The organism is Azospirillum sp. A23, from assembly GCF_042938965.1.
In the GTDB taxonomy this organism is placed as follows: domain Bacteria; phylum Pseudomonadota; class Alphaproteobacteria; order Azospirillales; family Azospirillaceae; genus Azospirillum; species Azospirillum melinis.
Genome location: NZ_CP170665.1, coordinates 230,687 through 288,357 on the forward strand (window position 1 = coordinate 230,687; position 57,671 = coordinate 288,357).

The following is a 57,671-nucleotide window of genomic DNA, read 5'->3' on the forward strand; positions in this document are numbered from 1 at the left end:
CCCATCTGGCCGGCTGGGGCTTCGTGCCCACCGAACCCGGCGGCATCCTGTTCCAGTGCGCCGACGCCCTGCGCTATGCCGGACGCTCGCTGTCCGATCCGGATCTGGCGGCGGGACTGGCGCCGGACCTGCGGCGCGCGCGCCTCGCGGCGCTGGAGACGATGTTGCGGACCGCCGACCAGATGGTCGGCGCCGCCCGTCTGGCCGCCCGCTTCGGCGAGAATACCCTGGCGGAACGGTTTCTGCTGGGCGCCGTCGGGCTGGACCGCCAGCAGCCGGATGCGCTCGCCGGGCTGGCCCGCCTGTGTGCGGCGGCGGGACGCGCGCTGGAGGCATTCGTCTATCTCGGCGAGGCCCGGCGTGCCGCCCGTCTCGCCGGAACCGCAGACCCGGCTCCGGATTTGGACGCCGCCGCCTTCGCCGCCGTCGCCGTCGCTGCCGGCGGCCATCCGGGGCTGGAGCGCTACCTCGGCCTGTTCCGGCAGGCGACCGCCCCGTCGACCGGCCGGCCGCGCCGCATCCTGGTGGTCACCAACCTGTTCCCGCCGCAGGAGTTCGGCGGCTATGGCCGCAAGCTGTGGGAGTTCTCGGCCGAACTGATCCGCCGCGGCCATGCGGTGACGGTGCTGACCGCCGACGTGCCCGAACTCGCCCGGCCCGGCATGGCCGGAACCGAGGATATCGAGGCGCATGTCGACCGTTCGCTGACCCTCTATGGCACCTGGAAGGACGGCCGCGCCCTCATCAACGACGATCCGGCCCAGTGCAGCGCGCTGGTCCGCGCCAACATCCGCCGAGTGCTGGAGACCGCCCGCGATTTCCGCGCCGACGCCTGTCTGGTCGGCAACCTCGATCTGGTGGGAACCGAGTTCCTCGACCCGCTGACCCGGCAGATGGGCATCCCGGTGCTGCACTGCCTGGGCAACCAGCATCCCGGCTACGCGCCGGAGACGGCGCCCCGCTCCCCCCTCTACCGCGCCGGACCGGCCAGCGCCTGGGTGGCGGAGCGGCTTGCCGCCGGCGGCTACGGCCTGCCCGCCACGGTGATCCATCCCGGCGCCCGCGTCGATTACTTCCACCGCGCGGCGATGCCCTCGACCGACCGGCTGCGCATCGCCTTCGCCAGCCTGTTCGTCAACTACAAGGGACCGCAGACGCTGATCAACGCGCTTGCGATCCTGCACCGCGAGGGCATCGACTTCGACTGCACCTTCGCCGGGGAGGCGCCGGACGCCGATCTGGCGGCCCGCTGCCGCGACTTCATCGAGCGCCACGGCATGGCCGGCAAGGTGCGCTTCACCGGTTTCCTCGACCGCCGCGGCCTGTCCGATCTGTTCGCCCGCTGCAACGTGCTGGTCTTCCCAAGCGTCTTCCAGGAGCCCTTCGGCATCTCGCAGGTCGAGGCGATGGCCGCCGGCCTGACCGTCGTCGGCAGCGGCACCGGCGGCAGCGGCGAGGTGCTGCGCGATGGCATCGACGGCCTGCTGTTCAAGGCGGAAGACCACGAGGCGCTCGCCGACCGCCTGCGCAGTCTGGTCAAGGACCGCGATGCCTGGCTGCGCATGGCCCTGTCCGGCCGCGACCGCGCCCGCGACTTCACCGTCGCCCGGTCGGTCGACCGGATCGAGGCGGTGTTCGAGGAGCTGATCGTGCAGAGGGGATAAGTGCCTACAAGTCTTGGCGCGTCATCGGGTGAACGCCCAGTGAGAAAAAAGGTCCGGGTCGACCTCCCCTTTCGATTGAGGAAGGGAAGGTTGTAGGATGACGGAGCCGCAGTTCGCGGCGCAGACATTCTTCCGGCCATGACGACCACCCTCTCCGACCTGTCCGACGCTCCGGCCGACACCGTGCCCGCCTGCTCCTGCCTGTTGTGCAATGCCGCCGGCTGGAGTGCCGCGCCGATTGCCGCAACGCCGGACCCGCAGGGTTCGGTTCCGCAGGGCGCCGCCTCCGCCACCGTCTCGGCCCTGCTGGCGACGGGGACGCCGCGCTGGGGCAGCGGTGCCGTCGGCAGCGGGGCAACCGTCACCTACAGCTTCATGGAGCAGCTGCCGTCCTACGCCACCGTCTCGGACGGGACCGGTTTCGCGCCGCTGTCCGCCACGCAGCGCGACGCGGTGCGTCAGGCATTGGCCGCCTGGAGCGCCGTCGCCAACATCTTCTTCGTCGAGACCTCCGACAGCGCCAACAGCGGGCAGGGCGGGTCGATCCGCCTCGGCACCAACCGGCAAAGCTCCAGCGCCGCCTATGCCTATTATCCGAGCGGCTCGCTCTATGACGGCGGCGGCGACATCTACCTGTCCAACAGCAGTGCCGCCAATACCAGCCCGACGCCGGGAACCTACGGCTATCTGACCATCCTGCACGAGATCGGGCATGCCATCGGGCTGAAGCATCCCGGCAACTACAACGCCACCGGCGGCGGGGGCGAACCGCCCTACCTGTCCTCGACCGAGGACAATTACCGCTACACCATCATGTCCTACAACAGGCATCCCAGCCTGGGGCTGAACGGGCTGGCGACGGGGCCGGCGCTGTACGACATCGCGGCGGCGCAGTACCTGTACGGCGTCAACGCCAACACCCGCATCGGCGATGACCGCTATGCCTTCGCCAGCAACACGGTCGCGGTCAGCCAGTCCATCTGGGATGCCGGCGGCACCGACACCATCGATGCCGGCGGCCAAGCATCGGCCGTCAGCATCGACATGACCCCGGGAGCCTTCAGTTCCATCGGTCCGAACGGGTCGGGCGGGCTGGCGGTGGGCAATGTGTCGATCGCCACCGGCGTCACCATCGAGAACGCCATCGGCGGCAGCGGCAACGACATCTTGATCGGCAACGGCGCCAACAACCTGCTGGTCGGCGGGGCGGGCGACGACACGCTGACCGGCGGGGCCGGCGACGACACGCTGCAGGGCGGCGGCGGCACCGACACCGCGGTCTACAACGGCAGCCGGTCCTCCTACACCGTCACCGTCACGTCCGACGGCGCCACCATTTCCGGCGGCGGCGAGGGCACCGACACGCTGACCGACATCGAATTCGCCCTGTTCGCCGACACCCGCATCAGCCTGATGCCTCCGGCGGTCGCCGCCAGGGCCGGCCGGGTTTCCATCGGCTCCTCCATCGCCATCGCCGGCCTGATCACGGCGACCGATCCGGCCGGCGGCCTCGTCACCCAGTATGAGCTGGTCGACAACACCAACGGCGCCGGCTCCATCATGGTCGGCGGGACAGCTCAAGGTGCCGGCGCGGTGGTGCCGCTGACCGCGGCGGCCTTCGCCGGGATCACCTTCGCTGCCTCCACCCTGCCCGGCATCGACGAGCTGTCGGTGCGCGCCTACAACGGCGTGGCGTGGAGCCGCTGGATCGGCTTCACCATCGCCTCGCGCCCGGCCAACCGGCCGCCGGCCGTCCAGGGCGACAAGACCCTGACCGCCCTGGAGGCCGGACCGGCCATCGCGCTCGGCATCGACCGACCGAGCGACCCGGACGAAGGCGACAGCATGATTGTGACGCTGGTCCGCCTGCCGTCCGCCGGCACGCTCCGGCTCGCCAACGGCACCGCCGTCACGGCCGGGATGACGCTGGGGGTGACCGATCTGGCCGGCCTGACCTATCAGGCATCATCCGGCACCCCGGCGTCGCCGGGGTCCTTCGCCTACACCGTCACCGACAGCCAGGGGGCGGTCAGCGGCCAGACCGTGACCTTGCGGGTGACCACGCTGGCCGAAACCATGGCCGGCTTCGACCCGCTGGCTTATCTTGCCTCCAACCCCGACCTTGCCGCCGTCTTCGGCACCGACGCCGCGGCGGCGCGCGAGCATTACCTGCGTGCCGGCCGGGCAGAGGGGCGGGCGGCCCGGTCCTTCGACCCGCTCTCCTACCTCGCCGCCAATCCCGATCTGGTGGCGGCCTTCGGCTACGACCTCGCTGCGGCTAGCCGGCATTACCTGACCCTGGGCCGCCGGGAAGGGCGGTCGGCCGGCAGCTTCGACCCGCTGGCCTATCTCGCCGCCAACCCCGACCTCGCCGCCGTCTTCGGCACCGACACCACGGCCGCCACCCGCCATTATCTGTCCAGCGGCCAGCGGGAGGGGCGCAGCACCAGCTTCGACGGCTACGGCTATCTGGTGTCGAACCCGGATCTGGCATCGGCCTTCGGGCTGGACCCGTCGGCGGCTGCCCGCCATTACGTGACCGCCGGCCGGACCGAGGGGCGCAGCATCACCTTCGACAGCCTGGCCTATCTGGCCGCCAACCCCGACCTCGCCGCCGCCTTCGGCACCGACACCGCGCGGGCGGCCGGCCATTACCTGTCCAGCGGCCGGCGTGAAGGGCGCAGCACCAGCTTCGACGCGCTCTCCTATCTGGCGGCCAACCGCGACCTCGCCGCCGTCATCGGCAACGATCCTGTGCGGGCGGAGGAGCATTACATCCGCTATGGCAGGCTGGAGAACCGCAGCACCAGCTTCAACGCCCACGACTATCTGCTGGCCAACCCGGATCTGCTGAGCATCTTCCTGGGCAGCGAGCAGCAGGTGAAGCTCTATGTCGTCCTTTACGGCAACACGCCGCGGCGCGATGCCGCCGGCTTCGACGCGCTGAGCTATCTGGCCGCCAACCCGGATCTGGCGGCAACCTTCGGCACCGACACCGTCGCCGCCACCGCCCATTACCAGTCGACCGGACAGGCGGCCGGGCGCCCGACCCAATTCAACGCGCTTGCCTATCTGATGGCCAACCCCGACCTCCAGCGCGCTTTCGGCAGCGACCAGCAGCAGGCGCTGGTCCATTTCATCCAGCATGGCCGCAACGAGCCGCGCCCCAACCCGATCGGCTACGTCCGCCCGCAATCGGCCGGGTTCGCCATGGCGAGCGACGGACTGCTGGCGGCAGGGCTGGGGTGATCCGGGAAGCCCCGAGACGGCAAATATCCTCCGTCCCGGTCAGAATCCCGTCTCGCGGATCAGCACCGACGCGGCCATGCGCCAGAAACGTTCGGCGATGCTGCGGGCCTCGCCCGCCACGCGGACGATGCCGCGGGTGACGCGCTCCGGCCCGTCCTGCCCGGAACCGGCTGCGCCCGGCCCGCCATTCGCCGGCCCAATGTTCACCGGTTCGACGTCCAGGGTGATGCGGTAGACAGCCTCCACCGGGGCGAGCGCGCTGCGGGCGGAACCGCCATGGGGTTGCTGGCTCGGCTGGGGTCCTGCCTGCCCCTCCACCGCCACCGGACCGCCATTGACCGAGGCGAGCGCCGGTACGTCCAGAACCGACACAGCGACCGGGTCGACCGCGCGCACCTTCGCTGCGCGCCGGGGGGCCAGCGGATCGTCGGGGTGGAACTGCGCTCCGGCCCCCGGGCTCAGCCGGTCGAAATCGTCTTCGCCGACATAGCCGACCAGCTCGCCGCTGCCCGGCGCCACCACCATCGCCAGCGGCAGCTTCGGACCGATCCAGCGGCCGGGGATCAGCGCATCCTCCATGTCGCGCACGGTGCCCGACAGGGGGGAGCGAACCACCAGCCGGTCGCGGCTGTCGAGGATGCCCTGCCGCTCGGCCAGGGCGGCGGCCAGATCCTCTTCCATCGCCCGCACGCGGTCGAGCTGCTCGCGGCTGGCGGTCATGCGGGCGATCTGCTCCTGCATCCAGTCGATGCGCAGTTCGGCCTGCCGCAGCTTGCCCTCCAGGTCGGGGGCGGTCAGGCGGAACAGCGGTTCGCCCTCCACCACGTTCTGGCCGCGGGCGACCAGCGTCTCCTCCAGCCGGGCGGGGAGGGGGGCGTAGACGGTGGCGAACCCCGACGCCCGCCAGACCACCGGCACCGACACGGTGGCGGTCACCGGCAGCAGGGTCAGCCCGACCGCCGCCGCCAGCCCGGCCAGCGTCAGCCCGGTACGCAGGTTCACATGGAAACGGTCGCGCAGAGACCACCAAGCCTTGGCTTCGGTCAGGAAGGGGCGTGCGACGAACCAGCCGATCTCGATGGCGAACAACAGGATCCCCAGAACCTTGATGGCGACGTGGTAGACCAGCAGCGCGATGCCGAGGAACAGCACCAGCCGGTAGACCCAGGTGACGTAGGAATAGGCCAGCAGGATGCGCCGCCGCCCCGCCGGCATCTCCTCCGGCGGAGCCATGCCGAGGCCGAACAGCCATTCCCGCAGCTTCCAGCGCGCCATGGCGAAGGCGCGCTCCTGCAGGTTGGGCACGTCCAGCGCGTCGGACAGCAGGTAATAGCCGTCGAAGCGCATGAAGGGGCTGAGGTTGATCGCCAGCGTGGTGACCCAGCTGACCGTCGCCAGGAAATAGGCGGCGCTGCGCAGCGGTCCGTCGGGCAGGAAGCTCCAGGCCAGCGTGGCGAAGACGGCGATCGTCAGCTCGGTGGCCATGCCGGCGGCCCCCACCGCCAGCCGTTGCCGGCGCGACACCAGCCTCCAGGCGTCGGTGGTGTCTGTGTAGAGCACCGGCCACATCACCAGGAAGGCCACCCCCATGGTCGGCACCCGGCAGCCGAAGCGCTTGGCGGTGTAGGCATGGCCAAGCTCGTGGCAGATCTTGGTGCCCAGCAGGGTGACGCCGTAGAGCGCCAGCCCTTCGGGCGAGAAGAAATGCTGGAAGGTGTGCAGGAAGGCATCCCACTGCCGCGCCACCAGCAGCCCGGCCAGGACGGCGGTCAGCAGCACCGCGACCATCCAGGCCCGGCTGTAGAGCGGCGCCACCAGCCCCACCGTCGCCGACAGGAAGCGGTCCGGCCGCACCAGCGGGATGCGGAAGAACAGGTAGTTGTGGATCAGCCACCAGAACCAGCCGGTGTGCCGCGCCGCCGCCTGGCGGGCCAGAAAGGCGGTGTCGGTGGCGACGGTCAGGTTGTTGGCCGCCAGGAACCGGTAGAAGCCGATGACGTCCTCGGCCGTCGGCTCGAACAGGCTCTGCTCCGTCACCGCCGCGGCGATGGCACGCGGGTTGGCATGGTGCCAGTGGGCGATCAGCGCGAAGCCTTCCGGCCCGACGCGGAAATAGCGGTTGCGCACCGGGTCGTGGATGGTCCAGCCCGGCGCCCCGTCCTGTCCCGCCGGAGCCGGCAGCAGGGCCAGATCGTCGCGCAATCCCGGCAGCCGCACGGACGCCAGCGGATCGGCCGGGGCGGCGTTGGCTGCATGAAGACCGGCAGGGGTGGCGGTGGGGGTGAGGGCGATGGACAAGGGAGTCCTCGGGTTTGCCTTCGGGGCTGCCTTGGGGCGGCGCCTCAGATGCCCAGCGACTGGCGCAGCAGGGCCAGCGGGCGGCGGAACAGGTAAAGCGCCAGCGGCACGCGGTCGCCCAGGATCTTGGCGGTGCCGCGCAGGCCGATGCGGGGCGGGGCCTCGCCCGCGCCCAGCGCCGCCTTGACCCGGTAGGACAGCACGCCGGCGGCCGACAGGCCGGCTTCGTAGCTGGCATGGGTCAGCCGCGCCTGCAGGGGGTGGAGCGGATCGACGTTCAGGAACAGCTCCACCGGGGAGCCCGGTTCCAGCACCAGGGCGTCGCCGACCGGCACCATGATGTCGATTTCCGGCGCCTGCGGGTCGGCCAGGGTCAGCACGCGCTCGCCCACCGAAACCGGCTTACCCAGCCAGTCGTTGACGTCGGTGAAGACGGCGATGCCGGCACGTTCGGCCTTCACCGTCACCCGCTCCAGCAGGTCGCGGGCGAGCGCCATCTCGGCGCGGCGCAACTCCACCTGGGCGCGGAGCTGGGCGATGCGCGCCTTGGTCTGCGGGTCGGCGAAGGCGGCCTGCGAGGCGGTCAGCAGCTCGGCCTCCGCCTGGGTCAGCCCCTTGCGCGCCACCTCGAAGCGGCTGCGCAGGACGGTGGACTCGAAGCTGAACAGGGGCTGACCGGCCGCCACCGGCTGGTTCGGCTGCACATGGAAGCGCTCGATCACGCCGTCCAGCGGAGCGGCGACGATCACCGGGTTGCTGGTCTGGATCTCGGCCGGGGCCAGGGTCGACATCGGCACCGGGATGGCGAGCGCGCCGGCGACGGCCAGCAGCACCAGCAGCGGCAACAGGGCCCGGCGCAGCCCATGCCGCTTCGCCCGCTTGCCCGACAGCGCCCACCAGGCATGGCCGTAGCCTTCGGCCAGATGGCTCAGCAGCAGGATTTCGCCGTCGGTCCAGGGCTCGTCACGGCCGAGCCACAGGCCGGCCAGCGGCGGCGCGGCCTTGGTCCGGCTTTCCGCCGCGGCACCGGACGCTGCTCCCCCGGGGGCGCCCCGGGGCGCCTCTTGCGGGGTTTCCGGCTTGCGCAGCGGGCACCACAGCACCTGCGCCGGTCCCCATTCCCCCCAGGCGCTGCGCACGGAGGCGGGCAGGGTGGCGGGATCGACCACGTGGACACTGTTGGCGCCGTCCCCGGTGGCGACGGCGCGCACCGCCTCCTCCAGCCATTGGGCGAAGGGGGCGTTCGGCTCCAGCACCGCGATGTTGGACACCGCCCCCAGCGTCGCCCGTCCACGCTCCCCCACCGTCAGGAAGGCCGCCTGGCGATAGGCGATCAGCCGGCGGGTCTGGTTGACGATGTGATAGCGCAGCTCCGGCGCCGTCGCCTGCCGCCAGGCCTGCCGCTGCAACTCCAGCAGCATCAGCAGGCCGTTGACGGGCTGCGCGCTTCCCTGCGGCGCCCCCTGCGGCGGAGCCGCCTGCTGGGGCGGGGTCTGGGGTGATGACGTCTGTGCCATGGCGGCGCTCATGGCTTCGCGGTTCCGGGCTTGGGGGTGCCCCCCTGATTTCCAGCCGGCAGGGAAGACACCGCCGGTTCGGGGAAGATGGCGGTGCCGCTCATGCCGGCGATCATGCCGGACGGAACGCCCTCGCCGATCAGTTTGGCGGTGACCTTCACCGACTGGCTGGCCGGATCGACCTTGGCACCGGGCAGCACGACCTCGCCGGGCAGGGTGGCGCCGGTCTCGTCGACGCGCAGGTCGAAGCGCTGCCCCGGCCTCAGCCACACCAGCCAGGAGGAGGGGACGATCAGCTCCACCTTCAGGTCGCGGTCGGACAGGATCTCCAGCAGCGGTGCGCCGGCGGCGACCGACTCATGCTCCTGGATGCGGCGTTCGACCACCCGGCCGTCGAAGGGCGCCTTGATGTCGCAGCGCCGGGCCTGCACCTCGGCCTTGCGGACGTCGGCGCGGGCGACCTGGGCCTTGGCCTCGGCCAGCTGCACCTCCGCCTCGCCGATGGAGCGCAGGCTGTTCAGGCGCCGGTTGACCCGCGCCGTCACCTCGGCCGCGTTCAGCTGGGCGCGGGCGCCGTCCAGCTCCGCCTGATAGCTGGAGCAGTCGAAGCCGACCAGCAGCTCGCCGGCCTTGAAGCTCTGGCCGGCATCGACGCTCATGTGGGCGATGCGGCCGGGGATCTCGGAGGAGAGGACGGCGTGCCGCCGGGCCTCGATCAGGGCACGGACCTGCCCCTGCGAAGCGTCCTGGGCCGCCGCCGGGGTGGAGGCGAGGCCCCCACCCAGCAGCGCGATCAGGAGAGCGGCGCCGGCGGCAATGCCGGGCCGAGCGCCGGGACGGATCACAGCGACGCGAGCCGATCGGCGGGCCCGCTGTCGGACTGCTGCTCTTGCGCCGAAAGGGTACGAACAGTGCATTCCCGCTGACTATCCTTCACACGATGGCAGAACCGCTCGGCCGCGGCGCGGTCGGCGAAGCCGCCTGCACGCAGCTGGACGATGGTCTTGCCGTCCTGGCTGCGCCGGCTGGCGATGTACAGGGCGCCAACCCCGTTGCCCTCCGTTCCCAGACGTTTGGCGATGATACCCCATTCCTGCCCGGCAAGCCTGTGGCTTGCGTAAGCCCCGAGTTCAGCCTGGATAACGGGAGAGAAGGAGGCCGTCGCAACCGGGGCGGCGGTCGGGACGGCGGTTTGTGCCGCCGGGGCAGGGATCTGAGCGGCGGCCGGAACCGGAGCGGGAACCGCCGCCGGGGCAGGGGCGGGGGAGGATGCGGGGACCGGCGAGGCGGAGGAGGCCGGCACGAAGGGGCTGGCGGAGACGGCAGACGGGGCGGCCGCGACCGGAACCGGCTTCAGCGTTTCCAGCTTGGGGGCTTCCGGCTTCACCGCTTCGGCCCTGCTGTCCGTCGGGGTGTCCTTCGGGACTTCCAGGGCGGCGGTCCTGGGCGCGGCCATCAGGTCCTTGACGCGCTGCATGCCGCTGGCGCGCTCCTGCCAGGAGGAGAGGCCCCTGCCAACCGCCTGGGTCAGGGTCGGCAGATCGTCGGCCGCCATCGTCTCGGGCAGCGGGTCGACGCCGGCCGACACCATCACGCGGGCATAGGCGTTGTGCAGGTCGGCCAGCACCAGATCGCGGCGCAGGTCGGACAGCAGCGCCGTCACCTCCGACTGGATCACGCCAAGCTCGCCCACCTGCCCGGCCTCACCAACGTTGGTGTATTGCGAGCGGATGCGGGTGTCGAGGTCGGCCTGCTCGGCGGTCAGGGCGAATTCCTGCTTCAGCTCGCGGTACTGCAGCACCGCCACATGCACCTGGCTCAGCACCGCCATGCTCAGCGCCTGACGGCGGAAGGCGACCAGCTCCTCCTGCGCCTCGGCATAGGATTTGGTGGCGGGGGCGGACACCAGATTGATCAGGTTCCAGCTGATCCGCGCGCCGTAATCGGCCCAGCGCTGGTTCAGCAGGAAGCTGTTGCTGTCGTAGCGCAGGGCGGCGTTGACGTCGATGCCCGGCAGCAGCTTCAGCAGCGACCGCCAGGTCTCGTCGGCGGAGATGCGCTGGTTATAGCTTTCCTCCAGCAGCTCCGGCCGGTTCAGCAGGGCGTAGGTCTCCAGCGCCTCGGCGCCGACGTCCAGCTTGGGCGGCGACTGCATGACGCTGGCCGCCGGCATCTCGATCTCGAACGGCTCGCCCGGCGGCAGGCCCATCAGCGCGCCCAGCTGCGACTTCGAGGACACCAGTTCCCGGCGCAGCGACTGCAGCTGGCGCAGCGTCTCGACCAGGGTGCGGGTGTAGTTCAGCGCCTGCAACGGCGCCTGGACGCGCAGCGCCTCCAGCGTGCGGGCGTCGCGGCGGGCGCCCTCGACCCGCTTCTCCAGCGGCGCCAGCCGCTTCAGCAGCCGCTCGGCGGCGACGGCGCGCCAATAGGCGGTGCGCACGTCCTGCATGATGCCCTGGACGACGCGGCGGCGGCGCTCGTCGGCGATCAGCACCAGATTGGCGTTCTGCCGCGCCCGCAGATAGCTGACGCCGAAGTCCAGCACGTTCCAGGTGAAGGCGAGGTCGCCGGTGCGGCGGTGCCTGTCGGTGGCGGTGGTGCTCTCGCCCGTCCGCCGGCCGGTGGCGAGGTTCAGGCTCTCCGAACCGGCGTCGTTGTTGCGCCCGACATAGCCGGCCGCCGCCACCACGCGCGGCAGCATGTCATAGCGCGACAGGTCCAGCTGGTCGGTGGCGACCGCCACCTCCATCAGCTTCACGCGTTCGTCGAGGTTGTACTTGATGGCCCGCGCCATCGCCTCGTCCATCGAGACCGCCTTGGTCAACGGCTCCTGCGGGGTCAGCACGACACCCAGATCCTTGCGGACGCGCTCCAGATTCTCCTCGGCCGTCAGCGGCTCGGGTTTGACCGCGCAGCCCGCGGCCAGCAGGGATGCCGTCAGAACGGCGACGGGAACCACCGAAGAAAGCAAGCGGCGGCGGAGGTGAGCGGTCGAAGTCTTCATGGTGGGGACAATTCCGTTCGGCGGAAAAGGATTGAATGAGGGAAAAGCGACGCGGGAATGGGAAGGACGGCGGGAAGGACCCCGGGTGAGACGGATGGGGAGCCGGGCCGCCGTCAGGCGGCCCAGCTGTCGGGCAGGACGTGGCTGGCGAGTGCGGCCAGCAGGTCGGTGGCGCCGGCCGGGCCGCCATGGGCGCGGGCGACCTGACGGGCGAAGCCGGGGGAAGCCGGCATGATCTCGGCGCGGGTGTCCGCTCCGCGCTCCGCCGGCCGTCCGCTGCCGTCCGCCGGGGTGCCGCCGCCATCCTGGGGATCGCCCTGGTTTTGCGGCTGGCCCTGCTGCTCGCCCTGGCCCTGACCTTGCTGACCCTGGCCTTGTTGACCCTGTTGGCCCTGGTTCCCCGGCTGTCCGGCCGTCGGGCCGCGGCCCTGCCCGGTGCCGAGGCCGGTCCCCCGGTCCTGGCCTTGGCCCTGAAGCTGACCCTGACCGTTGTTCTGGCCGGTGCCCTGCGTGCCGGTCTGGCCGGGAGTGCCCTGACCGGTGGTGCCGGTGCGAGTCGTGCCGCCCGTGCCGGTCGTGGTGCCGCCGGTGACGGTTCCCGTGTTGCTTCCGGTCCCCGTGCCGGTCCCTCCGGGCGTGCCGCCAATGCCAGTGCCGGTGCCGCCGAGGCCCGTGCCGCCCAGGTTGCCGCCACCAATGCCGCTGCCCAGCCCGCCACCAAGACCACCACCGAGGCCACCACCGAGGCCACCGCCCAAACCGCCACCCAAACCGCCACCGAGGCTGCTTCCCCCCAGTCCGCTGCTGGAACTGCCGGAGCCGGAGGAGCTGCCGCCGATGCTGTTGAGCGTCACCGACCGGCCGGCATCCGTGCTGGACGAGCTGCCGCTGACGCTGCCCAGCGTCACCGACCGGCCGGCGTCCGTGCTGGACGAGCTGCCGCTGACGCTGCCCAGCGTCACCGACCGGCCGGCATCCGTGCTGGACGAGCTGCCGGGGATGCCGGCGCTGCCGCTGCTGCCACCGCCCGGCAGGCTCGGCCCGGACCCGCCGGTGCCGCCCAGCCCGCTGCCGCCCAGCCCGCTGCCGGACGACGAACCGTTGGAGGACGGACCGTTCGACGAGGAACCGAGCACGGAACTGCTGGACTGCGACGGACCGTTGCCGCTGCCGGTGACCGGCGTGGTGGTCACCGGGGTGTTGGTCGTGTTGGTGGGGGAGGTGGTCGTCGTCGTGACGCGGGCCACCGCGACCGTCACCGTGGTCGCGGCGGAGCTGTTGCCGACGAGGTCGCGGGCCTGGATGCTGATCGACCGGCTGGTCGCCGTGCCGGCGAAGCTCGGGTCGCTGGCGCTCGACCGCAGCCCGATCGCCCGCACCGCCGCCTGATAGTCGGCGGCCGAGGCCACGCCGGTCAGCACGATGCCGGCGCCGTCGCGGGTCGCGGTGATGCCGGCCGGCAGGGCGCCGATCACCAGCTCGTCGCCGCTGCGGGCGTCGGTCAGGGTGACCGTCACCCGGTTCAGCGAGCTGGCATCCGACAGCGACACCGCGGTTCCCAGCGTCGCCGTGCCGCCGGCGTTCAGCGTCGGATTGGTGCCGCCGGACACCGTCGGGGCCTGGGTGTCGACCGTCAGGCTCAGCGTGCCCGAGCGGCCGATGTTGCCGGCGCGGTCGGTGGCGGTGGTGACCACGCTGTGGCTGCCGTCGGCCAGCGGGGCGGTGACGGCGAAGCTCCAGCGGCCGTCGCTGCCGGTCGTGGCCGTGCCGACGGTGACGCCGTCGACGATGACCGTGACCGTGCTGTTCGGATCGGCGCTTCCGGTCAAGGTCGGACGGCTGGTGGAGATGGCGTTGGCCGTGTTGTCGACGCCGGAGATCGCCGGGGTCGACAGCACCGGCGCCGTGGCGTCGATGGTCAGCGTCAGCGCCGCCGAGGTGCCGCTGCTGTTGCCGGCGCGGTCGGTCGCCCGGCTGGTGACGGCATGGGTGCCATCGGCCAGCGGGGTGGTCGGCGTGAAGCTCCAGCTGCCGTCGGAGCCGGCGATGGTGGTGCCGACCGCCACGCCGTCGACCAGGACGGTGACGGTGGATCCTGCTTCCGCCGTGCCGCCCAGGGTCGGGCGGTTGAGGTTGGTCACGCCGTCGGTGGCGGAGGTGCCGGTGTCCTGCCCGGGCGCCAGCACCGGGGCCGAGGGGGTGTCCGGCGCCACGGTGTCGACCAGGACGTTCTGCAGGCCTGGCACGCCGGTCAGCGTCGTGGGCAGCGGGAGGCCGGCCTTGTCGGCAATGCTACCGCCGTTGAGGTTCAGCCCGGTGACGGCGATGCCGTCGCCGTCGCTGTCGCCCGCCTGCACCACATAGTCGAAGCGCAGGATCGTCCCGCTGCTGCCCGCGGGGGTGTAGACCGCCTGGCGGGTCTGGCCGCCGATGTCCAGCGTGATCGTCGGGGTGCCGTTGACGATCACCACCTCGCTGGCCTGGATGTAGAAGCTCAGCGTCTTGCCGACGCCGTACACGCCGTCGGTGGGCACGACGACGCTGCTGATCGCCGGCGCCGTGGTGTCGATGGCGATGTCCTTGTTCAGCCCCAGAGACCGCACGTCGCCCGGCATCGTCAGGGTCAGGTTGCCGGCGTTGCCGGCGATATCCGTGATCGATCCCGCCAGGGCCGAGGTGCCGATGGCATCCAGGTCGGCGGCGGTGTCGCCGGCCTGCACCGTGTAGGTGAAGGTCAGCGTGCTGGTCCCGGCCCCGCTGCTGTAGGCGGCGGTGCGGCCGGTGTTCAGCGCCAGCGTCGGCGTGCCGCTGACGGCCACCGCCTCGCTGAAGGTCACCTGGATCGAGATGGTCTGGCCGGTGGTGTAGGTGCCGTTGTCGGTGCTGGAGGTGACGTTGGTGACGGTGGGAGGAACGCTGTCGATGCGCACGCCCGCCATGCTGGCGATGCCGCTCAGCGTGCGGATGGCGCTGTTGCCGCCCAGATCGGCGATGCTGCCGCCGCTGATCGAGCCGCCGATGCCGATGCCGTCGGCATCGACCAGATTGCTGCCGACGGTGTAGCGGAAGGTCAGCGCCGTGCCGCCCGAGCCCGACAGATAGGTCGCCTGCACCACCGTGCCGTTGTCCAGCGTGATGCCGAAGCCCGGCGTGCCGGTGACGGCGACCGCTTCGGAGAAGGTGACGGTGACGTCGATGGTCTCGCCGGCCCGGTAGGTGCCGTTCACCGCCGAGACGGCGGTGACCGTCGGGGCCGTGGTGTCGATGGCGATGTCCTTGGTCCCGGCCAGCGACGACCCGCTGCCGGTCGCCGGCAAGGTCAGTGTCGCGCTGTTGCCGGCGATGTCGGCGATGGTGCCCGACAGCGCCGCGGTGGAGGCGTAGTCGAGGTCCGACGTGGTGTCGCCGGCCTGCACGACGTAGGTGAAGGTCAGTGTCGTGCCGCCCGACCCGCTGGCGTAGGTCGCGGTCCGGCCGGTGCCCAGCGCCAGGGTCGGCGTGCCGGTCACCGTCACCGCTTCGGAGAAGACGACCTGGATCGACACGGTGTCGCCGGCCTTGTAGGTGCCGTTGGCGGTCGAGGAGGTGACGGACGAGACCGTCGGCGCCGTGGTGTCGACCGTCACCGACAGGCCGGACGAGGCGGTGGAGGTGTTGCCGGCGGTATCGGTCGCCTTGACGCTGAGGCTGTGCGTGCCCGACGCCAGGGTGGAGCTGGTGATGGTCCAGTTGCCCGAACCGTCGGCGGTCGTCGTGCCCAGCACGGTGGTGCCGTCGGTGTCGTACAGCGTCACCGTGGATCCCGCCTCCGCCGTGCCGCTGACGGTCGGGGTGGCGGTCCGGGTGATGCCGTCGCTGCTCGACGTGCCGGTGTCGCTGGCCGTCGCCAGGACCGGCGTGCCCGGGGTGGCCGGCGCCGCGGTGTCGATGGTGATCGGCAGGCCGGTCGAAGCGGTCGAGGTGTTGCCGGCGGCGTCGGTCGCCTTGGCGGTGATGGTGTGGCTGCCCGGCGTCAGGGTGGAGACTGTGATCGACCAGTTGCCGCTGCCGTCCGCCGTGCCGGTGCCGATCAGCGTGGTGCCGTCGGTGTCGTACAGCCGGACCGTGCTGTTCGGCTCCGCCGTGCCGGTGAAGGTCGGGGTGGCGTTGCCGGTGATGTCGTCGGTGTTGGACGTGCCGGTGTCGGTGCCGGCGGTCATGTCAGCTGCGCTCGGCGCGCCGGGCGCCGTGGTATCGATGACGATCGCCTTGTTGGCCCCCAGCGAGTTGGCCGCCCCCGGCGTCGCTAGCGTCAGGATCGCGGCGAGGCTGGTGGAGCTGTCGACGATGGTGCCGCCGCCCAGCGCCAGTGCCGCGGTGGAGGCGTAGTCGAGGTCGGCGGAGGTATCGCCGGCCTGCACAGTGTAGGTGAAGCTCAGCGTGGTGGTGCCCGACCCGCTGGCGTAGGTCGCGGTCCGGCTGTTGTTGCCCAGCGCCAGCGTCGGCGTGCCGGTCACCGTCACCGCCCGGTTGAAGGTGACGGTGATCGTGATGGTGTCGCCGGCCTTGTAGCTGCCGTCGGCGGTGCTGGCGCTGACCGACGAGACGGTCGGGTTGACCAGCGAGGTCAGGACGAGGTCGTTGCCGGTGCCGCCGACGTAATCGACCGTGTAGAGGTCGTTGTTGCTGCTCAGCGTGGCGCCCTGCGCCAGCCCCGACAGGGTGCTGGACACCGCCCCGACGCCGGTCTGGTCGATCACCTTGTAGGTGGCGGCGTTGACGGCGGCGAAGCCGTTGACCCGGACGACGGTGACGGCGCTGGAGCCGCTGGACAGCGTGACGCCGCCGCTGACGATCACCTGGTCGTAGTCGGTGCCGGCGGTGGTGGTGCCGGCGATCTCGACCGCCAGGGTGCCGCTCAGCGACAGGTTGCCGTTGACGGTCAGGCTGCCGATGCCGTTGTTGGTCCCGGCGATGCCGGGCGCCAGGGTGGCGCCGGACGCGACCGTCAGCGTGTTGGACGAGCTGGCGGCGAAGATCGAGCCGGTGCCTCCCAGCGTCGCCCCCGACGCCACCGAGACGGCGCTGGTGCCGCCGAGCGCCCCGGTCACCAGCAGGGTGCCCACCGACACGGTGGTCGGTCCGGCGTAGGTGCTGGTGCCCGACAGGGTCAGCGTGCCGCTGCCCGTCTTGGTCAGGCCGTTGTTGCCGCCGATGGCGCCCGACAGCGTCACGGCGACACCGGTGTCGATGGTGGCGCCGTTGACCCCGGTGTCGAAGACGTTGTCGATGGTGCCCGCCCCAGTCACCGTCAGCGTGCCGCCGTTCAGCGTCACCGTGCCGGCGCCCAGGTTGGCGTCGCCGGCCACGCTCAGCGTGCCGCCGTCCCGCACCGTCATGGTACCGGTGAAGCTGCTGCTGTTGGTGCCCGACAGGGTCAGGGTGCCGCTGCCCCGCTTGTAGAAGTCGCCGGAACCGCTGAGGGTGCCGGAGAAGCTGGTATTGGAGTTGTTGCTGCCGGTCACCAGCGTGTTGGCGCCGATCGAGACGGTGCCGTCACCCTCCAGCGAACCCAGCGACAGGGTGGCCGCAGTCGAACTCAGGGTCGCGCCGGAGGCCACCGTCACCGCGCTGCCGCTGCCGACGGTGCCGCTGCCGCTCGCCGCCAGCGTGCCGGCGGAAACGGTGGTCGAACCGGTGTAGCTGTTGGCGCCCGTCAGGGTCAGGGTGCCGGTGCCGATCTTGGTCAGGCCGCTATTGTTAGTGGAGGAGATCACGCCGGAGAAGGTCGTGGAGGTATTGTCGCCGCCGACCGTCAGGCGGTAGCTCAGCACCACGTTGCCGGCTCCAGCCAGCGACCCGATGGTCTCGGTGCCGCTGCCCAGCGACAGGGTGGCGCCGGTCGCCACCGTCACCGCGCTGGTATTGCCGATCGCCGAACCGCCGGCCACGGCCAGCGTGCCCGCCGACACCGTGACGGCGCCCGTGTGGGTGTTGGTCCCGGACAGGGTCAGGGTGTCGCTGCCCGACTTGGTCAGCGCCCCCGACCCCGACAGCACGCCCGACAGAGTCGCGGCCGCCGAGTTGCTGATCGTCGACCCCGACGACACCGCGATGGCGTTGGCGATGGTGGTGGCCCCGGTGATCGACAGGGTGCCGCCCGACAGGGTCGTCGTGCCGGATCCCAGGCTGGCGGCGTCGGCGACCGACAGCGTGCCGGACGACACCGTGATGCCGGTCATGCTGTTGGTCCCGCCCAGCACCACCGCGCCCGTGCCGCCGTTCGCCACCGTCAGCGAGCCGTTCGACACCGCGCCGTTCAAAGTCAGGGCCTCGGTGATGGTGTTGTTGATCGTCCGGGTCGTGCCGCCCAGATCCACGGTGCCGGTGAAGGTCAGTGCCGCCGAACCGGACATCGTCATCGTGCCGCCCAGCACGAGGTTGTTGGCGAGCGTCCGCGCGGTGGACCCCGATCCGCGCACCTTGCCGCCGTTGATCGTCAGCGTCCCGGTTCCCGCCGCGGTGTCGCTGCCGAACTGCAGGATGCCGCTGCCCAGCGTCGTCCCGCCCGTATAGGTGTTGCTTCCCGAAAGCCCCAGGACATTGCCGGCGTTGGTGCTGGCGATGCTCAGTCCGCCGGTGCCGGAGACGGTGCCGCTCAGCGTGACCGAGCCGGCCGAGACGTCGACGGTGCCGCCGCCGCCGAGCGCGACGGCGATTCCGCTGCTGAAGGCCGCCGTCGAGGCCAGCGTGCCGCCGTCCAGCGTCAGCGTCGTCTGGCCCAGATTGTTGGACGCCCCCACCGCCAGGGTTCCCGTGGTCACCGTGATCCCGCTGACCCCGGAGCCGGAGGTGTTGTTGGTCCCGGACAGCGTCAGCGTCCCGCTGCCCGACTTGGTCAGCGTGCGGGTGTTGCCGGTGATGTTGCCGCTGATCGTGACGGCCGCGTCGGTCTGGACCATGGCGTCGCCGGTCAGGGCGACCGCGTTGTCGATGGTGGTCGCGCCCGTGACCTGCAGCTTGCTTCCGGCCGCCAGGTTGACCGCGCCGGTTCCCAGATTGCCGTCGGCGGCGATGCTGATCGTGCCGGCGGAAACCGTGGTCTGCCCGGTGTAGGTGTTGGTCCCCGACAGGGTCAGCGTGCCGCTGCCCGTCTTGGTCAGGCCGTCGTTGCCGCCGATGGCGCCCGACAGCGTCACGGCGACACCGGTGTCGATGGTGGCGCCGTTGACCCCGGTGTCGAGGACGTTGTCGATGGTGCCTGCCCCGGTCACCGTCAGCGTGCCGCCGTTCAGCGTCACCGTGCCGGCGCCCAGGTTGGCATCGCCGGCCACGCTCAGCGTGCCGCCGTCCCGCACCGTCATGGTGCCGGTGAAGCTGCTGCTGTTGGTGCCCGACAGGGTCAGGGTGCCGGTGCCCCGCTTGTAGAAGTCGCCGGAGCCGCTGAGGGTGCCGGAGAAGCCGGTGTTGGAGTTGTTGTTGCCCGTCTCCAGCGTGTTGGCGCCGATCGAGACGGTGCCGTCACCCGCCAGCGAACCCAGCGACAGGGTGGCCGCAGTCGAACTCAGGGTCGCGCCGGAGGCCACCGTCACCGCGCTGTCGTTGCCGACGGTGCCGCTGCCGCTCGCCGCCAGCGTGCCGGCGGAAACGGTGGTCGAACCGGTGTAGCTGTTGGCGCCCGTCAGGGTCAGCGTGCCGGTGCCGGTCTTGGTCAATCCGCCGGTGCCGGACAGCACGCCGGAGAAGGTCGTGTCGCTGTTGGCGCCGCCGGTGGTGAGGGTATAGACACCCAGCGTCACCGCGCCGGAGCCGCTCAGCGATCCGATGGTCTCGTCGGCCGACAGGTTCAGCGTGCCGCTTGCCCCGACCGATACGGCGTTGCTGTCGCCGATGGCGCTGCCGCCCGACGCCCTCAGGGTGCCGGCGCTGACGGTGGTGGCGCCGGTGTAGGTGTTGCTCCCCGACAGGGTCACCGTGCCGGTGCCGGTCTTGGTCAGGGCGCCGGTGCCGCTGACGATGCCGGACAGGGTCAGGGCGTTGGCGGTCTTCACCGTACCGTCGTTGCTGCCGATGGCGATGGCGTTGGTCAGCGTCTGGCTGGACGCCGTGGTGGTCAGCGTGCCGCCGTTCAGCGTGATGGTGCCGCTGCCGATGGTGCCGGTGGCGCCCAGCTCCACCTCGCCGCGCAGCGTGATGCCGCCGGACCAGCTGTTGCCGGCATTGCTCAGGGTCAGCTTGCCGCTGTCGAGCTTGGTCAGGCCGCCGCTGCCGGTGATGGCGCCGGACAGGGTGACGGCGTTGGCGTTGGTGATGCTGCTGTCGGACGACAGGGCGATGGCGTTGTCGATGGTGGTGGCGCCGGTGACGGCCAGGGTGCCGCCGGCCATCGTCACCGCATCGGTGCCCAGGTTGGCGTCGCCCGCCACCGACAGCGTGCCGGCACCGACGGTAATGGTGTTGATGCCGGTGTTGCCGCTGGCGGTGTTGTTGGTGCCGCCCAGCACCAGCGTGCCGGCGCCGCTCTTGGTCAGGGCCGCGGTGTCGGTGCCGTTGTCGGCCAGTGTCGAGTTGATGGTCAGCGTGTCGCCGGTGTCGACGCTGACGCCGAAGCTGTTGCCCAGCGTGAAGCCGTTGCCGGTGATGGTGATTGCCCGGCTGTCGGTGTCGCTGTCCATCGCCAGCGTCACGCCGCTGCGCACCGTCAGGCTGACGGGCAGCGTGATGGTGCCGCTCAGCGTGCTGGCGAAGCGGATGGTGACGTTGCCCGAAATGTTGTTGGCGAGCGCGATCGCTTCCCGCAGGTCCAGGCCGCCGCCGTCGGCCTTGTCGGACGCATAGGTGCCGGCCGGCGCGCTGCTGTCGATGGCGGTGACGTCGACCACGAGGTCGTTGGTCACGTTGATGCTGAAGGTCTTCTCGTAGGTGGCGGTGCCGTCGCTGACCCGGACGCGGACCGAATAGCTCTGGCCGCCGGTCAGGGTGGCGGCGTCGTTCGCCCGCAGCGAGGTGCCGGAGATGTTGAACAGCGCGTTGTTCGTGTCGCCGGTGCCGCTGACCAGCGTGTAGGTGAGGGTCTGGCCGGTGTCGGCGTCGATGGCCAACAGGGTGCCGACCACGCCGTTGGTGCCCTCGAAGATGCTGATTGAGCTGTTCGACAGCGCGATCTCGGTCGGCGCATCGTTGATCGAGCTGGCGGTGACCACCGTGCTGGTGTTGGCGCTGCTGCTGCTGGTGCCATCGCTGGCGGTCAGGCTGAAGGTGGTCTGCACCGTGCCGCCCGGCACCACCTGGTTGCCGGTGGGGGTGAAGACCAGCGCCCGCAGCAGGGTCTGCAGTCCGCCCGGCGTGGTGGCGGTCAGGGTGTAGTTGCCGGCCGTACCGGTCAGCCCGCCGCCGGCGCTCGACAGCGTGCCGTTGGCCGCGGTGTAGGTGATGATGACGGTGAAGGTGCCGGTGCTGTCGTCGGCATCGGTGACCGTCACGCTGGTGAAGGGCGTGGTGGTGGCGTTGTCGTCGACGGTGCCGGCGGTGGTGAAGGTGCCGCTCAGCGCGGGCGCCTGGTTGACCGGCCCGGTCAGCACGACGTCGTTGCTGTTGCTGCCGGCGGCATAGCTGATCGTGACCGAACCGCCGTTCAGCGTGATCGACGTCCCGGACGTCAGCCCGCTGAAGTTGCCGGTGACGGCGTCGCTGCCGTCGTTGGAGACGATGACGAAGCTGTCGCCATTCGCCGTCCTGGCTGGGACATAGGCGCCGCCGGCGGTCAGGGTGGCAGTGCTGGCGATGCTGACCGCCCCGGTGACGTTCACCTGATCGTAGCTGCTGGTGCTGGCCAGATCGACCGCCAGGGTACCGCCGGACTGGATGGTCAGGCCGCCGTTGACGGTCAGGGTGCCGACGCCGCTGTTGGTGCCGGCGACGCCGGGGGACAGCGTGGCGCCCGACTGGACAGTCAGGCCGCCGTTCACCGTACCGGTTCCCGCCAGCGTGCCGCCGTTGCCAACCGTGACCGCGTTGGCCGACGAGCCGTTCAGGGTGCCGGTGACGACCAGGGTGCCGGCGCTGATGGTGGTGCTGCCGGTGTAGGTGTTGGTGCCCGACAGGGTCAGCGTGCCGCTGCCCAGCTTGCTCAAGGCGCCCGTGCCGCTGACCACGCCCGACAGGGTCAGTGCGTTGGCAACGCTGACGGTGCCGTGGCTGCTACCCAGCGTGACGGCATTCGACAGGGTGACGCTGCTGCCGGTCACGTCCAGGGTGCCGCCGTTCAGCGTGATGCCGGCGCTGCTGATGTTGCCGGACCCTGCAATCGACAGGGTGCCGTCGCTGACGGTGGTGGTGCCGGTGTAGTTGTTGGTTCCGCTCAGCACCACCGTGCCGGCGCCGACCTTGGTCAGGTTGTAGGCGCCGGACACCGTGCCGCTGATCGTCAGCGTGTCGCCGCTGTTGTAGGAGCCGATGTCGGCGTTCGCCGCCAGGGTAACGGTGCCGGTTATGGTGGCCGTTCCGCCGTTGACCTTCACCGCACCGATCCCGGACGACACGCCGATCCCGCTGATCGTCAGGTTTTCGGCGATGGTCAGGCCGTTTCCGATGCGCAGGGTGGCGCCGCTGGCGACGGTGGTGCCGGCGGCGGTGGTGCCCAGCGCGTTGGCATGGGTGATGTACAGGACGCCGGCGCTGACGGTGGTGGCGCCCGTATAGGTGTTGTCGCCCGACAGGGTCAGCATTCCGCTGCCGGTCTTGGTCAGGGTGAAGCCGGTGCCGCTGACCACGCCCGACAGGGTCAGGTCGGTGCCCGACACGCCGATGGTGGTGTTGGCGCCCATGGCGACGGTGCCGCTGACCGTGGCGCTGCCGCTGGTGACCTGCAGGGCGCCGCCCGACGACACGCCGGTGCCGGAGAGGGTCAGCGCTTCCGCCAGCGTGACGCCGTTCGCCACCGCCAGGGTGGCGCCGCTGGCGACGGTGGTGCCGGCGGCGGTGGTGCCGAGCGCGTTGTTGTGGCCGGCAACCAGCGTACCGGCGCTGACGGTGGTGGCGCCGGTGTAGGTGTTGCTGCCCGACAGGGTCAGGCTGCCGGTGCCGGTCTTGATCAGGGCATAGCTGCCGCTGACCACGCCCGACAGGGTGAGGTCGCTGGTGGCGGTGACGGTGGTGTCGGCGTTCAGCGTGACGGTGCCGCTGACGGTGTTGGTGCCGCTGGCGCTGATCAGCGCGCCGCCCGACGACACGCCGCTGCCCGACAGGGTCAGGTTCTCGGCGATGGTGATGCCGCCCGACAGGGAGAGTGCCGCGCCGTCCGCCACCGTGGTGCCGCCGGCGGTGCTGCCCAGCGCGTTGGCATGGCTGACCGTCACCGTGCCGGCGTTGACGGTGAAGACGCCGCTGAAGCTGCTGTTGTTGCCCGACAGGGTCAGGTTGCCGCCGGCCGCCTTGGTCAGGTTGCCCGAGCCGCTGATGGTGCCGGACAGGGTGAGGTCGCCGCCGCTGGGGGCGACGCTGATGGTGCCGCCGCTGCTGCCGATGGCGACGGCGTTGTCGATGGTGGCGGCGGTGGCAGTGAGCCGCAGGGTGCCGCCGTTCAGCGTCAGGGTGCCGGTGCCGAGATTGCTGTCGGCGGAGACCTGCAACCAGCCCCTGATGACGGTGATCCCGCCGGCGAAGCCGCTGCTGTTGCTGGTTCCGTCCAGCGTCAGGCTCGTGTTGTTGCCGGTGGCGTTCAGAATCAGGCTGCCCGACGAGGTGCCGGTGATGGCGCCGCTGAAGGTCCCGCTGCTCGCTTGGCTGACGGTCAGGGCGTTGCCGCCCAGCGCCAGCGTGGCGCCGCTGACCCCGCTCAGCGTGCCGATGGTCTCGCTCGCCGACGACAGGCTCAGTGTGGCGCCGCTCGCCACCGTCACAGCGCTGCCATCGGCGAGCGCGGTGCCGGCGCTGCTGTTCAGCGCCAGCGTGCCGGCGTTGACGGTGGTGGCGCCTGTGTAGCTGTTGGTGCCGGTCAGGGTCAGGGTGCCGCTGCCGGCCTTGGTCAGGCCGCCGGTGCCGCTGACGATGCCGTCGAAGCTCGTGCTGGTGTTGGCGCCGCCGGTTGTCAGCGTGTTGCCGCCCAGCGTGACCGTGCCGCCGCCCGCAAGCGACCCGATGGTCTCGCTGCCGAGCAGGTTCAGCGTGGCGCCGCTCGCCACCGTGACGGCGCTGCCGTCGCCGATGCCCTCGCCGATTCCGCCGGTGGTCAGCGTGCCGTCGCTGATGCTGGTGGCGCCGCTGTAGTCGTTGCCGCCGTTCAGCGTCAGGGTGCCGGCGCCGGTCTTGGTGACGCCGCCGCTGCCGGTGATCTTGCTGAGGATGGTCAGCGTGTCGCTGGTGCCGTTGGTCAGCGTCAGGGTGGTGCCGGTCGCGACGGTGATGGAGCCGCCGCCGATGGTCAGGCCGCTGGCCGCGTCGGCGTCGAAGGTGATGTTCTCGCCGATCGCCAGGTCGGAGCCCAGCGTGATGCTGCCGTTGGCCAGCCCGCTGTCGAAGACGATGGTCTGGGTGCCGGTCTGCCCGTTGGCGATGGCGACCGCTTCGCGCAGACCGACGCCGTCGGTCACGTTGACGATGCTGCCGTCGTCGGTGCCGGTGACGTAGATGTAGTCGGTCGTCACCTTCACGTCGGCGCTGCTGACGGCGCCGTGGCCGTCATTCAGCGTGAAGGCGATCGTCGCGTCGCCGGCCGGCGTGTCGTTGCGATAGGTGATGGCGCTGAACAGGGACGACACCATCTCCGTGGTCGCCGCGCTGTTCAGCGTAATCGTCAGCACGCCGTTGGCGTTGGTATAGCTGGCAAAGGACGTCCCGTTGGCCTGGGTATAGTAGCGGAGCGTTCCGCTGATGGCATCGGCCGGGGTGTCTACGAAATAGATGGTGCTGAAAGCGAACACGTCCGCCGACCACGCTCCGCCCGTGCTCCGCTGCACGGTCAGGGAGCCGCCGCCCCAATTACCGCTGTTGTTCTCCGCATCGCTGACGCTGGCGATGCCCGTGCTGCCGCTGAAGGTGTCGAGGAACACGGTCCCGCCCACCCCAGCCCAGCTTTTGGTGTCGCCGTTCAGATTGCTGATGACCGGAGCGGAGTTGTTGCCCGACACGGTGATGCCGGCCCCGGTGGCATCGGAGATGTCGCCATAGATCGGGCCGTTCCAGTTGTCGACCGAGGTGATCTTGTAGGTGGTGCCGCCGGTGGACGCGGTGCCGTCCTTGTCCAGCTTGGCGTTCAGGTCGGTCTTGTCCGTGCCGGTCAGCGTCACGGTGAAGCCGGTGGCGCTGGTGATTTCCACCGCGCCGCTCAGGGTGACGGTTCCGCCCTGGCCGGTGATGGTCAGCTTCGACAGGTCGATGTCGTTGCCGGCGCCCGGCTGGTGGACCAGATTGGTGCCGGTCACCGTCAGCACGCCGGTGGTGGCGTCGTAGGTGACCGAGCTGATCGTCGGCTTCTGCGTGCTGGACACGGTGACGGCATTGCCGGTGCTGTCGGCCGCTGCCGACTGCGTGCTGTTCCAGTTGGCGGCGGCATCCAGGTTGTAGGTGGTGCTGTCCTGAGAACTGGTGCCGTCCTTGTTCAGCAGACCTTCCACATTGGCCTGGTCGGTCGCCCCCAGCGTGATGGTGAAGCTGTTGGAACTTGGGGTGGAGGTGACCGAGGAATTGCCGGTCAGCGTGTAGCTGCCGCCCTGGCCGGTCAGGGTGAGCTTGGTGACGTCGATGGCGGCGCCGTCGCCGATGTTCGTGCCGGTCACCACCAGCGTGTTGGTGCTGGCGTTGTAGGTCGCGGACGTGATGGTCGGGACGGTGTTGATGACGATGGCCTTGGAACCGCCCAGCGACGATCCGCTGCCGGTCGCCGGCAGGGTCAGCGTCGCGTCGTTGCCGGCCGCGTCCTTGATCGTCGCGCCGTTCAGCGCCAGGGCGGAGATGGATTGATAGTCGAGGTCGGCCGACGTGTCGCCAGCCTGGACCGTATAGGAGAAGGTCAGCGTGTTGGTGCCCGACCCGCTGACATAGCTGATCGTCCGGTCCGTCGTTCCGGTTTCGAGTGTCAGCTGCGGCGTGCCGGTGACTGTCACGACTTCGGAGAAGGTGACCTGGATGGAAACCGTGCTGTTGAGTCCGTAGGTGCCGTCGGCAGTCGAAGAGGTGACACTGCTCACCGTCGGCGGCGTGGTGTCGGCGCCGCCTGCCGTCGTGAAATTGAACAGGGTATCGGTCGAATTGGCATCCAGCAGATTGCCCGACGTGTCGCGGATGACGTTGCCATCCCACTGGACCGAAATCACCTTGCCCGCCGGCAGATCCGAGGTCGGATCGATCGTCAGCGTCGTCGTTCCCCAACCGGTGATTTTGGTGCTGTCGAAGGCCAATGTCTCAATGATTGAATTGTCCGTAACGTTACGGATCACGATGTTTCCAGTGGTGCCCTTGATGACGCGCTCAGAGAAATTCAGCTTGATGTTGTTCGAGGCAACGACATTGGCGGCATCATCGACAGGAGTGGACGACGACGCATTGAATGTCGGCTTTGTTGCATCGCCAAAATAAATATCCGTAGGAACGGAACTTGAAAAGTCTTTATAAACACTCGTTGTGGTCGGGAAGCCTCCACTGATGGACGCTTCATACATTTTCTTTCCAGCCGTATCGAGCACTAGGACACGGTTGTTTACTTCATCGACCTGCACAGCTCCCGGTCCGAGAACATTGTTCGCTGAGAAGATCGTTTCCGCCGAATAATTATTGGTTGAGTCAAGCCGCACAACCCTGTCACCGGAGTTTGCCGGGCTGCTGCCGCTGTTGTCGCGGATCGACAAATAGATGTATTTACCAGACAAATCTTGCGACATTCCGGTAATAACATACCCGTTTGTCGCGCTAGCGTCATATGTTATACTGTATATTTCAGTAAAACTGTTACCAGATGCCCATGAATAAGAGTATACTTTGCTCTTTAAAGTAGAAGACGTCGTGTTAACTGCCTCAACAATAATAGCTTTTTGGTTGGCAACGTCCAATGAGAAGAAAGACGGGACTTTAATCGTATCGTTGGTGAAAAGTGTCGAAATGGTCTTGTTGCCATCCAAGCTTATCTTGATCAGAGCGTCGCCTGCTCCGACTGCAGCGTTGTTGTTCGACAGCGAGGCCCAAAGTTCGTTGTTCAGGGCATCGTATTGCAAATCAGTGACCAACGCCGCCCCCGTCACCGAAGCGGTGATGGTCGACATCGAAACGAAGCTCGACGTGGTGCCCGTCGCCAGATCAACGACGTAAATGCCCCTGTTGGTCGTGTAATTATCGTAAACATAGGCCTTGTTGTGGATGGCATCGACTGCCACCTGCGACGGCTGGTTGACCATTTGTCCGCTTGTGCCGCCATCGGACAAGGTCGTGGATGTCTGCGCTCCGTCAATCGTAAATTTATAGAGCGTATCACCGGCGCCTGTTGAGGAGTTGGTTGCGTCCGCCGTCAGAACATACAGGGAGTCGGTCAATGTGTGGGTATATGTGGAAGTCACGGTTTCTTTGAACGCGGACGACGTTTCGATGGAACCGACGTTCTTCTCCAGCAGCCAATCGCCCTTTCCGGCTGCGGCGCCCGTGGGGTTCGTCGAGAATGCGACATCGGCATCCGTCGCGGATGCCACGAGATAGGTCAGGAGAGTGCCGTCGCTGCCTTTCGCAACATCGCAGCCGTAGAAGAGAAGATCTCCATCGGGCGTCAGAGACGACCTGATCGCGCTCAAATCATTCTGGTAATATTGCAAGGTATCGGCTTCCAGGACTCCGGAGCCGAACAGAACCCGCCCCTCTTCGCCGTGCGTCACAATGTGAATCGCGTCGACACCGGTCCGCCCCTGAAGGTAACTGGCGATCTGATGCATGCCGTCGGTGGCGGCATCGAGAATGACGACCTCTTTGCCAGCCTGAATGTTGTCGACCAGAACCTGATAGTCCGGCACGGAACTGTCGATGAAGACGATTTCGACCCGGGCCTGCCCGCCCGATGAGGCCGATTGGGCAGCGGTGCCGTCCGCCGCTGCCCCGGATATCCGCGATACGTCCTGCGCGACCGCATCGGCAGGGCGGGCTTCAGGAGGCACCGCATGTGCCGCAGCGTCGGCCAATGCCTGATTGGTGGAGGTGTCGTGGGCTTCGGTAGGTGTCGCGGGCCGTTCGGCCTGGGCAGCGTCCGCTATGGTCGCGGCACCAGCCGCATCGAACATGAAGCGCGGTTCCAGCGCCATGGCGAACATGGAAGGCGACGGTTTGCGCACCTTGCCGGAGCCACCGTTCCCGCCAACGCCCTTCGCACCGTACATGCGCGCCATAGCCCTTCTCCCCGACATTCACCACACTGCCCGGCTCTAAGCCGGAAGCGGCTATCCATAAGTATGGGATGGTGGGGAAGATACCACTTGCTAACGCCGCTGCACAACGCTCTGAAATCTCAAGGTTGCAGAATCCTCGTCCCTTTTTTGTCCGATTCGCGTTCTTATACGGCAGAGGACACGTTTCATTTTGTAATACTTTGACGGGTGTTGTTTCTAAGGTTTCATTTTTGTCATGCGGGAACGATTTTATCGTTAACCGCGCTCGGAGTGATGCATATACTGGTATGCACTTCGCGTATGCACATAAAGATTTCCCGATTAGAATTGAAGGAAAAGTAACTTTTGCTTGGACGATGCGGATTAACTAACGCTATTGGAGAATATTCATGTACTTTATCCACCTTGTCAGCGCGAGGCCTCCCTTCCAACCGGCGGGTGCTCGTCGCCGTTTTCAGTTGGCATCAATCGGTTCGGAGAGTTCATTATGGACGCCTATATCGGCCTGATTTTCCCGTTCGCCGGCACCTACGCGCCGTATGGCACCGCCCAATGCTGGGGACAGCAAATGGCCGTGCAGCAATACCAGGCGCTATTTTCGATAATTTATAATATTTATGGTGGCAATACTACGTCGAATTTCAACCTTCCGGATCTGCGCGGTCGCGTCCTTGTCGGCGCCGGCGTCAGCCCGTATCTGGGCAACGCGACCGTGAACGTCGCCTCTTTCGGCGGATCGGCGTCCACCACGCTCACCCAGACCAACCTGCCGGCGCACATCCACGCCGCCAGCTTCACGCCGGGCGGCGGTTCCTCCTCGTCCACCATCAACGCCACCGTGTCGATCCCGGTGGGCTCCGCGACGAACGGATCGGCCACCCCGGCCGCCGGCAACAACTGGCTGGGCGGCGTCGCGGTGGAAGACCCCAATGGCGGCAATTTCAACACCACCGGTCCCTACCTCTCGGCCAATCCCGGCGCCGGCTCGAACCTGACCGGCACCGCCACCGGCACCGTCACGGTGTCCGGCGGCGGCGGCGGCACGGTCACCGTATCGCCGGGCGGCGGTGTGGCGAATCCGACGCCCATCAACAATCTGCAGCCGTATCTGGCGGTCACCATGTACATCGTCACCATGGGGCTTTACCCGACCCGCGACTGACGGCTGGCTGGAGGGGCAACGTGCCCATCGGCATGCCCGCGGACAACTGCGGATGCCGACTTGGCCGTTCGGCTCCTTGCCGGCCCTGCCGCCACCTCTCTCATCCTCGTCCGCGCAAAGGCTTTCAGAGGAGCGCCGACCCGTCTGACGCCATCAGCGCAAGAGGCCGGATCCAGCCCGTTCAGACACTGATCTGCGGAGCTTTCCGGCCCCCGCCTTCTTGAAGGCGATGTTGAGAGAGGCGGCAGCCAGCCGGGACAGCGCCTTCTCCGCCATTCTCGTGGCGGCGCGTCATTGCGCGCTTCAATCAACCTTAAACATATCGGAGGTTTCGTCATGGATGCTTATCTCGGCCTGATTTTCCCGTTCGCCGGCACCTTCGCACCGCAGGGCACCGTTCAGTGCTGGGGTCAGGATTTGCCCCAGGGGCAGAATCAGGCGCTGTTTGCGATCATCGGCACCCTGTACGGCGGCACCAGCCCGAACTTCAAGATGCCGGATCTGCGCGGTCGCGTCCTTGTCGGCGCCGGCGTCAGCCCGTATCTGGGCAACGCGACCGTGAACGTCGCCTCTTTCGGCGGATCGGCGTCCACCACGCTCACCCAGACCAACCTGCCGGCGCACATCCACGCCGCCAGCTTCACGCCGGGCGGCGGTTCCTCCTCGTCCACCATCAACGCCACCGTGTCGATCCCGGTGGGCTCCGCGACGAACGGATCGGCCACCCCGGCCGCCGGCAACAACTGGCTGGGCGGCGTCGCGGTGGAAGACCCCAATGGCGGCAATTTCAACACCACCGGTCCCTACCTCTCGGCCAATCCCGGCGCCGGCTCGAACCTGACCGGCACCGCCACCGGCACCGTCACGGTGTCCGGCGGCGGCGGCGGCACGGTCACCGTATCGCCGGGCGGCGGTGTGGCGAATCCGACGCCCATCAACAATCTGCAGCCGTATCTGGCGGTCACCATGTACATCGTCACCATGGGTCTTTTCCCGACCCGCGACTGACGATAGGCTGACGCCCCGGTTCCGCGTTCCGCGGGCCGGGGCGTTTTCGATCCGCAAAACCTGCGGAACGCCACCCTGTCTCCGGAACGCCTGCCATGACCGCCGATTACAGCACATTGTCCGCCGAACGCTTCGTCCCCCATGTCGGCCAGACTTTCCGCTTCCTGGCGCCGGAGGATGGATCCCCGATCGTCGAGGTCGAGCTGACCGTGGTCGCGGAACGGCCGGAGTTCACTCCCCGCTGGGCGAAGCGGACATCCTTTGCCCTGAAGTTCGAGACACCGGGAAACAGCGAGCTGTGGAACGGCAGCTATTTGATCGACCACCCGGTCGATGGGCCGATGGGGCCTTTCTATGTCGTGCGGACGGTTCCGCGCGACCCGGTCCGAGCCTGCTTCGAACTCGTGTTCAACTGACCGGTTTTCCGGGAACGCGCCTGTCCGAACCGCCGTTCCCCTCCTGTGGGAACGGCGTTTTTCGTTGCGTTGCCGGTAAGACGCGGCAGGAGGGGCCAGGATCAGGCCACGCCGCCCTGCCGCATCTGGGGCGGCAGGATCTGCGGCGGCAGATGCTGGATGCCCGGATGGCCGGGCGGCAGCCAGATCAGTTCCAGCATCGGCGGGGCCTGTACCAGCAGGTCGAATCCCAGCCGGTGATAGAACCAGTGGACGCGCGTGTCCGTCTCGCTCACCGACAGGGTCATCGGCAGGCGCAGTTGCATCGCCGAGCCCTGAAGGCTGCGCAGCAGATCGGTGCCGATGCCCTTGCCGCGGGCGAGCTTGTGGATCTCGACCTCCGCCACGCGCCAGTCCCAGCGTCCCAGATCCATGACGATCCGGCCGACCGGTTGTCCTACCTTCTCGACGACGAAATCCAGATGCTGCGGATAACGGGTTTCCTGCCCGATCCGCATAGCACTGTATTGCTGTTCGTAAAGCGTGCGGATGAAATCGCGGTCCTGGTGGGCCTGGGCAAGCCAGGGGCGGGCATCCATGAACAGCCCCAGCAGGAAATCATCGTCCGAAGGCCGGGGATGACGCATCGACAGGCCGCCCATCAATGGCAGGGTTCCCTGGTAGACCGCCATGCGATCACCCTTCATGGTGGTGAAAATATTCCACTTCAATAGCCGGAGGGGCAGGGGGATGGCAAGGGACCCGTTCACGTTCAGACAAGGCTGGACCGCACGGAAATGTGACAGGAAAACGGGATGGACCGGCTGCACAAAAGGCAACGCTTGCGCTATAAACGGAGACAGCGCCCTTTGGAAAAAAGAAAGCTCACTCCGATGCGTGCCCACATCCGCCCCACCCGTATCGCTGCCGTCGTCGTGCTTGCGCTGTCCACCACGCTGGCCGGCTGCCAGACCGGGTCGATGGGCACCAAGGAGGGGGTCGGCACCGTCGGCGGCGCCGTCGCCGGCGGCCTGATCGGTTCGCGCTTCGGCGGCGGTTCGGGCAAGCTGGTCGCGGTCGGCATCGGCACGCTGCTGGGCGCCTTCGCCGGCCGCGAGATCGGCGCCTCGCTCGACCGCGCCGACCAGCAATATGCCGACCGCGCCGCCTATCAGGCCTACAGCGCCCCGATCGGCCAGCGGATCAGCTGGAACAACCCGCAGTCCGGCAACCAGGGCACCGTCGTGCCGGTCCGCGACGGCTATGACGGGTCCGGCTCCTACTGCCGCGAGTTCCAGCAGACCATCGTCGTCGGCGGCCGCACCGAACAGGCCTTCGGCACCGCCTGCCGCCAGCCCGACGGGTCTTGGAAGATCGTGGGGTAATCGCCTGGATGGACGGGACGGAGAAGGAGCCTCTTTCCCGTCTCTCCATCATCCCCTGTCGCGTTCAAGATGCAATTGTCTCAATCTCCAGCCCCAGCTCTTTGTAAACGGGAATAAGCTTATCGGCAGCCCATCCCCGGCGCAGGATCCACAAAACCACCATTGTGGGATTGAGCGTCATCGCCCGACGATGAGCGGCCAAAGCTTCGCTGTCCCGTTTAGCGAGCTGCAAAGATAGACCAAGATTTATATAAAGAATTCCGTTTTTGGGGAAATTCTGAACAGCATCCTTCAGGATACTGATTGACTCTTCGATTCTTCCTTCCCGTAGCAAGAACAGAGCAAGATACGCATATAGCGTAGAGTTACGAGGGGCCATGACAATGGCCTTGCGGAGCAAAGGTTCCACCCCATCCTGGCGACTTTGCAGCATCCGGACAAAGCCAAGCTCTGCATGGAGCGGAGCGTGGGTAGGAGACACCTTAACACCATGTTCCAACACTGCCTCGGCTTCATCCAACCGCGACTGGAAAATAAGTGTAACCCCCAGCCAGTAAAGAGCTTCACTCTCCTTTGCGTCGATGTCCAATGCCATACGAGCCGCGCGTTCAGCCTCCTGGAAGCGCATTTCGTTGGTGAGCGCGTCGCTTATGCGGGCAAAAGTTAGAGCACTCGGCTTCAATTGGGCGGCCTTGCCATAAGCGTCCCGTGCCGCCTTCCAATCACCAAGCGTGTGGAGGCGTATCCCCATCTGCTCCAGCGCGAACGCGGACTCGAGATCGGAATGTGGATCGAGGTCCAGCATACGAGACAGGAACAGGATGGCTTTGTCGAGCTCTTCCCATGGCAAAGCCAGAGCATGATCGAGAAATATTTTTCTAAATCTGTCCGTGATAAACGGAGGAAAAGAATGAGATTTTATAAGGAAATAAGCCTTCTCGAGAAGAGATTCGGCTTCGCCCATTCTGTTTTTTTCATGAAGAACTCTGATTTGGGACTGAAGCGCGATGGCCTCAGCCTCCTGATCGAAGATTGGAATCATGGATCGGGCGCGATCCACCACAGCGGCGCGTTCGTTTGGCCGTCCCTGCTTTTCCAAAAGGTCGATCAGGCCGATATAAGGCGCCGACCAGCCGGGATTGACCAGAATGGCCCGCTCAAAGGCAGCCGCCGCAGCCTCCATGTTGCCTTCCCGGCAGATGGCACTCGCCATCTCATAATGGTAGTTGGACAGGACATCGTCCCTGATGCGTTTGGCCCATGCCCGGTCGTCAATCGGTGGCGAGAGCTTTTGGTCAGACTGTGATGCGGAAGCCACGGGCTGGGTCATGTCCTTCTCGTTTTCATCCGGCGCCTGCTCGGCATCATGGTGGAACTCGCCTCTGTTCTCAAGGCAACCCGCTGCCTCCGTTTCGGGCGCAGAACAGAGGGACCGTGCCGGTCCCCCAATCGTCAAGGGGGGAGAGAAGGCAGTGGGGATCGGGGCGGAGGGAGGCAACATCGGCCAAGCGCTCCTCCGGCACGGCGATAAGAGGTCCGCTGCAGAAGTCCGGTCCCGCCTCCAGGAGTATGCCCCCGTCGCCTGCGATGAACCAATGGAAACCCTCACCCGCGAGCTGGCGATAAAGCGCGACCTTGGACTCTCCATAGGACCTGGCCAACCGCTCATCCATGTCGCAGAGAATAATGGGCCGCGGGAACCGGGAGAGCAGAGCCGTGGCCCCCTCGATAACGTCGGTCTCGCCGCCGGCGACATCGATCTTGAGAAGATCGACGCGATCGAATCCCGTCTCGACCAGAACCGCGTCAAGCGTACCAACAGTGCAGGGTACGAAAGTCACGGGGACCGGCGGCATCAAAGAGGCCCTCAATCCATTCAGGCCGCTTTCCGTATCGAGCCGGACGCGCAACACGCCCTGCCGCTCTTCCGCACCCAGCGCGCCCTCCCAGGCGACAACATTCGTGCGATCGTTCAGGGCAAGATGCATCCGTAGCCGGACGAATTCCCGGGGGGACGCCTCGACAGCCAGAACACGGCCTTCCTCCCCCACCAGCATGGAGGCAAGCAGGGTGTAGAAGCCATGATGGCTTCCAACATCGACAGCCACCATCCCGGGCTTCAGGAAGGCTTGGACAAACGCGACCTCATTCGGTTCGAACTGATTGTAGAGGACTTGGCGCGATAGGACATCGGGCGCCGGAAGCCATTGGCATCCAAACGGCAATGCTTGCCGCGAAGCCGCGCGCGGGCGCCATCCGCGATGGACCGAGGGCAAGATGCGGCCGTCGACGAGACAGTGGGTGGCATCCCCGATGTTGAAGGCGAACATCTCGTGGAAGGCGAGCAGCTTGTTCCGGTTTTGTTCAGGGGTCTGCAGGCGCGGCTCACCGTAGATGTCGTCATTGCCACCCGGCGGAGCCATGGCGTGCGCATAGTCATGGTTTTGGTGATAACAGCGGAGAGCAAGCGTGACATCCAGAACCAGGAGACCGAGTATTCGGGCCCAATACATCATCCAGTTGTCCCACATGACCCTGCCGACCGCGAAAGGCGGCATGTATCCCCGAAGTCCGTGGCGGCGAAAGATCATGAAGTCAATGCCATGAACATCATGCCATGTGGCTCCAGCAGACAAAGCGCTCAACTCGGCGCGCCAATCGCCTGCAAAATCAAGCTCATGGCTGATGTCGACATCGATGCGTTGCCCGACCATGAGAAAATTCGGATGAAGCGCGGCGACGGCCGGGGCAAGCTGACCGATGTCCGGAGGCAGGATAATGTCGGCATTGACGTAGCAGAGAAATGGGTTTGCCGCGAGGTCCTGCGCCTTACGGAAAATGTCGTCGATCAATGGCGTTCCGAAAGACGTGAGACGCAAGGCTGGAACATGTGTCAGCCCATGCTCCCGCGCCATCTCGGCGACTCCGGCTTCATCGCCGAACAGGATGATTTCGGACCGTGGTTCGATCTGCATCCAGCTGCGGATGGCATTGCGCTGGATGACGCCGATATGTCCGACGAAGGGCTTCGGCACCGAGAAGAGCGTCAGCATCGGCTTTGTTATCCAACCACGTTGCGCAAGGCGGCGCAGACGCGTTGCTGGGCCTCCTGGGTGAAAGCGGGATAAAGCGGCAGTGAGAAGACCTCCTTTGCAGCCGCCTCGGTCACCGGCAGGTCGCCCTCGCGGTATCCCAATGACCGGTACGCCGGCATGACATGGATCGGGTGCGGGTAATGGATCGCAAGATTGATCCCTTGTGCTTTCAGGGTGTGCATGATCCGGTCACGCTCTGGATGCCGCACCACATAGAGATGATAGACATGCTCATTTCCCGGTGAGACCACCGGACACTGGAGGGATGTGTCGGCAAGGGCCTCGTCATAGAAGCGCGCAAGGGCTTGGCGCTGGGCATTTTGGGTGTCAAGATGGGCCAGCTTCACGGACAAGATCGCGGCCTGAACCTCGTCGAGGCGGCAATTATAGCCGTGCTCTTCTGCGAAATACGTGCTCTCCATGCCGTAAACGCGCAACCGCCGCAACCGTGAGGCAACCTCGTCATCGTCGGTGGTCACCAGGCCGCCGTCTCCGTAGGCCCCAAGATTTTTCGTCGGATAGAAAGAGAAGGCGCTTGCATCGGCAAGCGCGCCGCAGCGCCGGCCATGATGGGTGGCGCCATGGGATTGCGCGCAGTCTTCCACCACCTTCAGCCCATGGCGGCGCGCCACTGCAATCAATTGGCTCATATCGACGCATTGGCCATACAGGTGGACGGGAACAACGGCGCGCGTCTGCTCCGTAAGAGCGTCTGTCAATGCCCCCACATCCATCAGTCCGGTCGCTGGGTCGATATCGACGAAGCGCGGCACCGCACCGGCGGCGACAACGGCCGAGACGGTTGGAACAGCGGTGTTGGCCGTGGTTATCACCTCATCTCCCGGCTTGATGCCAAGAGCGCGCAACGCCAAGGTGATCGCATTGGTGCCGTTGTCCACCCCGATCCCAAAGCGTGCCCCGCAATAGGCGGCGAAATCGGCTTCGAACCGGGACACCCGCTCCCCGAGGATCAGCCGGCCGGACCGGAAGGTCGCATCGACCGCCTCCAGAATCTCCGTCCGAAGGGCATCATACTCTTCAAGATAGCTCCAGACATTGATCACGCTGTTCACTCCATGACCGGAGAATGCGGCAGCCCACGGCGCAGCAGGAACCCGCAATATTCGACATGTTCGGGGGCATCAGGGATAAAGGGACGGTCCGGAAAGAAGAACTCGCGCTCCAAAGAGAATCCCATATCCGACAAAATCTGGAGGAATTCCAAACGATTGATCGCCCAACCCGGAGAGGCCGTCCGGTAGTCGGTGTGGAAAAGCCGCTGCAGAGTCACGAAGGATGGAACGCTCATGACCATGGGAAGCCGCGATACATACAGCCACTCCCCAGTGCTTCCCGCCAGCTTGCGAAGCACGGCCCTCCAGTCCTCAGCATAGTGTAGGGCGCTGTTCGCCATCACCAACGCATAACGACGGCCAAACGTCGCGGCGTCATCATCCAGAAAATGGATTTCCGGCAGGAGCTCCCGTCCCCGCGCGGCGACCAGCGGCACCTCATGACAATGAAACGCGATCTCAATCTCTGGCATCAGCAGTTGGGCGGCCACGGCATGAATGCCGAGGCCGCCCCCCCAGTCCAGCACGGACAGCGGCCCGCCGCGAGCCGCCCGGGCGGCGACATAGCCGAACGACAGCAAACTGTTGTGCATGGCAAGGTCACTGCCGAGCGGAACGGTGGCCTGCCGTCGCCGCTGCATGATCTGCAGGCGGACCTCCAAGGCGTCGACGACGCTTTGCACATTCCATCCCGGCACGGCGTCGCCGACCGGCACCCATCCGTCTGGAAGATATTCCCACTCCGGAAGCCCGGCATGCGGGTGGCCAGGCGCCGCATAGCGGATGTCGGCCGGGGCTTGCCCCCCAGTGCCCGATGGCGGCGCGATGATGTGTTCATAGGGTGTGTAGATGAGGTCCAAAGCCCGCTCGTCCGGCGCGCGGCTGTTCCGCACATAGCCCTCGATGTCCCGGTTGAAGCGGCCGTCTGCCCCCTGCTTGAGGCCATGAAAGTGATAGAATATCAACGGCTCATCATCAACGAACACCGCTCCGTCGCGCACCGTCAGCAAATGGGTGTCGATGTTCCAAGGCGCCAAGTTCGCGCCCTTGCTTTCGATGATGTGGACATTGGGATAGCGCGACGGCCAGTCGTCGAGATAACGCTGGTCGGCAAAGCGGGTGCCGTCATGATAATCGTAGCACCAGTCCAGGCACTTGCACCGATACTCCTCCAGGCAGGAGAGGCCCGTTCGATCCCTCCGCCATGTGATCCAACCGACGTTAAAAATGCCGGCAATGCGCGTCCGGTAATTCACCGCCGAGAAACGATGCGGGATGATCGCCACCGAGCTGTTGGCGATCTCATCGAAGATCAGGGACGGGGACAGGAAGAAGGAGATGTCCGCATCCAGATAGGTGAGGCGACCGGTATCCGGCCGGGTCTTCAGAAGGAAAAGGCACCATGCTGGGGTGCAGGTGAAATAATATTCGACTTTCCGTCGATTGGCCTTCGCCTCCAGCAAAGCCGGATCGAAAGCCTCCAGCGTCTCCAGCGCCACAGGGGTGACATCGAGACTGGGTCGTTGCAGGAAGTGGGCATGAGTTTCAGCGTCGAGGCACAGAATATGGAGGTGGAAAGGAGTCGCATGACGCCGCAGGGAGTCGAGCAGAGCAAGGCCGCGTGACAGGTAGTTCTTATCAAAATATGTGCAGTAATGTTCCATGGATTTTTATCCGACAACAGGCGACGACAAGAGAGGGAAAGCCTTTTCTGGCTTTATTTCATAGAGCACATCATCATCCATGCTTGTCCAGAATGCCGCTGATCGTCAAAACGGGAGCGCGGAATTCAAATATCTCGTCGTGCGGCAGGAATTGCTTGCCGATTTTCAAACGGGCTGCCTCCTGCTCTGGCGACATGCAGCCACGGGTGGTGACCATCAGGTTGTAAAAGACGAGGTCTACTTCGTCTTTCCCAAAACCAAGAGGCGTGAGGGCTCCCCACTCGACAATGGATTGAGGCTGATTTCTCACACACTCATCGAACGTCTCGGGAATGGGCTCGACAAGGATGCCGCGCCAACCCCGACGTTCCTCGGAATACCGTGTGTTGCTCTGGGTGACTCCGTCATTCACGCCGGCTTCGAAAAAGATTCTATCATCGCTATCCATATAACGCTCAAGCTTGGCGTCAGAGTCAAAACAACCGTAACAACAAGACATGGCGCTTCCTGTGATCGGCATTGAAAATATTGCTAATTTAGATCAGGATGTCCGTTTGAACAGGCAATTGAACTGCATAATCGGAATGCCATTTTCTTCCATCCCAAATGGCTTCAGATCAAGAGATACAATACGCCGATATTGAGGTTCGAACAGCGCGAAGAAATTCGCGCGATTCACAAATGTGACGGGATAGGAAATTTCATAATTTTCCATTCCCTCTGGCAGAGGTCCCGGACCATTGTCTCCCAACATGGAAGTCTGTATCCGCGTATGGCGCTCTCCTTTGCACAAAGGGGTGCGGCTCATGGAGACATAGCGTGGTGCGGAGGCAAGCAGGCGACGGACAGTCACTTCGGGATCGGGAACATACTGGATTGCGCTGGAGCAATTCACGACGTCGACGCCGCCCAACCACCCAAGCCCATCCTCGATGCTGTTGAAATATCGCAGCCCCTCATCCGCAAGCGACTGGCATTGCTCGGCCATCGCCGCCGTCTCAACCACGGCCCATCGCAGGGGCATTTCTGGGAAAGCATGCCGAAAGGTGAAGGCATGGATGCCGGCGGCACCGCCGAAGTCCAACACGCGCACAGGCGCGTCGCAGGCGTCCCGACTGGCGGCAAGGATCGCCATGATGAGTGTCGCCATATCGCTTGCCGGGAGGGGATAGCGTGCCATGTCGGCAACGACCCTGCTGGTCTTCTGGAAGACCACATCAACGATGGCTTGATTTTCGTAGCTACCAGCGCCTGTCATGATCCCGCCTTCAACTCCGATGAGAACCCATCATTCAAAGATTTGGTAACAGACAATAAATTAACAAACGTTTACCAATGGACTTCAAAATAATATTGAGACCGTGCTTTTCTGCCGTCAAGCTCATTGTATATTTCGAAATCCTGCTCGCCCGGACTCTCCCGGTCCATCGTCTTGTTTATGCATCAACAGGCAATGGTTGCCGTCAATCCCAACAGGCATAGAGGGAATGCGTGTGTCACCGCAAGACCAGAACCCTCCCATCCGTCAGTACGGCATAGCGCGGTTCCGGGTTGGTGGGCAGAAGGCGGTTCAGGTCGCGGGCTGCCTCAGCATCGGCTGCCACAACCAATTGAATGGGGAGGGGCGGGGCGATCATGCTTGGAGCGAACAAAGGATCGGGGTAGGTCGCGACGATCTGAATGCCGGGCTCCCCTCGATAAACGCTGTCCTGCCCATCCGGCACGAGCGCATCGATCCTTATGCCGGCCTCGATGAGCCTGACGGCCAACGGGCTGACCAAGTCCTGCAAGGGGTGAGTGATCACACCAACGTGATCCATGCCATGCAACACAACCGCCACCAGCGCATCCAGACCGGCATCCTGGACATCCGCGATTCCTGGGGGCGTTTCGGCGATCGGCTGTCCCAGCTCCAGGCGGCGAACCCGCAAGACGGACTGGCCGAACTGCTGTCCATCCGTATCCGCAATCAATTCGACCGCGAAGCAGTCGCCACTCCCGACGCCTTCTAGCGGGACGCTGACCCGTGTCCAAACCCCACGCAGCAGGGGCATATCCCGACAAACCTCGTCGTCGATCCGCACCCGAAGGCGAATGGGCGGCGCCCATCCGAAATCAGGAGCCAGCACCTCGATGTTCAGGCTGTCCTGATCGTCGGACCGCCGGAAGAACCAGCGCCCGCACTGGTACATGGTTCGATGGGGGGCCGATTGGGTTTTGGCCTGCCAGCCATTCAACAGCAGGAATTTTGAGTGCTCGACATCCTCGAACCGGGATTCGGCAAGATGCGGCGGAAGGCGGCGGGCGAGGCTGGGCAAAATCCGTCTCCCACTTTCCAGCCATCGGGCTATGTCGAGTGGTCGAACCCAGCCACGACTCTGGCGCTGCTCCGGCAAAGGCGGGGACCGATGAACCGACACGCGCAAGGCAAGCGAGCCGGCATGGGCACGCAGGACGGGTCCCGCTTGCTCAAGCGACCACGTCCGCCGAAAGGTGCTTGTCCCCGGCCTGCCCGGCAGATCCGAGAGGGAGTTGCTCAACACCATGGTCGTCACGGCATCGCCCATGGCCTCCAAAGGGCCGAGAAGATCGTCGATCGATGGAAGGCTCTCATTCACGCCGCGCAGAACGGCTTTATGTGCGTTGAAGACAGCCAACTCATCCGCCAGGGTCTGATGCGAGGCCCGGTAAGGGTCGGAGGTCGTCACCAAGCCACCGCCGGGACGGACAACCCGAATCATCTCCTCGATCCCGCGGCGCACGTCTCCCATATGATGCAGTGCCGCATTGCAGAAGACCCAATCGAAGGATTGGTCGGCAAAGGGCAGAATATGCGAGAAGCCACCGACCCAGCGTATGTCGGGGAGGAAGCGCAAGCCCATCGCGGCCAGGACCGGGCTTGCCTCCAAGGCGGTGACCTCGGCACCGGCAGCGACATGGCGGGCCGCATCAACGCCACATCCCGCCCCGACAACCAGAACGCGCTTGCCGGCCAGAGAGATGCCCTGAAGAAGAATGCGCAATTCCCGCCACTCATCATACCGGCAGGCGATCCAATCACCCGTTTCCCGGTCCGTCTCCTGGAAAGCACGGTTTGCCCTGCTGACCGATCGGTGATGCTCCGCCAGCAGAGCGTCGTTGGCAACGAATCGGTTGAACTCAGACCTTTCTTTGCGCTCCAGCGGCCTCTGACACCAGGAGAGTTTGCACTCCATTTCCGCCACCTCCATGAGCAGAAACAGATCGCCGGTTTCATACGCCCCGAAAAAGGGCACCCCCCACAGCGCATCGACATCCGCACCACAAACCGGACAACGCAAAGCCCCGGCAACGGTTCGGCTCACCTCGACCGTCAAAGACTGCGGCCAAGCCCCGGTGCTGCCGCAGCTCACGCACCGGAAGTCGGTGGTTGTGATGTCGAGAGACTGTCCTGTCACGGCGAAGGCCTGAGGAAGGGATTGCGCGGAAGCCCCGTCACATCCCAGCCATCCCCTTGCAGCGCCTGCCGAACGGCTTCGGTTGGCTCCCTCTTGAAGAACACCATCATGAGAATGTCGTGTTTCGTACGCCCCAAGCGGCAATTCTCATCCTTCTCGCGCAATTGCGCCATGAGATCGATGAAGATCGGCGACACCGGACTGGCCGGACTGAATTCGCACCCCCGAATGTAAGCCGTGTTGATGCCTTTGAAGGCGATCGCGGGAAAATTCAATCCAGCGGCGACCTTGACCATCTCACGCCGGGAAACCGTATAAACGTAGTTCCCGGATGTTTCGTAATTATACCGCTCAATATGATCCAGAAGGACCGGGGGGTCGATCAATGGATCCTGCGGCTCCACCAGAACGACGCCCTGTCGTGCCACACGAAGCATTTCGTAAAGTGCGATCATTGGGCGTGGGAAATGATGATAGGCCTCTTTGCAGAGGACGTAATCGACCGAATCTGAGGACAGGCTCAACGCCTCGGCATTTTCGACCTGGTACGGAATGTCCTGACCATAGCGGGCAGCCTCCTTCAGCAGCGTGTCCGAGATGTCGGAGGCGATGACCGAGGAGAACCCGCAGCGGGAGACATGGAGCGCATCCAACCCGAAACGCCCGTCCCCGACTGTCAGCCAACTGGCATCGCCGCCTTGGCGCAAGCAAACAGCCGCTCCATAGAGACGGTGCTGCAAAACATAGTTCGCATTGCTTTCATCGAACCAAGAGGCTTGAATAAGTTCCCTCTCCGGATCGTCGAGCGTTGCCTCCATGTGGCTGCGGTGAAGGGTATAGCTCAGTTCATGGAACGGCGTAGCCGATACGGCGGTCGCCGCAGCCGGCATGCCGAACAGGGCACAATGGCCGCGACCGCCGAACGGCAAAAGGCGGCTCAACGCAGGGAGTTCCATCAACAGGGCGTTGATGTCCGTTTCCCGCCCTGGATTTGCCACCCGCCATTCGCTGGCCTGTGCAAGGTCTACGGCATCGCTTGAAAGGGCTGACAGCACTGCAGCCTCCATCGTACCGCTGGCGTCACGCCCAAGATCCGACAACACGCTGGCGACGAAATCCCCGACCATGTCGATCAAGGCAGCCAGCTTTCCATCGTTGAGTGCGGACGGCCAACTGCCGGCGACAAGGCAGTCCATCAAAACCAGGCGGCATTTCCAAGAGGCCCGGCGCATAAGACCGCGAAACAGCGCATCATTGAGCAGCGTGCCGGCCTCGAGGCCCGCGATGTCCATCCCGCTGTCTCTCAGACGTGCGATCTCACGGTCCGTCACCTCCGTAAGCGGCCGGTAACGAACGTCATCAACATGGTTGGTCATGTAGGGAAAGGCATTGACGACCCTTGAGAACCCGGCATTCGCAAGGAAGCGACCGATGTCCGAATAGCTCTGACTGGCAATGATGATCCCGGCGTCCCGCGCCACCGTAGCGGCCAATTGTTCAGGCTGCAGGATGGGACACCCGTCCAGTTCACCCCGTTGGCGTGCGTCGACGAAGCCGGAAATCCGGAAAGCGTAGAATCGCTCAAGCTTGCGTTTGATCATCAGGCCGCCGTCACCGGCGCCGTAAACATAGACGATGCCTTGCCGCGGTAAATCCTTGAGATTGTGTGCGTCCATCATCCCGTGCAGCCCGTTCTCTTAAATGATCATCCGTGCGTTCTTTGTTATCAGATACCGCGTTGGTGACGATGAAAATCGCGAATAAGTTGAAACATTTTCGGGCTGTGTTCAACCGCAATGTCGGTCAGAGGAACCGGTGTCATACGGATATGTGTGTCATAGACGGTTGAGGCGCTGCAATGTTCGCCGCTTCCATCCATACCGATGTTGTGGACCAGGGACTGTCCTGGAAAGAGAGAGAGCATATCGGCAAGAATCACCGAGGCGCGCCAGCGGATCGCCCAGGAATTGTTTCGGCCGGCAATCTGATCGCGCAGCATATCCATATACGGATAACCGCCGTCGAAGTCGAAGAAGCTGGCCAAGCCTCGCACCTGCAACTCTTGAAGCAGGCGCGGGCCATCTGCATCGAAGACATCCCAGGCTCTTTTCCAGGTCGCCCACCCCCAGCAATCCGCATCCCGCAGGAAAAACAGGTCCGGAGCCGCTCCGGGCAAGGGATACATGTACCCGTTCACGCTGGCGATCCGCGTGTCATCGGCATAACGAACCAAAGAATCATTCATGAAACGCAAGAAGTGCGGGGCCACCACCAGATCATCCTCGACAACGATGACACGCCCATAAGCGGCGGTCACCGCTGACACTCCGGAGATGATGGATTGAGCAAGCCCAAGATTGCGGGGCTGACGCACGACCTCGACACTGGCGAAACCGGTCACCGCAGCAGCCAGCCGTCGAACAGCATCGACAGCGGGTTGATCCACCGCGCTTGCCGCGCCATCGCAAAAGATCAGCAACGGGGTTGAAGAGGCAAGATCATTCCTCTGCAACGCGTCCAGCGTACGGCGCAGATGGTCTGGTCGGCGATAGGCGAACAGAGCAATAGGAGCGTATTGCGGCAACATTCCCTCAGCGTTTGGCACGGCTTTCGGCATTCACCAATCTTTCCAGAAAATGGCAGAATGGATACAAAGCAATCTATATGTAATGGGACAAATTATCCCGATAATACGCCATAGTCCGCATGATGCCGTCGGCCAGACCTATGCGTGGCGCCCAGCCGGTGGCGCCGGAAAATTTTTCCGAGTTCGTGTAATAATCACCGATATCGATTTTCTTGCGACTGGCCGGGAATTCCTTGATCTCGTAGGTCGCACCCGGTTGGTTGCGCACAATAAGATCGGCGACCTCCCTCAAAGAAATCACTTCGGAGCCGCCGATGTTGAACGTTCCGCCATTGAGCGCCTCATTGGATGCGGCAACGATCAGAGCGTCGATCACATCCTCCACATAATTAAAGTCCCTCTTCTGTGCCCCCTCCCACACCTCGATTGGCCTGCCCTCCAATGCCTGCCGAATCCAGATGCCAAGAAAAGTCTGGCGCGCGTCCTTGATACGCATCCTTGGTCCATAGACATTCGTCAACCGAAGGACAACAGATCGTATTCCATACACATTGTTATAGAGGATATGGTAGAATTCTCCGGCTGCCTTGTTGATTCCATTGACATCCACCGGGACGATCGGGTGACTTTCATCCACAGGAAGATATTGTGGGCGTCCGTAAAGCTGCCTTGTGCTGGCAAAAACAAGCTTTACTTCTGGGTTGCATTGTCGGCAGACCTCCAGAAGACTAAGCTGTGAGGCGCAATTGATATCCAGATCCGTGAATGGATCCTCCATGGAATCCATATGGCTGGTTTGTCCAGCAAGATTGAAGATGATGTCCCTATCTTTGACCAAAGCCGGCAGGCTATGCCGATCCCGCAAATCGGATATATTGACACGAACCCGATCGCGAACCGGTTGGATGTTGAAAAGCATACCGCCATAAAGAGGGATCAGGCTGTCGACCAAAAGGACATCTGCGCCCTCCTCGACAAGACGGATTGCCAGGTTCGCGCCAATAAATCCCAACCCACCTGTGATCAGAACCCGCTTTCCTGCCATCTTATCGATTTTAGACATTGGGTGTGCACTTTCGGTCGGTATGAAACGCGCAGTCGAAGAATGTTCTCACACCTTGCCTCTCACCTAGTTAACTGATAGTTAATTCATTCATCCAGGCACCCTGCACACAGTTAGGCAACAAGGAAGCATCACGGAAGCGGCTGAAAAATCCAAGAAAAACATCGAAAAATACATTTGCAAGGTAATTATTTTTATTATATCTTTTAATATTTTATTTTATAATAAAATAACTAACAGAATACAGATGAAAATACACATTCAATTAGTCAGTAATTGTTCTTTGTATCAAATACGAAACAGCTTCTTATTTCAGAAGATTTCCCAAAGAGATGAAAAAATTTCTTGCGACGGGCTGACGGCAGCGCTCAAATGGCCATTTCTTCTGTCAAGATGAAGAAATTTCCGACGGATTTTTAGGGCGACAGGTGTAACGCAATAAATGGGTAAGCATTGTATGGTTGGACAAGCTCCAAAGCCAAAAGTCTCTTGGCGATTTCCGACACATACTGACTGGCAATAATGATTCTGGCATCCCTCAACACCTTCCCCATACTCTCAGGCCGCGCAATGGGAACACCCCAACATTCGCCATTCTTCATGCCGTCAAGAAAGCCGGCGAAGGCCAGATGGTCCCACTTGGCGATTTCGAGCTGCACAATCCGACCTCCACGGGAAGCCCCATAAACATAGATGGGGCGGTCGCCAGGCAGCGCTGCGAAATCCGCCGCTGTCACGAGTCGAGGCAGGCGAGCCGCGAGGTCAGGGTCGAGATCCGATGGCGCGGTAAGGGGACAAGGGGCCGTGCTCCCACCTTCCAGGTCGGTGCAAGGTTTGGCAGAAGGCATCGTCAACGCGGTCAGACGACCAAGGCGGGCGCTCTCCGCCTCCACGCCGCGATCAGCCCGCCAATTCGTTCTCATGGTTAGAAGGCCACTGTTCCCCAACCCGCAGCGGCAGGCGATCTGATGGGCCAGGAAGGCGCCCCAGGCATCGTCCAGCCCGGGATCCCGATGCAGGATTGGCCGAAGACGCTCCCGTCGCACAAGAAGCGTGGCCACATGAAGGCCGGCAGCGACCGTCGCTGGGTTGGTGAGGTCTATGGCGGAAAAGCCGATGGGAACCGGCAGTGCCTCCGCCTGCTGCCAATCCGGCGCTTCCCCCGCTCGCATGGGCTGCAGCGCGCCGCTGTAAACGGCCTCGGCATCCAGCTTTTCCGCCGCCTTCAACAGGGTCGCGACATGGTTGGGGAAAGGGCGGCTTCCGACCGGAAGAACACCGACCCAGTCGGCCCGGGCCGCCCGCAATCCGGCCCACAGAGCGGCCGAAGCGGGCAGGCCAAAGGACAGGCGCACCGTCCGCACGCTCCCCAGCCTGGCAGCCACCGCCCGCTCCAGCGCCGGCACTTCCTCCGACGAGACCAGCACAAGACCAACCGGTCCGCTTCCCTGCTGGGCCGCCACGGCTTCGATCCGGGCTTGCGCGTCGGCCCAGTCGTCAGGCCGCACCGGAAGCACGAGATCGACCGAACTTCCCGCCCTGGCTTCAGCCGGCCGTGCAGTGGTCAGGCCGGCTGAAGCCAGGGCGGGAAGCTCGTCGAAAAGCACATCCAGGCTGAAGCGCGTCCGGAAAATCTCCTGCGCCGCACGAGCCATGGCCCGCCCCTCGCCCGGATGGGCACGCGCCCAGGCGACCTGGCCCAGGATTTGCTCCGCCACCCCAGCTTCGCCGGATGCCGTATCGACATACAGCACGGTGTCGCCGAAGGCCTGCACGATGAAGGGATGGCGATCGGCGACGATCAGTGCGCCGGCAGCGGCCAGTTCGAAGACGCGCATGTTGGGAATGCCGGCGTCGACATGAGGCGGCAGGTGCAAACACAGACCAAGGCCGCAGCGGTTGGCCTGCTCCAAGACTGTCCGGCCGTCGAACGGCGACTCTCCGGCGAAGGCCGCCGCCATATGGCTCCAGCGGCTGGGATGACCATGCAAGGCAAGAACGCCGGCGTCGGCCAGCCTGGACAGCAAAGAGGGGAAACGCCGGCCGTCCCAGTTGGAGCCGATGTAGAAGAGCTGGCTGCCCGCCGAGAGGCGGGGCTCCAGGGGGAGCGTCTGGGCGCTGGGATAGATGGGTGCAGTCAGCAGCGGACGGGCGGTGGGCCAGAAAAGCTCCTCCACATGACGGCGCAGTTCCTCGCTGGCCACCAGCCAGCCATCGTAGGAGCGCTCGTTCTGCTCGGCGACCCGGTTGCCCGCATAAAATGACGGCGGATTCCAATGACAAGCCACGGTGAAGTGGCGGGTCAGCTTCGGCGTGACTTGAGGATGCAGGGAGACGACGATGTCCGGGTCGAACGCCTCAATGTCCGCCGCCCGGTGAAGAACGGCCGCGTCCCATCCCTTGGCCTGGGCCGCCCACAGCATCCGCAGCGCCAGCTCGCGTTCGGCGAACACGGCATCCGGCGCGAACGGGTTGTGGAACACGACCCGCAACCCCGGCTCCGCCACCTCGGCGGGCTCCCCCATTTTTTCCGATCCTATCAGCATGCCGGCGTCACCCTCCGCGCCGTGCAGGAGCGTCCTTGGCCATGGTCCCCTGCAAATCAGGCCGTCCCAGCGCGATGATCCTCACGGTCTGTCCGGCCGCGTCGAAATGGTCGTGAAGCAAGGATGCCAAGCGATCCGCATACCCCAGAGTGACCAGGGCGACAGGAACGGGCCCGCAATCGGGCAAGCGCTCGAAGGGCAGGACCGGCACACCATGGTAGAGCGTTTGCGGGACCAGATGCGGCATCAGGTCGGCATAGGCGACCAATTCCAACCCGGCTTCCCGCGCGATGTGAATGAACTCCGGCCCCATTCCGCCGTCGCCGCCCACCGCGGCAAGACTCACCCGCGTCATTCCCTGGTTCCGGATCTCCGCCACCAGGGCTCGGCAGACGGCGCCATGCCCGACTTCGAGAGCCAGGGCTTCGGCCGGCCGGCGAAAAATGCCGGGGCTTCGCAGGGTCAACGCCCCCTGCGGCCAAGGCACCGTCAGTGGCCGCACCCCAAGCGCCATGCTCATCAGCGGCGCTGCGATGGCTTCGCCCAGTCCTGCCACGGCGGCAAGGGCCTCCGCATCGCAAATCCCGCGCTCCAGACCGGTTCCGTCATTGTAATCGTACCGCAAGGCACCAAGGCGTCGGGCCTCTTCGTCCGTCGGCATCAGCAAAGCGCAAGCCAAAGGAAACAGAGCCTCCTCCCCCGTCGGCAAGTGGAGATCGCCTTGCCGCGGACAACCGGCACGCAGCATCCCCGCATAACGGCGGATCCCCGCCTGCAGCAAGGCCAAGGCTCGGGCTTCCTCGCCATGGGCCGGTGCCGCCCCGGTTACCGGGATCGCCCGGCCCGCCTCGTCCCGTCGGTAGCCGAGGGTCGTGCCGCACAACCCAGTCAAGGCGCGCTCCAGGATTTGCGGGCTGCGGTAGAGGATGCGACCAAGCCCCATCGCCAAGTCGGTTTCACCGCAAAAGACGCTGGCGCGGATGCCGGAGCCGAGCGGCCCGGCCAAGTCGGGCACCCCATAGCAAAGATGGACATGCGCCCGCCGTCGGCCATCGTCCAACAGGTCGATGATGGCCGTGGGCGTCCGGCCCCGCGCGCCGAGGTCCACCAACGCCACCCTTTCGTCGGTGCCCAGCCGCTCAGCCAGATAGCTCCGGGCAAGGGTTCGCGTTTCTGCCGCCCGCCCCGCCGCGCTCCGCCTCAGATCGGGAGCGTCGAACAGAGCCAGCACCGCATCGAGTGCAACGCCACCCTCCGGCAAGCTCCGTCCCGCCAACCCTTCCAGGGTCAGGCCGGCCAACGCCACAAGGGCCGGCGGAACTTTTCCTCCCGCCTGGTGCAGCAGGGCATCCCATTGCAGGTGCGGACGCGCCGTCAGAATCGAGCGGGCCGATGGCCCATCCAACCCGGCAAGCTCCAGTGGTGCCAGCGCTTGCCGCGAGGTGAACAGAGGCTCCACCCGCATCGCGTAGCCGCGATGATCGATCCACTCCCGCATCAGGGGGGCGAACAGATCGGCCTCGCGCATCAGGGGGGCGATCAGGCGGATACCCCGCCTCCGACAATCCTCGACCACCCACCGGCAATATTCAGCCACGGCCGGGCCGAGAACAAGAGCGCCGAACTCGAGCCAGAATGCATCATCCGGCGTGTCGGTTTGCCCTGCCAATGCCGCCAAGCGGCGCGGGAATGGCGGAGCCAGGCCGGCGAAGCCCATCGCGGCCCGCTCCCGCTCCCGCATCCGGGTCAGCCCCGGGGGCGGCGCATAGTGCACGGCACGCAGGCCCGCGGCGCGGGCCATGGCAACATCGCTGACCGGATCATCCCCCACATGAAGGATAGAAGCGGCGGATAGATCGGGATGATCGTCGAGCAGCAGTTGGAACAGTCCGCCATCCCGCTTGGAACACCCATGGGCGCAGGATACATAGAGGTTCCGGTACAACGCCTCACCGATCCCGGCATTGCCGAGAAGACCGCGGATGACAGCGGGCGGCAGATACATGTCGGAGAGGAGAACCACCGGCCGGTCTTGGGCCGCCAAATCCTGTAATCCCTCCAGCAGGAATGGATTGGCGAACAGGACCTCCGCCTCCACGGCGATTTCCAGCGCCATCAGTGCGGCTGGGTCCCCGACTTCGATCTGGCGATAGATGTCGGCCAACCCGACTTCGTCCGTTCCATGGTCCTGGCGGGCCTCCTGGCGGGCACGGCGTTCCGCGGCCTGCCGGACCATCCGAAACAGGGGCGGGGTCAGGCTGGCATCGATCAGACCGGCGAGGCGGGCGCGACGACCGACCTCGTCGAACACGTTGGCCGGCGTCTCCACTCGGCGCAGCAACAGCGTGTCGAAAATATCGAGAGAAACGAGGACCGCCGGATCGTCAAGGGTCCAGGGAAAGCGAGGGCGGGGAGCCGGAGCGCGCATCATCGCGAAGGCCATGCCGCTTCACACCGCCAGCACCGGATACCCCTCCGGCAAATCCACCACCTGCGGCTCCGGCATCGGCCCAAGCTCCGCCACCATCGCCCCCCAGGACCAGCCCACCCCGAAGCCGGCCATCAGCGTCTTCACCGGCCCGGCCGCCAGGAGCCCCCCCATGCTGTGGCAGAGCGCCAGCGGAATGGAGGCGGAACTGGTGTTGCCGAAGCCCTGCATGTCGATGACAAACTTCTCTGCCGGCGCCTTCACGCGCTTGCGCAGATGCTCCAGCATGAAGGCGTTGGCCTGGTGCAGGACGAAGCGGTCGATGCCCTCGACATCGGTGCCGGCATGCTCCATCGCCTCGCGCAGCAGCGGCGGCACGGCGCGCAGCGTGAAGGAGAACACCTCCGCCCCGTTCAACGCCAGGCGGGAATCGCGCTCCAGCTGGGCGGCCGCCTTCTCGTCGGCGATCCGACCGGCGGTGCCGACCGGCGGGATCAGGCTATGGCGCTTGCCGCCGGCCTTGACGAAGATGTGCGGCGCGCCGGCACCGTCGGTGCCGATCACCACCGGGATGGACGGGGCCGCCGCGTCGACCTCCAGCGCGGTGGCCGATCCGGCATCGCCGAACAAGGGCAGGGTGGCACGGTCTTCCGGATGCAGGTGGCGGGTCGGGTTGTCGCCGCACAGCACCAGTGCCCGCTTGGCCGTCGACCCGCCCAGCAGTTTCGCCGCGATCCACAGGCCGTAGACATAGCCGGAGCAGCCCAGCGGCACGTCGAAGGCCGCGGCACTGGTCGGCAGCCCCAGCCGGTGCTGCATGATGCAGGCGGTGGCCGGCAGCACGTAATCGGCGTCCTGCGAGACGAAGACCAGCACCTCCACCGTCGCCGGGTCCCAGCCCAGCTGCTGCATCAGCCCTTCCGCCGCGGCGACGCAGAGGTCCGACGCGCAATAGGGCGGCGGCAGCACGCGGCGCTCCTGGACGCCGATGGTGGCGGCCAGCTTCTTCGCCTCCTCCACCGTGAACATGCCCGGATCCTCGACGAAGGAATGGCGCTGGGGCGGCACCACCGCGCGCAGGCCGGCGATCCGGATGCCGTCGATGATGGCTTTCATGGCTGTCCTGTCCTTCGCGTGTTCAAGGGCCCGGCGGGGCCTCTTCGGAAACCGGTGGCCGGCACCATAGCCCACATCATAGTGCACAGTGGCGCGGGATTGGTTTCCGGATCCTTGATTGCCGACAATTACGGCGCAGAGCATCCCCAGCCAAGCCCCATCCACCGCTCATCGAAAAAGCCGCAGCCGGAGGCGGAACGCGCCTGTGCTATGGTCCGCATCCCGACACGCCACCAACCTGGATTTTCCCGCCATGACAGCCGTCTACAACCCCATGGACCTGACCGGCCGCCGCATTTTGGTGACCGGGGCGTCGGCCGGGATCGGCCGGGCAACGGCGGTGGTTCTGGCGAAGCTGGGGGGGCGGCTGGTGCTGAACGGCCGCGACGAGGAGCGGCTGGCCGAAACGGCGGACCGGCTGGAGGGCGAGGATCACGCCATCGCCCCGTTCGACCTGTCGGACCTCGAAGCCGTGCCCGGCTGGGTGAAGGGGCTGTGCGCCGACGATGCACCCTTCGACGGCATCGCGCACTGCGCCGGCATCCAGACCTTGCGGCCGATCCGCATCTTCTCCGCCGCCTTCTTCGACGAGGTGATGCGGGCCAACCTGGGCAGCGCGTTGGCGCTCGCCCGCGGGCTGCGGCAGAAGGGCTGTCATGCCAAGCGGGCGGCAATCGCGCTGATCTCCTCCACCGCCGCCACGGCGGCCTCACCCGGCAACGTCGTCTATGCCGCCAGCAAGGGCGGCATCATCGCCGCCACCAAGGGGCTGGCGGTGGAGCTGCTGAGCGACGGCATCCGCGTCAACTGCGTGGTCCCCTCCATCGTCGAGACCGAGCTGATCGAGCGCGGCAAGCAGAAGCTGACCGCCGAGCAGTACGAGCATCTGCGCACGCTGCAGCCGCTGGGCTTCGGCCATCCCGACGACATCGCCCACATGATCGCCTATCTGCTCGCCGACACCAGCCGCTGGATGACCGGGTCCATCGTCACGGTGGACGGCGGCCGCACCGCCTGAGGCCCGCGATGCGCCATCTCAATCGGACGGAATCGGGAGCCCTGGCATGAGCGGCTCACTGACCTTCATCGAACCGACGGAGGACCACGCAGAACTGCTGCTCGACTGGCGCACCCGGCCCGACATCGCCAGCCAGATGCTGACCGCCGTGCCCTATGACGTGGAGCGGCAAAAGGCATGGCTGCGGCGCTGCGCGGAGCGTGACGACTATGTCCACCGCATCCTCTGCGTCGACGGCGTGCCGGCGGGCCATGTCTCGATCACCGTGACCGAGCCGGAGTGGCGGATCGCCACCTTCGGCGTGCTGATGGGCGAGCGGGCGGGACGGATGGGTGCCGCCCCGCTGAACTTCGCCTACATGCTGAACCACGTCTTCTTCACGATGGGGCTGCGCAAGGTGGTGAACCACATCATGGGCACCAACAGCCCCCGCCTGCTGAAAGGCCAGCCGATGATCGGCTACCGCCCGGTCGGCGTGCTGAAGCGCCAAGTGGTGAAAGACGGGCAGGAGATCGACCTGCACATCTTCGAAATGCTGGCCGAGGACTGGCTGGCGGTGCGCGACCGGTTCAGGGTCTACCAGGACATGGACGGGCGGGAGTGGAAGTAGGAGGGAAAGAGCCGCCCCACCGCCCTGTTCCTCACCCCCGCAGCACGCTCAGCGGCGCCCCCTGGAAGCCCGGAAAGCCGCGCGCCGCCGGTGCGCCGATCAGTTCCGACAGCACCGTCCGGTAATCGGTGGTGACCGCCAGATCGACGCCGCGGTCCAGCTGGTGGCTGGCCAGCCCCGGCCAGCGGCCCAGCATACGCCCGCCCGCCACCCGGCCGCCCAGCACCAGCATGGCGCCGCCATGGCCGTGGTCGGTGCCCTGGCTGCGGTTTCCGCGCAGGCGCCGGCCGAACTCGCTCATCACCACCACCGTCAGGTCGCGTTCATAGCGCAGGGTATCGGTATGGAAGGCGGCAAGCGCGCGCGACAGCTGGCCGACGGCGGTGGCGAAGCGCCCCTGCTGGTTCTCGTGGGTGTCCCAGCCGCCGACATCGACGCAGGCCGCCCGCAGGCCGATGTCCATCTTCAGCATGCGGGCGACCGTCTGCAGCGCCCGTCCGGCCTCGGTCTCCTCATAGACGGCCCCGCCCTCCGCATCGTAGGCGGCGACCTTGCCGTCCGTCCCGCGCGGCAGCCGGCCGTCGACCGCCGACAGCCCGTCGAGCGCCGCCCGAGCCGCCCGCTCATAGGCGCCGTCGCCCTGCCGGGACAGCGCCGCCAGCACCGCCGCCGCCTGCGGCCCGCCGGGAGGGGCCAGCCCGCCGCGCAGGTCGGGCACGGCAAGCGCGCCGCCCAGCCCCGCAAGGGCGGCGGCCGGAGCGGCGGCGGTGCCGATGGCCGGAACCCGTCCTTGCTCCCTCTCGCCCTCATCCCCCTCACCATGCCCGCCCTCGCCAAGCCAGCGGGCAACCCAACCGCTGCCGGTGCGGGCGAGATCCTCCTCGCGGGCGATGCCGCGCTCCATCAGGTCCTGGGCGACGAAATGGCTGCGGGTGCCGTCGGTCAGCCCCACCGCATGGACGATGGCGAGCCGGCGGGCGGCATAGAGGTCCGCCAGCGGGGCGGCGTCCGGATGCAGGCGGAAGTCGAGGGAAGGGGCCAGCGTCTGCTCCAACCGGATGCCCGCCTTCGGCCCCTCCGCCATCACCCGCAGCTCCGGTGTCCGCGCGGCGCGATAGTCGGGGTCGTCGGCCGGCGCCACCAGCGCCAGCATGTCCGCCCCGCCGCGCAGGAACACCACCACCAGCGTGCCGGCCCCCAGCATCCCGACCGGCGCCTCGACAGATTTATCGGCGGCAAAGGCAAGGCTGCGGACACCGGGCAGCCCCGTCAGACCGGCCATCAGCCCGCCCTGCATCACACCGCGGCGTGAGATCGTCATGGCCCTAATCTCCCTCAACGCTGGTTGAAGCGCGGCGCCATCGCCACGAAGGCGGCGACCCGCCGCAGCCGGTCGTCGCCGGCCTTCGTGCCGGGCGTCAGCATCGTGTCTGCCGCCAGCCCCATGCCGGTCAGGATGGCGGCGATGGTCGCCGGCTCCGGCTCGCCGTCCTGCAGCATCCCCTGCCAGCGGTCCACCGCCGCCGCCGCCGGCAGCGGAGCCGGGAAGCGGGCGGCGAGGTCGATGGCTCCGGTCTCCCAGCGGTTCTCCGCCAGCCCGAGCAGTAGCCCCCAGCGCCGGCGCATGGCCGCGGCTCCCAGCCACGCCTCCATCCGGTCGGGATGGCCGACCGGGGCGGGCCAGCCGAACAGCCGCTGGCCGCTGCCGTCCAGTTCGCCCAGCAGGGCGTTGGTGGGGACGAGATCGATGCCGGCGCCGCGGGCGAAGGACGCCACCAGCTCCAGCGGGCGCTTCACCTTGGCATCGCGGATCCGCGCGAAGTCGGGGGAGAGCGCGATGGCGCGGACGACGCGGGCGATCTGGTCCGGCTTGCTGCGGCTCTCCGTCCACACCCGCGCCGCCAGGGCGACCAGCCCGGCTGGCGGATCGTCGGCGACCAGCCGGCGGCACAGCGCGGTGCAGAGGTTGCGGGCGGTCGCCGGATGGTCGGCGACGAGGTCGAGCACCCGGCGACCGTCGTCCATCGGCGACTGGAAGGGGTCGAACTCCCGCCCCAGCACCCGCTTCTGGTAAGTGTCGTGCCAGCCCTCGACATAGGTGAAGCGGCCGGTCACCGGCAGCCTGGCGTCGCCGCCCAGCCCGGCGCCGTCCTCCAGCGTCCAGCCGGTGAAGGCGCGGGCGGCCTCGTAGACATCCTGGTCGATGTAGCCGTCGGGCACACCGCGCAGCGCCCCCGGCACGTCGCGCCAGCGGTTGTAAAGCGCGTTCAGATAGGCGTCGCGCCCCAGCCCGTGCAGTTCGAACAGCTCGCGGGCGTAATTCTCGTTGGCGGCGCCGGCACGGGACGAGCGGTTGTTCAGATAGACCTGCATGGCGCTGCTGGTCGCCACCGCCTCCAGAAAGGCGCGGAAATTGCCCAGCGCGTGGCGGCGGATGACGTCACGGTCATAGACGGGGAGGGCGGCGGCCACCGCCGGCTCGCCCGCCGCGTTGACGTTGAAATGGTTGTGCCAGAAGTCGACCAGCACCTCGCGCAGCTGCCAGCGGCTGTGGACGGCGCGGATCAGGGTGGCGGCTGCGGTCTCCAGCCGCGGCCTCTGCCGCTCCGGAGCGGCGACCGAGGGACGGTTGGCGGCCAGCGGCCACAGCGCCTCGATCGGCTGGCCCAGGCAGGCCAGCGGACGGTCCTCGTCCACCGCCTCCCAGCCGTCCCCGGCGGGATAGCGGATGCGCAGCTTGGCCGCGGCGAGATGGCGCTCGACCTCGGGGTCGTCACGGCCATCGGAGGAAAGATCGGGAGACAGCTGCCGGTCGAGCCAGCGGGCCAGCCAGTCGGGACGGCCGCTGTCGGCGTCAGGCTCCGCAGCTCGCGGACCGAAGGCAAGCCGGCCAAAGACAACGGCAGGGGGAATCGTCATGGTGCCGCCCATGGTGGATGAACCTCCGACGACCAAGCCCCCCGCCCGATGGTGGCAGACTCCCGGTCCCCTGGACAGCGACAAAAAGCGGGGCGGAGGCGGGAGACGGAGTCAGCCCATCATTCCCCGCCAAACCGTGTGGAACTGCTGGATGCGCTCCTCGTTAAGGCCGAGCACCGCCGGGCGGTCCGTCTGCCGGCAGCCCCGGAAGGCCAGTTCCGACGCCTCCTGGTCCTCGCGCAGCAGGGCGACGTTGATGTCGCGGGCGCCCTCCTCGATCAGGCGGCGGGCGGCGGGACCGCCCCTGCCGGCATCGCCGTCCGGATCGGCCAGGAACAGGCGGAGGCCCAGCGCGCAGCGGTCGGGCCCGAGGGGATCGTAGGTCTGGACGCTCATCACCGCGCCACGGGTGAAGCCGATCTCCAGGTTGGGGAAGATGTGCAGATGGTCGTACTCGCGCAAAGCCGGACTCGGGCGGAAGCCCAACCGCTCCGACACGCCGTCCCACCAGCGGGCGCTCCTGTCCGACACCGACGTGACGCCGCGGGAATGGGCGCCATCGTAATCGCAGCGCCAGTCGCCCTTCACCAGCTTGCGGAAGGTGGTGGGGTGGGTGAGGTCGGCGTGGTAGACCTCCAGCACGCTCTCCACCCCCATCTTCCAGTTGGCCGCCCACTCCATCGACCGCTCGTCGAAGGAACGGACGAAGATCTCCGAGGCATGGCGCAGCACGTCGGCATAACCGCCCAGCCAGTCGTCGAGATCCGGCCCCTCCGCCGCCACCCGCAGGAAGACGAAGCGCCCGCACACATCCACCGCCACCGGGGTCAGGGCACGGCCGCAGCGGCCCTCCCGGTCGAGGCCGAAATTCGCCTCGTTGCCGGGGATGCCATAGGGCACGCCGTCGCGGTCGAAGGTCCAGCCGTGATAGCCGCAGCGCAGCATGCCGTTGCCGCGCGGCGCCCGGTGGATCATGGCGAAGCGGTGGGTGCAGACATTGCGGAAGCCCCGCAGCTCCCCGTCGAAATTCTGCACCAGCACGTCCAGCCCGCCGATGCGCCGGGTCAGATAGTCGTTGGGGCGGGCGAGGTCGTCGGTGAAGCCGGCGAAGACCCAGGACCGGCGGAAGATCCGCTCCTCCTCCGCCCGGAAGATCTCCGGGTCGTGGTAGGCGGCGGGATCGATGCCGGGGACGGCCTTGGCGGCGACGAAGGGGACGGAGCTTTCCATGATGCGAAGGGTAGCCCGCCCCCCGCCGGCCGGTCCAGGGTACAGCGGGTCGCAGGATGCACTCCCCCAGCCCTTTCACGGCCGGAACAACGTCGCCTCGATCCCGCGCAGCCCCGCGGCGTCGCAGATGTAATAGGCGACCATGGCGCGGCCGTCCGGCAGCATGGCCGCCCAGGGATAACCCAGGTCCGGCGCCGGCCCGTCGTCGCGCAGCACCAGCTCCGTCCCCTCGTCCGGCTGCTGGCGGCGCGGGTCGTAGATGCGGGCGCGCACGCCGTAGGGCGCATGCCGGTAGCCGCCGACGAGCAGCAGCCGGCCGTCCGGCAGCGGGCAGGCGTCATAGGGATGGCCGACCACCGCATGACGCCGCCACGGCTCCCAGCTGTGGCCCATGTCGGTGGAGCGCGAGGTCGCCAGATGGTCGTCCAGCCCGGTGGTGCGGTGGAAGGCGTGCAGCACCCCATCGGCGTCCAGATGCAGCGCCGTCTCGCAGAAGCCGGCCCTGGCCTCGGCATCGATGGCGATGATCGCCCGGTGCACCCAGCTTTCCCCCCGGTCGGTGGAGGCGAAGAGATGGCTGGCATAGGTCCCGGTGGAGGGGTGGTGGGTGTAGCCGGTCTGCAGGATCGTGCCGTCCGGCGCCTCCACCGCCCGGCCGCGCACCGCACCGCCGTAAAAGGGTCGCTGACCCGGCACGATGTCGGGATGGCCGGGCAGAGGGGGCAGGTCGCGGTGCGCGGTCCAGTTCCGCCCGCCATCGTCGCTGTGCCGGCTGTAGCCGCCCCAGAACAGGTAGAGGTCGCCGGTCTTGAGCGGGCTTCCCGCCAGCCCGAAGCCTAGCGCGCGCAACGCCTCGCCATCGGCCG

At 66.3% G+C, this 57,671-nt stretch carries 31 protein-coding genes (2 of these 31 running past the window's edge); 8 read left to right on the forward strand and 23 right to left on the reverse strand.

Annotation, left to right across the window (positions count from 1 at the left end; translation table 11 throughout):
- Both ABNQ40_RS09025 and ABNQ40_RS09030 read left to right on the forward strand, forming a co-directional pair.
- A protein-coding gene (locus ABNQ40_RS09025) for a glycosyltransferase (protein WP_109046971.1) crosses the window boundary here: on the forward strand, positions 1–1,664 show its 3' portion. It extends 1,399 nt beyond the left edge of the window; 1,664 of the gene's 3,063 nt are visible here — the last part of the coding sequence; the start codon falls outside the window, past its left edge; the stop codon is at positions 1,662–1,664.
- Positions 1,665–1,802: 138 nt separating this feature from the next.
- Positions 1,803–4,913 carry a M10 family metallopeptidase C-terminal domain-containing protein gene (locus ABNQ40_RS09030; protein ID WP_109046972.1) on the forward strand — a complete coding sequence of 1,037 codons (3,111 nt, stop codon included), beginning with the start codon at positions 1,803–1,805 and terminating at the stop codon, positions 4,911–4,913.
- A 39-nt stretch (positions 4,914–4,952) separates the two neighbouring features.
- Here ABNQ40_RS09030 and ABNQ40_RS09035 read toward each other — a convergent pair whose 3' ends face one another.
- The 5 genes from ABNQ40_RS09035 to ABNQ40_RS09055 form a co-directional block, all read right to left on the reverse strand.
- Positions 4,953–7,211, reverse strand: coding sequence for a biotin/lipoyl-binding protein (locus ABNQ40_RS09035; RefSeq protein WP_109046973.1), 2,259 nt, complete (start codon positions 7,209–7,211; stop codon positions 4,953–4,955).
- Positions 7,212–7,255: 44 nt separating this feature from the next.
- The gene (locus ABNQ40_RS09040; protein ID WP_109046974.1) at positions 7,256–8,740 is read right to left on the reverse strand and encodes an efflux RND transporter periplasmic adaptor subunit; all 1,485 of its coding nucleotides are present in this window, start codon (positions 8,738–8,740) and stop codon (positions 7,256–7,258) included.
- Positions 8,737–9,573 (reverse strand): efflux RND transporter periplasmic adaptor subunit, encoded by an 837-nt coding sequence (locus tag ABNQ40_RS09045; protein ID WP_247879433.1) that lies wholly within the window; start codon positions 9,571–9,573, stop codon positions 8,737–8,739. Before ABNQ40_RS09045 ends, ABNQ40_RS09040 begins: the two co-directional genes overlap by 4 nt.
- A complete protein-coding gene (locus ABNQ40_RS09050; protein WP_391346139.1) occupies positions 9,570–11,732 on the reverse strand; it encodes a TolC family protein in 2,163 nt (720 codons plus the stop codon). Before ABNQ40_RS09050 ends, ABNQ40_RS09045 begins: the two co-directional genes overlap by 4 nt.
- A 113-nt stretch (positions 11,733–11,845) precedes the next feature.
- Positions 11,846–28,087, reverse strand: coding sequence for an autotransporter-associated beta strand repeat-containing protein (locus ABNQ40_RS09055; protein WP_391346142.1), 16,242 nt, complete (start codon positions 28,085–28,087; stop codon positions 11,846–11,848).
- Between the two features lie 469 nt (positions 28,088–28,556).
- Here ABNQ40_RS09055 and ABNQ40_RS09060 point away from each other — a divergent pair, with 469 nt between their 5' ends.
- From ABNQ40_RS09060 to ABNQ40_RS09070, 3 genes are all read left to right on the forward strand, one after another.
- Positions 28,557–29,231, forward strand: a complete 675-nt coding sequence (locus ABNQ40_RS09060; protein WP_391346144.1) for a phage tail protein — start codon at positions 28,557–28,559, stop codon at positions 29,229–29,231.
- Positions 29,232–29,567: 336 nt separating this feature from the next.
- Positions 29,568–30,239 (forward strand): phage tail protein, encoded by a 672-nt coding sequence (locus ABNQ40_RS09065; RefSeq protein ID WP_391346147.1) that lies wholly within the window; start codon positions 29,568–29,570, stop codon positions 30,237–30,239.
- Between the two features lie 95 nt (positions 30,240–30,334).
- Positions 30,335–30,655 carry a DUF6916 family protein gene (locus ABNQ40_RS09070; protein WP_109046812.1) on the forward strand — a complete coding sequence of 107 codons (321 nt, stop codon included), beginning with the start codon at positions 30,335–30,337 and terminating at the stop codon, positions 30,653–30,655.
- 101 nt (positions 30,656–30,756) lie between these two features.
- On the opposite strand, the gene ABNQ40_RS09075 is transcribed toward ABNQ40_RS09070, so the two are convergent.
- Entirely contained in the window at positions 30,757–31,341 is a 585-nt protein-coding gene (locus ABNQ40_RS09075; protein ID WP_247879412.1) for a GNAT family N-acetyltransferase, read from the reverse strand.
- Positions 31,342–31,527: 186 nt separating this feature from the next.
- On the opposite strand from ABNQ40_RS09075, the gene ABNQ40_RS09080 reads away from it, so the two are divergent.
- Entirely contained in the window at positions 31,528–32,019 is a 492-nt protein-coding gene (locus ABNQ40_RS09080; protein WP_109046810.1) for an RT0821/Lpp0805 family surface protein, read from the forward strand.
- Between the two features lie 64 nt (positions 32,020–32,083).
- Here ABNQ40_RS09080 and ABNQ40_RS09085 read toward each other — a convergent pair whose 3' ends face one another.
- The 13 genes from ABNQ40_RS09085 to ABNQ40_RS09145 form a co-directional block, all read right to left on the reverse strand.
- On the reverse strand, positions 32,084–33,349 hold the full coding sequence (locus ABNQ40_RS09085) for a lipopolysaccharide assembly protein LapB (protein ID WP_158285488.1): 1,266 nt from the start codon (positions 33,347–33,349) through the stop codon (positions 32,084–32,086).
- Positions 33,350–33,407: 58 nt separating this feature from the next.
- Complete coding sequence (locus ABNQ40_RS09090) at positions 33,408–35,072, reverse strand: FkbM family methyltransferase (protein WP_109046808.1); 1,665 nt, start codon at positions 35,070–35,072, stop codon at positions 33,408–33,410.
- Positions 35,073–35,080: 8 nt separating this feature from the next.
- Positions 35,081–36,187: a DegT/DnrJ/EryC1/StrS family aminotransferase gene (locus ABNQ40_RS09095; RefSeq protein WP_391346152.1), complete on the reverse strand. Its 1,107-nt coding sequence runs from the start codon at positions 36,185–36,187 to the stop codon at positions 35,081–35,083.
- Positions 36,184–37,851, reverse strand: a complete 1,668-nt coding sequence (locus ABNQ40_RS09100; RefSeq protein ID WP_109046807.1) for a hypothetical protein — start codon at positions 37,849–37,851, stop codon at positions 36,184–36,186. Before ABNQ40_RS09100 ends, ABNQ40_RS09095 begins: the two co-directional genes overlap by 4 nt.
- A 73-nt stretch (positions 37,852–37,924) precedes the next feature.
- Positions 37,925–38,371: an FkbM family methyltransferase gene (locus ABNQ40_RS09105; protein ID WP_146255352.1), complete on the reverse strand. Its 447-nt coding sequence runs from the start codon at positions 38,369–38,371 to the stop codon at positions 37,925–37,927.
- A gap of 21 nt (positions 38,372–38,392) precedes the next feature.
- Entirely contained in the window at positions 38,393–39,109 is a 717-nt protein-coding gene (locus ABNQ40_RS09110; RefSeq protein ID WP_109046805.1) for a methyltransferase, TIGR04325 family, read from the reverse strand.
- 238 nt (positions 39,110–39,347) lie between these two features.
- Positions 39,348–41,207 (reverse strand): class I SAM-dependent methyltransferase, encoded by a 1,860-nt coding sequence (locus ABNQ40_RS09115; protein WP_146255351.1) that lies wholly within the window; start codon positions 41,205–41,207, stop codon positions 39,348–39,350.
- Between the two features lie 77 nt (positions 41,208–41,284).
- A complete protein-coding gene (locus ABNQ40_RS09120; RefSeq protein WP_109046803.1) occupies positions 41,285–42,967 on the reverse strand; it encodes a class I SAM-dependent methyltransferase in 1,683 nt (560 codons plus the stop codon).
- A gap of 47 nt (positions 42,968–43,014) precedes the next feature.
- A complete protein-coding gene (locus tag ABNQ40_RS09125; protein ID WP_109046802.1) occupies positions 43,015–43,905 on the reverse strand; it encodes a glycosyltransferase in 891 nt (296 codons plus the stop codon).
- A 43-nt stretch (positions 43,906–43,948) separates the two neighbouring features.
- Positions 43,949–44,938, reverse strand: a complete 990-nt coding sequence (locus ABNQ40_RS09130) for an NAD-dependent epimerase/dehydratase family protein (protein ID WP_109046801.1) — start codon at positions 44,936–44,938, stop codon at positions 43,949–43,951.
- Between the two features lie 416 nt (positions 44,939–45,354).
- Entirely contained in the window at positions 45,355–47,484 is a 2,130-nt protein-coding gene (locus ABNQ40_RS09135; protein ID WP_109046800.1) for a glycosyltransferase, read from the reverse strand.
- A gap of 7 nt (positions 47,485–47,491) precedes the next feature.
- A complete protein-coding gene (locus ABNQ40_RS09140; RefSeq protein ID WP_109046799.1) occupies positions 47,492–49,927 on the reverse strand; it encodes a hypothetical protein in 2,436 nt (811 codons plus the stop codon).
- Between the two features lie 6 nt (positions 49,928–49,933).
- On the reverse strand, positions 49,934–51,028 hold the full coding sequence (locus ABNQ40_RS09145; protein WP_109046798.1) for a 3-oxoacyl-ACP synthase III family protein: 1,095 nt from the start codon (positions 51,026–51,028) through the stop codon (positions 49,934–49,936).
- A gap of 253 nt (positions 51,029–51,281) precedes the next feature.
- On the opposite strand from ABNQ40_RS09145, the gene ABNQ40_RS09150 reads away from it, so the two are divergent.
- On the forward strand, positions 51,282–52,046 hold the full coding sequence (locus ABNQ40_RS09150; protein ID WP_109046797.1) for an SDR family NAD(P)-dependent oxidoreductase: 765 nt from the start codon (positions 51,282–51,284) through the stop codon (positions 52,044–52,046).
- A gap of 46 nt (positions 52,047–52,092) precedes the next feature.
- Entirely contained in the window at positions 52,093–52,656 is a 564-nt protein-coding gene (locus ABNQ40_RS09155; protein ID WP_109046796.1) for a GNAT family N-acetyltransferase, read from the forward strand.
- Between the two features lie 31 nt (positions 52,657–52,687).
- On the opposite strand, the gene ABNQ40_RS09160 is transcribed toward ABNQ40_RS09155, so the two are convergent.
- The 4 genes from ABNQ40_RS09160 to ABNQ40_RS09175 all read right to left on the reverse strand — a co-directional run.
- Positions 52,688–53,977, reverse strand: coding sequence for a DUF1501 domain-containing protein (locus ABNQ40_RS09160; protein WP_109046795.1), 1,290 nt, complete (start codon positions 53,975–53,977; stop codon positions 52,688–52,690).
- A gap of 14 nt (positions 53,978–53,991) precedes the next feature.
- Positions 53,992–55,587 carry a DUF1800 domain-containing protein gene (locus ABNQ40_RS09165; protein ID WP_109046794.1) on the reverse strand — a complete coding sequence of 532 codons (1,596 nt, stop codon included), beginning with the start codon at positions 55,585–55,587 and terminating at the stop codon, positions 53,992–53,994.
- Between the two features lie 99 nt (positions 55,588–55,686).
- The gene (locus tag ABNQ40_RS09170; protein ID WP_109046793.1) at positions 55,687–56,805 is read right to left on the reverse strand and encodes an aromatic ring-hydroxylating dioxygenase subunit alpha; all 1,119 of its coding nucleotides are present in this window, start codon (positions 56,803–56,805) and stop codon (positions 55,687–55,689) included.
- 75 nt (positions 56,806–56,880) lie between these two features.
- Positions 56,881–57,671, reverse strand: the 3' portion of a protein-coding gene (locus ABNQ40_RS09175) for a sialidase family protein (protein WP_391346164.1). 352 nt of this gene lie beyond the right edge of the window; only the last 791 of its 1,143 coding nucleotides appear in the window; its start codon lies beyond the right edge, outside the window — the gene reads right to left on this strand; its stop codon occupies positions 56,881–56,883.

Bases quoted from the DNA above. Each gene is read 5' to 3' on its own strand.
- ABNQ40_RS09055 (WP_391346142.1), bottom strand. From the start codon at position 28,087: ATGTCGGGGAGAAGGGCTATGGCGCGCATGTACGGTGCGAAGGGCGTT.
- ABNQ40_RS09060 (WP_391346144.1), top strand. From the start codon at position 28,557: ATGGACGCCTATATCGGCCTGATTTTCCCGTTCGCCGGCACCTACGCG.
- ABNQ40_RS09075 (WP_247879412.1), bottom strand. From the start codon at position 31,341: ATGAAGGGTGATCGCATGGCGGTCTACCAGGGAACCCTGCCATTGATG.
- ABNQ40_RS09135 (WP_109046800.1), bottom strand. From the start codon at position 47,484: ATGCTGATAGGATCGGAAAAAATGGGGGAGCCCGCCGAGGTGGCGGAG.
- ABNQ40_RS09065 (WP_391346147.1), top strand. From the start codon at position 29,568: ATGGATGCTTATCTCGGCCTGATTTTCCCGTTCGCCGGCACCTTCGCA.
- ABNQ40_RS09050 (WP_391346139.1), bottom strand. From the start codon at position 11,732: ATGAAGACTTCGACCGCTCACCTCCGCCGCCGCTTGCTTTCTTCGGTG.
- ABNQ40_RS09165 (WP_109046794.1), bottom strand. From the start codon at position 55,587: ATGGGCGGCACCATGACGATTCCCCCTGCCGTTGTCTTTGGCCGGCTT.
- ABNQ40_RS09155 (WP_109046796.1), top strand. From the start codon at position 52,093: ATGAGCGGCTCACTGACCTTCATCGAACCGACGGAGGACCACGCAGAA.
- ABNQ40_RS09160 (WP_109046795.1), bottom strand. From the start codon at position 53,977: ATGACGATCTCACGCCGCGGTGTGATGCAGGGCGGGCTGATGGCCGGT.
- ABNQ40_RS09110 (WP_109046805.1), bottom strand. From the start codon at position 39,109: ATGACAGGCGCTGGTAGCTACGAAAATCAAGCCATCGTTGATGTGGTC.
- ABNQ40_RS09030 (WP_109046972.1), top strand. From the start codon at position 1,803: ATGACGACCACCCTCTCCGACCTGTCCGACGCTCCGGCCGACACCGTG.
- ABNQ40_RS09125 (WP_109046802.1), bottom strand. From the start codon at position 43,905: ATGCCGAAAGCCGTGCCAAACGCTGAGGGAATGTTGCCGCAATACGCT.
- ABNQ40_RS09150 (WP_109046797.1), top strand. From the start codon at position 51,282: ATGACAGCCGTCTACAACCCCATGGACCTGACCGGCCGCCGCATTTTG.
- ABNQ40_RS09085 (WP_158285488.1), bottom strand. From the start codon at position 33,349: ATGACCCAGCCCGTGGCTTCCGCATCACAGTCTGACCAAAAGCTCTCG.
- ABNQ40_RS09140 (WP_109046799.1), bottom strand. From the start codon at position 49,927: ATGGCCTTCGCGATGATGCGCGCTCCGGCTCCCCGCCCTCGCTTTCCC.
- ABNQ40_RS09100 (WP_109046807.1), bottom strand. From the start codon at position 37,851: ATGGAACATTACTGCACATATTTTGATAAGAACTACCTGTCACGCGGC.
- ABNQ40_RS09120 (WP_109046803.1), bottom strand. From the start codon at position 42,967: ATGATGGACGCACACAATCTCAAGGATTTACCGCGGCAAGGCATCGTC.
- ABNQ40_RS09105 (WP_146255352.1), bottom strand. From the start codon at position 38,371: ATGCCGATCACAGGAAGCGCCATGTCTTGTTGTTACGGTTGTTTTGAC.
- ABNQ40_RS09145 (WP_109046798.1), bottom strand. From the start codon at position 51,028: ATGAAAGCCATCATCGACGGCATCCGGATCGCCGGCCTGCGCGCGGTG.
- ABNQ40_RS09070 (WP_109046812.1), top strand. From the start codon at position 30,335: ATGACCGCCGATTACAGCACATTGTCCGCCGAACGCTTCGTCCCCCAT.
- ABNQ40_RS09040 (WP_109046974.1), bottom strand. From the start codon at position 8,740: ATGAGCGCCGCCATGGCACAGACGTCATCACCCCAGACCCCGCCCCAG.
- ABNQ40_RS09130 (WP_109046801.1), bottom strand. From the start codon at position 44,938: ATGTCTAAAATCGATAAGATGGCAGGAAAGCGGGTTCTGATCACAGGT.
- ABNQ40_RS09080 (WP_109046810.1), top strand. From the start codon at position 31,528: ATGCGTGCCCACATCCGCCCCACCCGTATCGCTGCCGTCGTCGTGCTT.
- ABNQ40_RS09170 (WP_109046793.1), bottom strand. From the start codon at position 56,805: ATGGAAAGCTCCGTCCCCTTCGTCGCCGCCAAGGCCGTCCCCGGCATC.
- ABNQ40_RS09090 (WP_109046808.1), bottom strand. From the start codon at position 35,072: ATGCTGACGCTCTTCTCGGTGCCGAAGCCCTTCGTCGGACATATCGGC.